The organism is uncultured Pluralibacter sp. (assembly GCF_913775985.1).
Taxonomy (GTDB): domain Bacteria; phylum Pseudomonadota; class Gammaproteobacteria; order Enterobacterales; family Enterobacteriaceae; genus Pluralibacter.
The window spans coordinates 459953-517623 of record NZ_CAJYMB010000147.1 but is presented as its reverse complement, the minus strand read 5'-3'; the positions used below and the strand labels follow the sequence as shown (position 1 = coordinate 517623).

General features: G+C 57.7%; 49 protein-coding genes (2 of these 49 running past the window's edge). 16 read left to right on the top strand and 33 right to left on the bottom strand.

From position 1 onward, the window contains the following. Together acnB and QZ766_RS19805 are read right to left on the bottom strand one after the other, a co-directional pair. Positions 1–1595 carry the 5' portion of a bifunctional aconitate hydratase 2/2-methylisocitrate dehydratase gene (gene acnB / locus QZ766_RS19810; RefSeq protein ID WP_297206283.1) on the bottom strand. It extends 1003 nt beyond the left edge of the window, so only the first 1595 of its 2598 coding nucleotides appear in the window; it begins with the start codon at positions 1593–1595; the stop codon falls past the left edge of the window. Between the two features lie 309 nt (positions 1596–1904). Further along, positions 1905–2900, bottom strand: coding sequence for an aldo/keto reductase (locus QZ766_RS19805; RefSeq protein WP_297206280.1), 996 nt, complete (start codon positions 2898–2900; stop codon positions 1905–1907). A 100-nt stretch (positions 2901–3000) separates the two neighbouring features. On the opposite strand from QZ766_RS19805, the gene QZ766_RS19800 reads away from it, so the two are divergent. Further along, positions 3001–3906, top strand: a complete 906-nt coding sequence (locus tag QZ766_RS19800) for a LysR family transcriptional regulator (RefSeq protein ID WP_297206277.1) — start codon at positions 3001–3003, stop codon at positions 3904–3906. Between the two features lie 50 nt (positions 3907–3956). Here the strand turns inward: QZ766_RS19800 and lpdA are convergent, their stop codons facing one another. The 4 genes from lpdA to pdhR form a co-directional block, all read right to left on the bottom strand. Next, complete coding sequence (gene lpdA, locus QZ766_RS19795; protein ID WP_297206488.1) at positions 3957–5381, bottom strand: dihydrolipoyl dehydrogenase; 1425 nt, start codon at positions 5379–5381, stop codon at positions 3957–3959. Positions 5382–5583: 202 nt separating this feature from the next. Continuing rightward, on the bottom strand, positions 5584–7467 hold the full coding sequence (gene aceF, locus QZ766_RS19790; protein ID WP_297206274.1) for a pyruvate dehydrogenase complex dihydrolipoyllysine-residue acetyltransferase: 1884 nt from the start codon (positions 7465–7467) through the stop codon (positions 5584–5586). Positions 7468–7481: 14 nt separating this feature from the next. Further along, a complete protein-coding gene (gene aceE, locus QZ766_RS19785) occupies positions 7482–10145 on the bottom strand; it encodes a pyruvate dehydrogenase (acetyl-transferring), homodimeric type (RefSeq protein WP_297206272.1) in 2664 nt (887 codons plus the stop codon). A gap of 126 nt (positions 10146–10271) precedes the next feature. After that, on the bottom strand, positions 10272–11036 hold the full coding sequence (pdhR, locus tag QZ766_RS19780; RefSeq protein ID WP_297206270.1) for a pyruvate dehydrogenase complex transcriptional repressor PdhR: 765 nt from the start codon (positions 11034–11036) through the stop codon (positions 10272–10274). Positions 11037–11576: 540 nt separating this feature from the next. On the opposite strand from pdhR, the gene aroP reads away from it, so the two are divergent. The 3 genes from aroP to QZ766_RS19765 all read left to right on the top strand — a co-directional run bounded on the left by aroP (position 11577) and on the right by QZ766_RS19765 (position 15572). After that, a complete protein-coding gene (aroP, locus tag QZ766_RS19775; RefSeq protein WP_297206268.1) occupies positions 11577–12944 on the top strand; it encodes an aromatic amino acid transporter AroP in 1368 nt (455 codons plus the stop codon). A 277-nt stretch (positions 12945–13221) separates the two neighbouring features. Next, positions 13222–14625, top strand: coding sequence for an MFS transporter (locus QZ766_RS19770; protein WP_297206266.1), 1404 nt, complete (start codon positions 13222–13224; stop codon positions 14623–14625). Next, entirely contained in the window at positions 14622–15572 is a 951-nt protein-coding gene (locus QZ766_RS19765) for a family 43 glycosylhydrolase (protein ID WP_297206264.1), read from the top strand. The genes QZ766_RS19770 and QZ766_RS19765 overlap by 4 nt, the downstream gene beginning before the upstream one ends. Positions 15573–15681: 109 nt before the next feature. Here the strand turns inward: QZ766_RS19765 and ampE are convergent, their stop codons facing one another. Both ampE and ampD read right to left on the bottom strand, forming a co-directional pair. After that, positions 15682–16536, bottom strand: coding sequence for a beta-lactamase regulator AmpE (gene ampE, locus QZ766_RS19760; RefSeq protein WP_297206261.1), 855 nt, complete (start codon positions 16534–16536; stop codon positions 15682–15684). After that, on the bottom strand, positions 16533–17096 hold the full coding sequence (gene ampD / locus QZ766_RS19755) for a 1,6-anhydro-N-acetylmuramyl-L-alanine amidase AmpD (RefSeq protein WP_297206258.1): 564 nt from the start codon (positions 17094–17096) through the stop codon (positions 16533–16535). The genes ampE and ampD overlap by 4 nt, the downstream gene beginning before the upstream one ends. An 87-nt stretch (positions 17097–17183) precedes the next feature. Between ampD and nadC the strand changes: the two genes are divergently transcribed. The 4 genes from nadC (at position 17184) to hofC (ending at position 21292) form a co-directional block, all read left to right on the top strand. Continuing rightward, on the top strand, positions 17184–18077 hold the full coding sequence (nadC, locus tag QZ766_RS19750; protein ID WP_297206256.1) for a carboxylating nicotinate-nucleotide diphosphorylase: 894 nt from the start codon (positions 17184–17186) through the stop codon (positions 18075–18077). 159 nt (positions 18078–18236) lie between these two features. Beyond that, a complete protein-coding gene (gene ppdD / locus QZ766_RS19745) occupies positions 18237–18683 on the top strand; it encodes a prepilin peptidase-dependent pilin (RefSeq protein ID WP_297206254.1) in 447 nt (148 codons plus the stop codon). Positions 18684–18687: 4 nt separating this feature from the next. After that, positions 18688–20073, top strand: a complete 1386-nt coding sequence (gspE, locus tag QZ766_RS19740) for a type II secretion system protein GspE (protein ID WP_297206251.1) — start codon at positions 18688–18690, stop codon at positions 20071–20073. After that, positions 20066–21292, top strand: a complete 1227-nt coding sequence (gene hofC, locus QZ766_RS19735; protein ID WP_297206249.1) for a protein transport protein HofC — start codon at positions 20066–20068, stop codon at positions 21290–21292. The genes gspE and hofC overlap by 8 nt, the downstream gene beginning before the upstream one ends. A 33-nt stretch (positions 21293–21325) precedes the next feature. On the opposite strand, the gene QZ766_RS19730 is transcribed toward hofC, so the two are convergent. Then, on the bottom strand, positions 21326–22369 hold the full coding sequence (locus tag QZ766_RS19730; RefSeq protein ID WP_297206248.1) for a GMP reductase: 1044 nt from the start codon (positions 22367–22369) through the stop codon (positions 21326–21328). A gap of 218 nt (positions 22370–22587) precedes the next feature. On the opposite strand from QZ766_RS19730, the gene coaE reads away from it, so the two are divergent. Genes coaE through yacG form a run of 3 tightly spaced genes read left to right on the top strand, consistent with a single transcriptional unit; the run spans position 22588 to position 24155 of the window. After that, positions 22588–23208, top strand: coding sequence for a dephospho-CoA kinase (gene coaE / locus QZ766_RS19725; RefSeq protein ID WP_297206246.1), 621 nt, complete (start codon positions 22588–22590; stop codon positions 23206–23208). Beyond that, positions 23208–23951, top strand: coding sequence for a cell division protein ZapD (zapD, locus tag QZ766_RS19720; protein ID WP_297206244.1), 744 nt, complete (start codon positions 23208–23210; stop codon positions 23949–23951). The genes coaE and zapD overlap by 1 nt, the downstream gene beginning before the upstream one ends. 9 nt (positions 23952–23960) lie before the next feature. Beyond that, on the top strand, positions 23961–24155 hold the full coding sequence (yacG, locus tag QZ766_RS19715) for a DNA gyrase inhibitor YacG (RefSeq protein WP_297206242.1): 195 nt from the start codon (positions 23961–23963) through the stop codon (positions 24153–24155). Between the two features lie 43 nt (positions 24156–24198). On the opposite strand, the gene mutT is transcribed toward yacG, so the two are convergent. From mutT to leuO, 23 genes are all read right to left on the bottom strand, one after another. Further along, positions 24199–24591, bottom strand: a complete 393-nt coding sequence (gene mutT, locus QZ766_RS19710; protein WP_297206240.1) for an 8-oxo-dGTP diphosphatase MutT — start codon at positions 24589–24591, stop codon at positions 24199–24201. A 58-nt stretch (positions 24592–24649) separates the two neighbouring features. Continuing rightward, positions 24650–27355 carry a preprotein translocase subunit SecA gene (gene secA, locus QZ766_RS19705; protein WP_297206239.1) on the bottom strand — a complete coding sequence of 902 codons (2706 nt, stop codon included), beginning with the start codon at positions 27353–27355 and terminating at the stop codon, positions 24650–24652. Positions 27356–27416: 61 nt separating this feature from the next. Continuing rightward, entirely contained in the window at positions 27417–27923 is a 507-nt protein-coding gene (gene secM, locus QZ766_RS19700; RefSeq protein ID WP_297206238.1) for a secA translation cis-regulator SecM, read from the bottom strand. A gap of 256 nt (positions 27924–28179) precedes the next feature. Further along, a complete protein-coding gene (gene lpxC, locus QZ766_RS19695; protein ID WP_297206237.1) occupies positions 28180–29097 on the bottom strand; it encodes a UDP-3-O-acyl-N-acetylglucosamine deacetylase in 918 nt (305 codons plus the stop codon). A 100-nt stretch (positions 29098–29197) separates the two neighbouring features. Then, a complete protein-coding gene (gene ftsZ / locus QZ766_RS19690; RefSeq protein WP_297206235.1) occupies positions 29198–30343 on the bottom strand; it encodes a cell division protein FtsZ in 1146 nt (381 codons plus the stop codon). A 62-nt stretch (positions 30344–30405) separates the two neighbouring features. Beyond that, positions 30406–31662 carry a cell division protein FtsA gene (gene ftsA, locus QZ766_RS19685; RefSeq protein ID WP_097162871.1) on the bottom strand — a complete coding sequence of 419 codons (1257 nt, stop codon included), beginning with the start codon at positions 31660–31662 and terminating at the stop codon, positions 30406–30408. Then, complete coding sequence (gene ftsQ / locus QZ766_RS19680) at positions 31659–32492, bottom strand: cell division protein FtsQ (RefSeq protein WP_297206234.1); 834 nt, start codon at positions 32490–32492, stop codon at positions 31659–31661. Before ftsQ ends, ftsA begins: the two co-directional genes overlap by 4 nt. 1 nt (position 32493) lies before the next feature. Next, entirely contained in the window at positions 32494–33414 is a 921-nt protein-coding gene (locus tag QZ766_RS19675; RefSeq protein ID WP_297206233.1) for a D-alanine--D-alanine ligase, read from the bottom strand. After that, entirely contained in the window at positions 33407–34873 is a 1467-nt protein-coding gene (gene murC, locus QZ766_RS19670) for a UDP-N-acetylmuramate--L-alanine ligase (protein ID WP_297206231.1), read from the bottom strand. Before murC ends, QZ766_RS19675 begins: the two co-directional genes overlap by 8 nt. 57 nt (positions 34874–34930) lie before the next feature. After that, complete coding sequence (gene murG / locus QZ766_RS19665) at positions 34931–35998, bottom strand: undecaprenyldiphospho-muramoylpentapeptide beta-N-acetylglucosaminyltransferase (RefSeq protein WP_297206230.1); 1068 nt, start codon at positions 35996–35998, stop codon at positions 34931–34933. Next, complete coding sequence (gene ftsW / locus QZ766_RS19660; RefSeq protein ID WP_297206228.1) at positions 35995–37239, bottom strand: cell division protein FtsW; 1245 nt, start codon at positions 37237–37239, stop codon at positions 35995–35997. Before ftsW ends, murG begins: the two co-directional genes overlap by 4 nt. Continuing rightward, on the bottom strand, positions 37239–38555 hold the full coding sequence (gene murD / locus QZ766_RS19655; RefSeq protein WP_297206226.1) for a UDP-N-acetylmuramoyl-L-alanine--D-glutamate ligase: 1317 nt from the start codon (positions 38553–38555) through the stop codon (positions 37239–37241). The genes ftsW and murD overlap by 1 nt, the downstream gene beginning before the upstream one ends. Before the next feature lie 2 nt (positions 38556–38557). After that, the gene (mraY, locus tag QZ766_RS19650) at positions 38558–39640 is read right to left on the bottom strand and encodes a phospho-N-acetylmuramoyl-pentapeptide-transferase (protein ID WP_297206224.1); all 1083 of its coding nucleotides are present in this window, start codon (positions 39638–39640) and stop codon (positions 38558–38560) included. Continuing rightward, entirely contained in the window at positions 39634–40992 is a 1359-nt protein-coding gene (gene murF, locus QZ766_RS19645) for a UDP-N-acetylmuramoyl-tripeptide--D-alanyl-D-alanine ligase (RefSeq protein WP_297206222.1), read from the bottom strand. The genes mraY and murF overlap by 7 nt, the downstream gene beginning before the upstream one ends. Next, positions 40989–42476, bottom strand: a complete 1488-nt coding sequence (gene murE, locus QZ766_RS19640) for a UDP-N-acetylmuramoyl-L-alanyl-D-glutamate--2,6-diaminopimelate ligase (protein WP_297206221.1) — start codon at positions 42474–42476, stop codon at positions 40989–40991. Before murE ends, murF begins: the two co-directional genes overlap by 4 nt. Then, positions 42463–44229 (bottom strand): peptidoglycan glycosyltransferase FtsI, encoded by a 1767-nt coding sequence (locus QZ766_RS19635; protein ID WP_297206220.1) that lies wholly within the window; start codon positions 44227–44229, stop codon positions 42463–42465. The genes murE and QZ766_RS19635 overlap by 14 nt, the downstream gene beginning before the upstream one ends. 15 nt (positions 44230–44244) lie before the next feature. Next, a complete protein-coding gene (gene ftsL, locus QZ766_RS19630) occupies positions 44245–44610 on the bottom strand; it encodes a cell division protein FtsL (RefSeq protein WP_297206217.1) in 366 nt (121 codons plus the stop codon). Further along, the gene (rsmH, locus tag QZ766_RS19625; RefSeq protein ID WP_297206214.1) at positions 44607–45548 is read right to left on the bottom strand and encodes a 16S rRNA (cytosine(1402)-N(4))-methyltransferase RsmH; all 942 of its coding nucleotides are present in this window, start codon (positions 45546–45548) and stop codon (positions 44607–44609) included. Before rsmH ends, ftsL begins: the two co-directional genes overlap by 4 nt. 1 nt (position 45549) lies before the next feature. Further along, positions 45550–46008, bottom strand: coding sequence for a division/cell wall cluster transcriptional repressor MraZ (gene mraZ / locus QZ766_RS19620; RefSeq protein WP_297206211.1), 459 nt, complete (start codon positions 46006–46008; stop codon positions 45550–45552). 599 nt (positions 46009–46607) lie between these two features. Further along, positions 46608–47612 carry a catabolite repressor/activator gene (cra, locus tag QZ766_RS19615; RefSeq protein ID WP_297206208.1) on the bottom strand — a complete coding sequence of 335 codons (1005 nt, stop codon included), beginning with the start codon at positions 47610–47612 and terminating at the stop codon, positions 46608–46610. A 182-nt stretch (positions 47613–47794) separates the two neighbouring features. Further along, positions 47795–48286, bottom strand: coding sequence for an acetolactate synthase small subunit (ilvN, locus tag QZ766_RS19610; RefSeq protein WP_297206205.1), 492 nt, complete (start codon positions 48284–48286; stop codon positions 47795–47797). Between the two features lie 2 nt (positions 48287–48288). Further along, entirely contained in the window at positions 48289–50013 is a 1725-nt protein-coding gene (gene ilvI, locus QZ766_RS19605; RefSeq protein WP_297206203.1) for an acetolactate synthase 3 large subunit, read from the bottom strand. A gap of 382 nt (positions 50014–50395) precedes the next feature. Continuing rightward, on the bottom strand, positions 50396–51349 hold the full coding sequence (gene leuO, locus QZ766_RS19600; RefSeq protein ID WP_297206199.1) for a transcriptional regulator LeuO: 954 nt from the start codon (positions 51347–51349) through the stop codon (positions 50396–50398). A gap of 603 nt (positions 51350–51952) precedes the next feature. Between leuO and leuL the strand changes: the two genes are divergently transcribed. From leuL to leuD, 5 genes are all read left to right on the top strand, one after another. Then, positions 51953–52039, top strand: coding sequence for a leu operon leader peptide (gene leuL, locus QZ766_RS23125; protein ID WP_366509458.1), 87 nt, complete (start codon positions 51953–51955; stop codon positions 52037–52039). A gap of 88 nt (positions 52040–52127) precedes the next feature. After that, positions 52128–53699 (top strand): 2-isopropylmalate synthase, encoded by a 1572-nt coding sequence (leuA, locus tag QZ766_RS19595; protein WP_297206197.1) that lies wholly within the window; start codon positions 52128–52130, stop codon positions 53697–53699. Further along, positions 53699–54790: a 3-isopropylmalate dehydrogenase gene (gene leuB, locus QZ766_RS19590; protein WP_297206195.1), complete on the top strand. Its 1092-nt coding sequence runs from the start codon at positions 53699–53701 to the stop codon at positions 54788–54790. Before leuA ends, leuB begins: the two co-directional genes overlap by 1 nt. A gap of 2 nt (positions 54791–54792) precedes the next feature. Next, the gene (gene leuC, locus QZ766_RS19585; protein ID WP_297206192.1) at positions 54793–56193 is read left to right on the top strand and encodes a 3-isopropylmalate dehydratase large subunit; all 1401 of its coding nucleotides are present in this window, start codon (positions 54793–54795) and stop codon (positions 56191–56193) included. Between the two features lie 10 nt (positions 56194–56203). Then, positions 56204–56809, top strand: coding sequence for a 3-isopropylmalate dehydratase small subunit (gene leuD, locus QZ766_RS19580; protein ID WP_297206189.1), 606 nt, complete (start codon positions 56204–56206; stop codon positions 56807–56809). Between the two features lie 36 nt (positions 56810–56845). On the opposite strand, the gene QZ766_RS19575 is transcribed toward leuD, so the two are convergent. Beyond that, positions 56846–57671, bottom strand: partial view of a sugar efflux transporter gene (locus tag QZ766_RS19575; RefSeq protein ID WP_297206486.1) — the 3' portion only. Its footprint extends 353 nt past the window's final position; the window shows 826 of its 1179 coding nt (coding positions 354–1179); its start codon lies beyond the right edge, outside the window — the gene reads right to left on this strand; it ends in the stop codon at positions 56846–56848.

Sequence of the window (57671 nt, the reverse complement as noted above, 5' to 3'; positions counted from 1 at the left end):
ACCGATTCCGGCATGTCCAGCGGCATGACGCCGGTGGCGGCGGCAAAGGCCACCAGCCCGGAGCCCGCCGGGAAGGAGATACCAATCGGGAAGCGGGTATGAGAATCGCCGCCGGTACCGACGGTGTCCGGCAGCAGCATGCGGTTCAGCCAGCTGTGGATAATGCCGTCGCCCGGACGCAGGGAGACGCCGCCGCGGTTCATGATAAAGTCCGGCAGCGTGTGGTGGGTGGTGACGTCAACCGGCTTCGGATAGGCCGCTGTGTGGCAGAAAGACTGCATCACCAGATCCGACGAGAAGCCCAGACAGGCCAGATCTTTCAGCTCGTCGCGGGTCATCGGGCCGGTGGTATCCTGAGAGCCCACGGAGGTCATTTTCGGCTCGCAATAGGCGCCGGGACGAATGCCCTGCACGCCGCAGGCGCGGCCAACCATCTTCTGCGCCAGCGAGAAGCCGCGGCTGCTTTCGGCCACGTCTTTTGCTTTACGGAACACGTCGCTGTGCGGCAGGCCGAGCGCTTCGCGCGCTTTGGTGGTCAGCCCGCGGCCGATGATCAGCGGAATACGGCCGCCGGCGCGCACTTCATCGATCAGCACATCGGTTTTCAGCTCAAAACTTGCCAGCAGATCGCCGGTTTCGTGATTGCGCACTTCGCCTTTGAACGGATAGATATCAATGACGTCGCCCATATTCATATCGGACACGTCAACTTCAATCGGCAGGGCGCCCGCATCTTCCATGGTGTTGAAGAAGATAGGCGCGATTTTACCGCCGAGCACCACGCCGCCGCCGCGCTTGTTCGGCACGTGCGGGATGTCGTCGCCCATAAACCACAGTACCGAGTTGGTCGCGGATTTACGGGAGGAACCGGTACCGACAACGTCGCCGACGTAGGCCAGCGGAAAACCTTTCGCCTGCAGGTCTTCAATTTGTTTGATCGGGCCTACGGAGCCGGGCTGATCGGGAATAATGCCTTCGCGGGCGTTCTTCAGCATTGCCAGCGCGTGCAGCGGGATGTCGGGACGCGACCACGCATCTGGTGCCGGAGAGAGATCGTCGGTGTTGGTTTCACCGGTGACTTTAAAGACGGTAACGGTAATTTTCTCGGCCAGCGGATCGCGGCTCTGGAACCATTCGGCATCGGCCCAGGACTGCATCACCTGCTTCGCGTAGGCGTTGCCCGCTTTTGCTTTCTCTTCAACATCGTAGAAGCTGTCAAACATCAACAGAGTGTGGGACAGCGCTTTGGCGGCAATCGGTGCCAGCGCGTCGCTGTCCAGCGCATCAATCAGCGGATGAATGTTGTAGCCGCCCTGCATGGTACCGAGCAGTTCGATGGCTTTTTCAGGAGTAACCAGAGGGGAGGTGGCTTCGCCTTTGGCGACAGCGGCCAGGAATCCGGCTTTAACGTAGGCGGCTTCATCGACGCCCGGGGGTACGCGGTTAATTAACAGATCTAACAGGAATTCTTCTTCGCCCGCGGGCGGATTTTTTAGCAGCTCAACGAGCCCGGACATTTGGGTTGCATCTAAAGGTTTGGGCACAATCCCTTCGGCGGCACGTTCAGCTACGTGCTTACGGTATTCTTCTAGCACGACGGTTCTCCTCGCTCTCATTGTCATACGCGGCCGGCGTTTTTCACTTCACGCTCCTGTGAGACAGCAGTTAGTAGGGGTAAATGCCCGATACCGCGAACGGCAGGATAGCAGGTATTTGGCGCAGTGTTAATCCGTTTACAAAAAAGCAACATTAAAAACACGCTGAATCGTTAAGGTCAAAATAAATAAGGCATAAAATCGATTTTTACGCTCAATAATTTTTTACATCTCGTCTCAATACGCATTCGTTATCAGCGTTCGGGAAAGGCAGGCCGCCCGGGCCTGCTCCATCATCTCAACGCACTTCTATCGCTCCACCATCGCGAACTCCCCCGGATTGTAGCGCTCGCCGTGGACGTTCTGCGGGCTGAACAGGGTATCCAGCGTGGCAAGATCCGCAGGTCGCAGCGCGATATTCACCGCGCCGCAGTTTTGCTCCAGGTGGGCGATTTTGCTGGCGCCCGGGATGGGCACGATAAACTCGCCTTTGGCCAGCACCCATGCCAGCGCCAGCTGGGCCGCTGTGGCGCGATAATCCTCTGCCATTATGGTCAGCTGATTGACCAGCCGCTGGTTGTGCGCCTGCGCATCCCGCTGAAAACGCGGCAGCGTGCGGCGAAAATCGTCCTCGGCCAGCGTATCCGCCGCCGGGAATTTACCGGTGAGAAAGCCGCGCCCCAGCGGGCTGTAGGGCACGAAGCCGATATTCAGCTCGCGGCAGGTAGCCAGCAGCGCCTGCTCGGGTTCGCGGCTCCACAGAGAGTATTCATTTTGCAGCGCCGAAATGGGATGTACCGACTGCGCCCGACGCAGGGTGGCGGAAGAGACTTCGGACAGGCCGAGATATTTCACCTTACCTTCGCGGACCAGATCTGCCATCACGCCGACCACATCTTCAACCGGCACCGCCGGATCGGGCCGATGCTGATACAGCAGCTCAATGGTTTCAACGCCGAGGCGAGTCAGCGAGCCTTCAACCGCCCGGCGAATGTGGGCCGGATCGCTGTTCGCACCGGTCATCCGCGCCCTGCCCTCGCCCTCTTCAGCAATACGGAAGCCGAACTTGGTGGCAACTTTGATATCCGGGCGGCCCTTAATGGCTTTCGCCAGCAGCATTTCGTTAGTGTAGGGCCCGTAAACCTCCGCGGTGTCGAGAAAGTTAATCCCCAGTTCAAACGCGCGCGCCAGGGTATTCAGCGCCTGCTTCTCATCGTTTTGCCCGTAGCCAAAACTCATTCCCATGCAGCCCAGCCCGAGCGCTGAAACCTGTAATGCCTGATTGCCTAATTGACGCTGTTGCATTGTTTTCGTCCTCATCGCTTGTCGATATTTATGTTATAAACCTCAATAATGGCGTGAACAATTGCGCTATTTTCGCCACTTTATTGAGTAAAAATCACTAATGAGTAAATACCGGGCATCGCTGCAGGAACTGGAAATGTTTGCCGCCATTGCGCAGCATCTGAGCTTCCGCAAGGCCGCGGCGGAGCGCAATGTGTCACCTTCAGCGCTAAGTCACGCGATGCGCCACTTTGAAGAACGCCTCGGCGTGCGCCTGCTGCAGCGCACGACTCGCAAAGTCGCGCTGACGGAGGCGGGAGAGCGCTTTCTGGAGCGTATTCAGCCCGCGCTGGCGGACCTTACCCGCGCCGTGGACGTGCTGAACGACTGGCGCAGCGATCCGCGCGGCGTGCTGCGCATCAGCATGCCCCGCTCGGCGGAAGCGCTCTGTTTTGAACCGCTGATCCTGCCGTTTCTCCAGCGCTATCCCGACATTACGCTGGAAATTGACAGCAACGATGCGCTGGTAGATATCATCGCCGCAGGGTTTGACGCTGGCGTGCGCTACGGCAGCGTGCTGGCGCAGGATATGGTGGCCGTGCCCTTCGGCCAGCCGATGCGCACGCTGGCGGTAGCCTCACCGGCGTTTATCGCCCGATACGGTGCGCCGGAAGTCCCGCAGGATCTGCTGCACTTTCCCTGCATCGAGCGCCGCTTTCCCAGCGGCCGCCGCTACCGCTGGGAGTTCTGGCAGGGAGAGGTTCGTCAGGAGGTAGCAGTAGAAGGAACGCTGGTGCTGGACAATAACGAGCGGATTTTGCAGGCGGCGCGCGCCGGCGTTGGCATCGCGTTTCTACACCAGCCCGCGGTGGCAGCGTCACTTGAAAAAGGGGAACTGGTGGAGATGCTGGCGGACTATACGCAAACCCGGGAAGGGTTCTGGCTCTACTATCCCGGCAGGAAATACCTTTCGACGCCAATGCGCCACTTTATCGACTGGATAAAAGAAAAATCCGGAAGCGCGTGAGCACTTCCGGATTCAGTGAAAGCGCGGAGCGAGAGCGGCTCCGCTAAAGATTATTTCTTCTTCGCTTTCGGGTTCGGCAGATCGGTGATGCTGCCTTCATAAATCTCCGCCGCCAGACCCACGGATTCGTGCAGGGTCGGGTGAGCGTGAATGGTCAGCGCGATGTCTTCTGCGTCGCAGCCCATTTCGATAGCCAGGCCGATTTCACCCAGCAGCTCGCCGCCGTTGGTGCCGACAATCGCCCCGCCAATAACGCGGTGGGATTCTTTGTCGAAAATCAGTTTGGTCATGCCGTCCGCGCAGTCAGAGGCGATGGCACGGCCGGAGGCTGCCCACGGGAAGGTGGCAGTTTCGTAGCTGATGCCTTTTTCTTTCGCTTCTTTCTCGGTCAGGCCTACCCACGCCACTTCCGGTTCGGTATAGGCAATAGACGGGATCACTTTCGGATCGAAGTAGTGTTTCTTACCGGCGATAACTTCGGCGGCAACGTGGCCTTCATGCACGCCTTTGTGCGCCAGCATCGGCTGACCGACGATATCGCCAATGGCGAAGATGTGCGGCACGTTGGTGCGCAGCTGCTTGTCGACGCGAATGAAGCCGCGATCGTCCACTTCCACGCCCGCTTTACCGGCATCAAGGTTTTTACCGTTCGGCACGCGGCCGATGGCAACCAGCACCGCGTCATAGCGCTGTGCTTCGGCCGGGGCTTTTTTACCTTCCATGGAAACGTAGATACCGTCTTCTTTTGCTTCAACGGCGGTCACTTTGGTTTCCAGCATCAGGTTAAACTGCTTGCTGATGCGCTTGGTGAAGACTTTAACCACGTCTTTGTCGGCAGCCGGAATAACCTGGTCGAACATCTCAACCACATCGATCTCTGAACCCAGCGCGTGATAGACGGTGCCCATTTCCAGACCGATGATGCCGCCGCCCATAACCAGCAGGCGCTTCGGTACAGTTTTCAGTTCCAGCGCATCGGTGGAGTCCCACACGCGCGGATCTTCATGCGGAATAAACGGCAGCTGAATCGGACGGGAACCCGCCGCGATGATGGCGTTGTCGAAGTTGATGACGGTTTTGCCGTTCTCGCCTTCCACTTCCAGGGTGTTTGCCCCGGTGAATTTACCCAGACCGTTAACCACTTTGACCTTGCGGCCTTTCGCCATACCGGCCAGGCCGCCGGTCAGCTGGGTGATTACTTTCTCTTTCCAGGTGCGAATTTTGTCGATATCGGTTTTCGGCTCACCAAAAACGATGCCGTGCTCGGCCAGCGCTTTCGCTTCTTCGATAACTTTTGCAACGTGCAGCAGCGCTTTAGAAGGGATACAGCCGACGTTCAGACATACACCGCCGAGGGTGCTGTAGCGTTCTACGATGACGGTTTCCAGACCTAAATCAGCGCAACGGAAGGCGGCGGAGTAACCTGCCGGACCTGCCCCAAGTACGACGACCTGAGTTTTGATTTCAGTACTCATCATGACCTCTGTAATTTATTTCCGGTGATCCCTGGTCTTGTAACGCCCATTGCCACCGGGACGTTCTATCCGCTCGTATTTTACAAAATTGTTAACAATTTTGAAACAACAAACGGCTCCCGAATTCTCGCTTTCGCCCAATAACCTCAAAACTACCGTGAGATTATCAGAAAAAAGCCGGCCGCTGGGCCGGCTTTTTGGCTTACATCACCAGGCGGCGAATGTCGCTCAGCATGTTGTTGATGATGGTAATGAAGCGGGCACCATCAGCACCGTCGATCACGCGGTGGTCGAAGGAGAGAGAGATCGGCATCATCAGGCGAGGCACGAACTCTTTACCGTTCCACACCGGCTCCATCGCCGACTTAGAAACGCCGAGGATAGCCACTTCCGGCGCGTTAACGATCGGCGCGAAGTGGGTGGTTCCCAGGCCGCCGATGCTGGAGATGGTGAAGCATCCGCCCTGCATTTCACCGGCAGTCAGCTTACCGTCGCGCGCTTTTTTGGAGATAGTGGTCAGCTCGCGGGACAGCTCGGTCACGCTCTTCTTGTTCACGTCTTTAAAGACTGGAACCACCAGGCCGTTCGGAGTATCAACCGCCACGCCGATGTTGATGTATTTCTTTAACGTCAGGCGCTGGGCATCTTCCGACAGGGAGCTGTTGAAGCGCGGCATCTGCTCAAGGGCAGCGGCAACGGCTTTCATGATAAACACCACCGGGGTGTACTTCACGTCCAGCTTGCGCTTCTCGGCTTCGGCGTTCTGCTGCTTGCGGAATGCTTCCAGATCTGTGATATCGGTTTTGTCGAAGTGGGTTACGTGCGGGATCATCACCCAGTTGCGGCTCAGGTTGGCACCAGAGATTTTCTGGATACGGCCCAGCTCCACTTCTTCCACTTCGCCAAACTTGCTGAAGTCCACTTTCGGCCACGGCAGCATGCCCGGCAGACCACCGCCGGAGGCAGCAGGTGCGGCTTCCGCACGCTTAACGGCATCTTTAACATACGCCTGAACGTCTTCGCGCAGGATGCGGCCTTTACGACCGGTGCCCTTCACTTTCGCCAGGTTAACGCCGAACTCGCGCGCCAGGCGGCGGATCAGCGGGGTCGCGTGCACGTAGGCGTCGTTTTCAGCAAACTCAGATTTGCCTTCCGCTTTCGCCGCCGGTGCCGCAGCCGGTTTTTCAGCTTTCGCCGCCGGTGCAGCCGCTTCCTGTTTAGCCGGCGCGGCGGCAGGCGCGGCGCCTTCCACTTCGAAGACCATGATCAGGGAGCCGGTGGAGACTTTGTCGCCAACGTTCACTTTCAGCTCTTTGACCGTACCGGCGAACGGCGCAGGCACTTCCATTGAGGCCTTGTCGCCTTCAACGGTGATCAGCGACTGCTCGGCGGTGACTTTGTCACCCACCTTCACCAGCACTTCGGTCACTTCAACTTCATCGCCGCCGATATCCGGGACGTTAACTTCTTTTGAACCGGAAGCCGCCGGTGCAGCAGTAGCCGGCGCAGCTTCCGCTTTCGCCGGAGCCGCAGCGCCTTCTGCGCCCGCCACTTCAAAGACCATAATCAGCGAGCCGGTAGAGACTTTATCGCCGGTGTTCACTTTGATCTCTTTGACGGTGCCCGCAAACGGTGCCGGCACTTCCATTGAGGCTTTGTCGCCTTCAACGGTGATCAGCGACTGTTCGGCTTCAACTTTGTCGCCCACTTTGACCAGGATCTCGGTGACTTCAACTTCGTCGCCGCCGATGTCCGGAACGTGAACGTCTTTCGCTGCTGCAGCGGCTGGCGCGGCTGCCGGTGCGGCTTCTTTCTTCTCTTCTGCCTTAGCAGGCGCTGCGTCAGCAGCACCTTCGGCGGAATCGAAAATCATGATCAGCTTGCCGGTTTCCACTTTGTCGCCGACGGAGACTTTGATCTCTTTAACGACGCCAGCCTGCGGAGACGGGACTTCCATCGAGGCTTTGTCGCCTTCGACAGTGATCAGCGACTGCTCGGCTTCAACCTTGTCGCCAACTTTGACCAGGATCTCGGTGACTTCAACTTCGTCCGCGCCGATGTCCGGTACATTGATTTCGATAGCCATTCTTCTTTTACCTCTTACGCCAGACGCGGGTTAACTTTATCTGCATCGATATTGAATTTAGTAATTGCCTGCGCAACTACGTTCTTATCGATTTCGCCACGTTTAGCCAGTTCGCCCAGGGCTGCAACCACCACGTAGGACGCGTCCACTTCGAAGTGGTGACGCAGGTTCTCGCGGCTGTCGGAGCGGCCAAAGCCGTCGGTGCCCAGAACGCGGTAGTCGTCTGCCGGAACATAGGTGCGAACCTGTTCAGCGAACAGTTTCATGTAGTCGGTGGAAGCCACCGCTGGCGCGTCGTTCATCACCTGAGCGATGTAAGGCACGCGCGGCGTTTCCAGCGGGTGCAGCATATTCCAGCGCTCGCAGTCCTGGCCATCGCGGGCCAGCTCGGTGAAGGAGGTGACGCTGTAGACATCGGAGCCCACGCCGTACTCTTTGGACAGGATCTCGGCCGCTTCGCGAACGTGGCGCAGAATCGAGCCGGAGCCCAGCAGCTGCACTTTGCCTTTGCTACCTTCGAGAGTGTCGAGTTTGTAGATACCTTTACGGATACCTTCCTCGGCGCCCTGCGGCATTGCCGGCATGTGATAGTTTTCGTTCAGGGTCGTGATGTAGTAGTACACGTTCTCCTGCGCTTCGCCGTACATGCGTACCAGGCCGTCATGCATGATGACCGCTACTTCGTAGGCGTATGCCGGATCGTAGGAGATGCAGTTCGGGATAGTCAGCGACTGAATGTGGCTGTGGCCATCTTCGTGCTGCAGACCTTCGCCGTTCAGCGTCGTACGACCGGAAGTACCGCCAATCAGGAAGCCGCGCGCCTGCTGATCGCCAGCCGCCCAGCACAGATCGCCGATACGCTGGAAGCCGAACATCGAGTAGTAGATGTAGAACGGGATCATCGGCAGGTTGTTGGTGCTGTAAGAGGTCGCAGCAGCCAGCCAGGACGCGCCTGCGCCCAGCTCGTTGATCCCTTCCTGCAGAATCTGGCCTTTCTCGTCTTCTTTGTAGTAAGCAACCTGCTCGCGGTCCTGCGGGGTGTACTGCTGGCCGTTCGGGCTGTAAATACCAATCTGGCGGAACAGACCTTCCATACCGAAAGTACGGGCTTCATCGGCGATGATCGGCACGAGGCGATCTTTGATCGACTTGTTCTTCAGCATCACGTTCAGGGCGCGAACGAAAGCGATAGTGGTGGAGATCTCTTTGTTCTGCTCTTCCAGCAGCGGGCTGAAGTCTTCCAGCGTCGGCAGCTCAAGCATCTCGCTGAAGTGAGTCTGGCGGCTCGGCAGGTAACCGTTCAGCTTCTCGCGCTGGCCGTGCAGGTATTTGTACTCTTCGGAATCTTTATCGAAGGTGATGTACGGCAGTTTTTCCAGCTCTTCATCTTTCACCGGCACGCTGAAGCGATCGCGGACGTAGCGAACGCCGTCCATGTTCATTTTCTTCACCTGGTGAGCAATGTTTTTACCTTCGGCGCTATCGCCCATGCCGTAGCCCTTGATGGTGTGGGCCAGGATAACGGTCGCTTTACCTTTGGTTTCCTGCGCTTTTTTCAGTGCAGCGTAGACTTTCTTCGGATCGTGGCCGCCGCGGTTCAGGGCCCAAATCTGATCGTCACTCCAGTCGGCAACCAGCGCGGCAGTTTCCGGATATTTACCGAAGAAGTGCTCGCGCACGTAGGCGCCGTCTTTGGATTTGAAGGTCTGGTAGTCGCCGTCAACGGTTTCGTTCATCAGCTGAATCAGCTTGCCGCTGGTGTCTTTGCGCAGCAGCTCGTCCCAGCGTCCGCCCCACATGACTTTAATCACGTTCCAGCCGGCGCCGCTGAAGATACCTTCCAGCTCGTTGATGATCTTACCGTTACCGGTGACCGGGCCGTCCAGGCGCTGCAGGTTACAGTTGATGATGAAGCACAGGTTGTCCAGCTTCTCACGGGCGGCGATGGTGATCGCGCCTTTAGATTCCGGCTCGTCCATTTCACCGTCGCCGAGGAAGGCATAAACGGTCTGCTTAGAAGTGTCTTTCAGGCCGCGATGTTCCAGATACTTCAGGAACTTCGCCTGATAGATAGCGCCGATCGGGCCCAGGCCCATAGAGACGGTCGGGAACTGCCAGAATTCCGGCATCAGTTTCGGGTGCGGGTAAGAGGACAGACCGTTACCGTGCACTTCCTGACGGAAGTTGTTCATCTGATCTTCGGTCAGGCGGCCTTCGAGGAACGCACGCGCGTAGACGCCCGGAGAGATGTGCCCCTGGAAGTACACCAGATCGCCACCGTCGGTTTCAGTACGGGCGCGGAAGAAGTGGTTAAAGCACACTTCGTAGATGGTCGCGGAAGACTGGAAGGAAGCCATGTGGCCGCCCAGCTCAAGATCTTTCTTGGACGCGCGCAGAACTGCCATGATGGCGTTCCAGCGGATAGCGGAACGAATGCGGCGCTCCAGGTCCAGGTTGCCCGGATATTCCGGCTCGTCTTCAACGGCAATGGTATTAATGTAGTTACTTGCCCCGGCACCAGCGGCTACCTGCACGCCGCCTTTGCGGGCCTCAGACAGCAGCTGATCAATCAGGTACTGAGCGCGCTCAACACCTTCTTCACGGATGACCGATTCGATCGCCTGTAGCCAGTCGCGAGTTTCGATCGGATCCACGTCATTCTGTAGACGTTCTGACATGGGGGTATTCCTTATCTATCTAATCGTTGATATTGGTCTGGAACCTGTCCCATTGGGCTCTCGGCGAAAGCGCAATAAGACAGGTTCTGCGTTAGTTGTCGCGCTCTAAAATATGGCGCTAAAGAGCTAGTCCTTTCGTTGCTGTATGCGGCGGAGGGAGCGCGCTCTGCGGCTATGCTCCCGGCTGCGGTCCAGCAAGATTTCCTCGATGAAAGCCAGATGCCGATGCGACGCTTCACGCGCCTGCTCCGGCTCTCCGGCCATTATCGCCTCGAATACACGAGTGCGATGGCTGCTGACCAGCGGCAGCATTTCCCGCCGGGCATACAGTAATTCAAAGTTCTGCCGCACGTTCTGGGCCAGCATGGGCTCCATACAGCGTAGCAAATGCAGCAAAACGACATTATGGGCCGCTTCGGTGACGGCAATTTGATAAGTGAGAACGGCGCTGGATTCAGCGTCGAGATCGCCGGACTGCTGCGCGACTTCAATCGCCCGATGCAGTTCGCCAATGCGCAGGCGATCCTCATCCGTACCGCGAAGCGCCGCGTAATAGGCAGCAATGCCTTCCAGCGCGTGGCGGGTTTCCAGGAGATCAAATTGAGATTCAGGGTGTTCGGAGAGCAGCTCAACCAGCGGGTCGCTGAAGCTCTGCCACAGGCTACTCTGGACAAAGGTGCCGCCGCCCTGACGACGAAGCAGAAGTCCTTTTCCTTCGAGACGCTGAATGGCCTCGCGCAGGGAGGGACGGGAAACATCGAACTGTTTAGCCAGCTCGCGTTCAGGTGGCAGTTTTTCACCGGGGCGCAGGGTGCCCTCGAGAATTAAAAACTCCAGCTGCTGCTCAATCGCGTCGGAGAGTTTTGGTTGGCGGATTTTGCTGTAAGCCATGGTTCCCTGTTTCAAGCCGCTTGCCCGGAGTCAATTGGTCTTACCAATTCACGATTCGTGACGCTAAAGTAACAAAGTATTCACCTTGTGTCCATACAGGTTTTGATTGAAATCAGGAAACACGTGGTTTTTTAACAAACGAAAAGAATATACGTTTCATTGCTGTAACTTTAACCAAATGTAAAATTTACCCACAAAGTGGCAGAATTAACCTTTATGAAACGAAACTGGTTTCCGACTACGCAGATTTGAGCGCCAAAATCAGGCCAATTTTCAGAAAGTTATGGAAACAGCCCCGCAACAAACTACCCACAAAAAGGGAGCCTTCATTTACAAGTGCCGTAATTTTACGCACTTCGTCATCTTCCCCTCATAAAGCAGGTGCATTCGCTGCGGCTTACCACTATTCTGCAAACTTCGGAAGAGTTAATGCGAATTTAAGAATAATCATTCCGTAAAATATAATGTACAGAACATGGCAGTTCATAATGACACGCGCCTAACCAAGGCGTAGAAAAAACAATCACTCACGAGGTTACGATGGAAGGTCAACAGCACGGTGAACAGCTGAAACGCGGCCTTAAAAACCGCCACATTCAGCTTATTGCGCTGGGTGGAGCAATCGGAACGGGGCTGTTTCTGGGCAGCGCCTCCGTCATTCAGTCAACGGGCCCGGGGATTATTCTTGGCTACGCCATTGCCGGATTTATTGCATTTCTGATCATGCGCCAGCTGGGCGAAATGGTGGTTGATGAGCCGGTTGCCGGCTCATTCAGCCACTTTGCCTATAAATACTGGGGCAACTTTGCCGGATTCGTCTCCGGCTGGAACTACTGGGCGCTGTACGTGCTGGTGGCGATGGCGGAACTGACCGCCGTCGGGAAATATATCCAGTTCTGGTATCCGGAGATCCCCACCTGGATCTCCGCCGCGGTCTTCTTTATTGCCATCAACGCCGTTAACCTGACCAACGTGAAAGTGTTTGGCGAGCTGGAGTTCTGGTTTGCCATCATCAAAGTGTTTGCAGTAGTGGCGATGATCGTCTTCGGTGCCTGGCTGCTGTTCGGCGGCCACGGCGGTCCGCAGGCCACCGTGCGCAACCTGTGGGAACAGGGCGGATTTCTGCCGCACGGCATTAACGGGCTGGTAATGATGATGGCGATTATTATGTTCTCCTTCGGCGGGCTTGAGCTGGTGGGGATCACCGCCGCAGAAGCCGCAGAGCCGGAAAAGAGCATTCCAAAAGCCACTAACCAGGTCATCTACCGTATCCTGATTTTCTATATTGGCTCGCTGGCTATTCTGCTGTCGCTGCTGCCGTGGACCCGCGTTACCGCGGATACCAGCCCGTTCGTGCTTATTTTCCACGAGCTGGGGGACACCTTTGTAGCAAATGCCCTGAACGTCGTGGTGCTGACTGCCGCGCTATCGGTCTACAACAGCTGCGTTTATTGCAACAGCCGCATGCTGTTCGGCCTGGCCCAGCAGGGCAACGCGCCAAAGGCGCTGCAAAAGCTCGACCGCCGCGGCGTGCCGGTAAACACCATTATCGTCTCGGCGATTTTTACCGCTATCGGCGTCCTGATTAACTACCTGGCCCCGGAGTCGGCATTCAGCCTGCTGATGGCGCTGGTGGTTTCAGCCCTGGTCATCAACTGGGCAATGATCAGCATTTCGCACATTCTTTTCCGCCGGGCCAAGCAGCGCCAGGGTGAGAAAACCCGCTTCCCTGCCCTGCTCTATCCGCTGGGGAATATTCTGTGCCTGCTCACCGTCGTGGCCGTGCTGACCATCATGCTGATCACCCCGGGGATGGAGATTTCTGTTTACCTGATCCCGGTATGGCTGGTTGTGCTGGGTCTGGGCTATCTGTTCAAACAAAAAGCCGCTAAAACGGTTAACGCGTAATCGCTCTTCCGCACCGTGCCCGGCCGGGCACGGTGCGTTTTCCCGTCTCAAACAGGCCATTACTATTGCTGTTTACCCCGGTGATTAGCGCCTCTCGAAAAATCCGCTCAGATTATCCACATCCAGTTGCCGAAAATTCGCGCACAGCGGGCTGTTATCTGCTTCACACTTTCCTTTTCATAGCCATTTTATCCATATCCACAAGGCGATCCTGCAACGCTTTTTTCCTCATTTCAGCAAATACTCAGTGCAGATATCCTTTTATGGAGCAGTGACAATGGAAAATGCAAAGCTGTCGGTAAGAGAGAAGATCGGCTACGCCATGGGCGACGCCGGTTGTAACATTATCTTCGGCGCCATCATGCTGTTTGTTAACTATTTTTACACGGATGTATTTGGCCTCACGCCAGCCCTGGTGGGCATTTTGCTGCTCTCGGTGCGGGTGATCGACGCCGTCACCGACCCGATTATGGGTGCGCTGGCGGACCGCACGCGCAGCAAATACGGCCGCTTTCGCCCGTGGCTGTTGTGGATAGCCTTTCCCTACGCGCTGTTCAGCGTGTTGATGTTTACCACGCCGGACTGGGGCTACAGCAGCAAAGTTGTCTATGCCTTCGTCACCTACTTTTTACTCTCCGTGACCTACACGGCAATCAATATTCCCTACTGCTCGTTAGGCAGCGTCATTACCAACGATCCCCAGGAGCGCGTCGCCTGCCAGTCGTGGCGGTTCGTGCTGGTGGGCATCGCCACGCTGCTGCTCTCCCTCACCCTGCTGCCGATGGTGGAGTGGTTCGGCGGCGGCGACAAAGCCAGGGGCTATCAGCTGGCGATGGTGGTGCTGGCCTTTATCGGCATGTGCATGTTCCTGTTTTGCTTTGCCAACGTGCGCGAGCGCGTGCGTCCGGCGGTGCAGACCAACGATGAACTGAAGCGAGATTTAAAAGACGTCTGGAAAAACGATCAGTGGGTGCACATTCTGCTGCTGACGCTGAGCAACGTCTGCCCGGGCTTCATCCGCATGGCCGCCACCATGTACTACGTCACCTGGGTGATGCAGCAGAGCACGCACTTCGCGACCTTGTTTATCAGCCTCGGCGTTGTCGGGATGATGATTGGCAGCATGCTGGCGAAAGTGCTGACCGATCGCTGGTGCAAGCTGCAGGTCTTCTTCTGGACCAACATCGCCCTGGCGCTGTTCTCCTGCGCGTTCTATTTCTTCGATCCGATGGCGACGATGACCGTTACAGCACTCTACTTTCTACTCAACATCCTGCATCAGATCCCCTCCCCGCTGCACTGGTCGCTGATGGCCGACGTCGACGACTACGGCGAGTGGAAAACCGGCAAGCGCATTACCGGCATCAGCTTCTCCGGCAACCTGTTTTTCCTGAAAGTCGGGCTGGCGGTGGCGGGCGCGATGGTGGGCTTTCTGCTCTCGTGGTACGGCTACGATGCCGGAGCCAAAACCCAGAGCGCCAGCGCTATCAACGGCATTGTCCTGCTGTTCAGCATCATCCCCGGCATCGGCTACCTGATCACCGCCGGCGTGGTGCGCCTGCTGAAAGTCGACAGAGCCATGATGAAAAGAATTCAGGCAGATCTTGAAAAGCGCCGGCAGAACTATCGCGAATTAAATGAACTTCACAACGCCGGCGAACCGGTAAGGAAAGCACCGTGAAAGAGTGGCCCAACCCCTTTATAGAGCAGCGCGCGGACCCCTTTATTCTGCACCACGAAGATAACTACTACTTTATTGCCTCGGTGCCCGAGTACGACCGTCTGGAGATCCGCCGTGCGCCCACGCTGGACGCGCTGCCGGAAGCCCGGCCTGTGGTGGTCTGGCGCAAACCGGACGCGGGCCCGATGAGCGAACTTATCTGGGCACCAGAGCTGCATTTTATCGACGGCCAGTGGATTATCTGGTTTGCCGCGGCATCCACCCGCGAACTCGACGCGCTGGGCATGTTCCAGCACCGGATGTTCGCGCTGGTGTGCGACGATGCCGATCCATTGAGCGGTAAGTGGCAGGAAAAAGGGCAGATAAAAACGCCGTTTGATACCTTCGCCCTCGACGCCACTACCTTCCACCATCAGGGCAAACAGTGGTATCTGTGGGCGCAGAAGGCGCCGGATATTGCCGGGAACTCAAACCTCTATCTCGCAGAGCTGGAAAATCCGTGGACGCTCAAAGGCGAGCCGGTCATGCTCAGCAAGCCGGAATTTGACTGGGAATGCCGGGGCTTTCTGGTTAACGAAGGCCCGGCGGTGCTTAAACACGGCAGCCGCCTGTTCGTCAGCTACTCGGCCAGCGCAACCGATGAAAACTACTGCATGGGGCTGCTGTGGATTGACGCCGACGCGGATCCGCTCGACGCCAGCAACTGGCATAAATCGTTGCAGCCGGTATTCACCACCAGCGTTGAAAATCGCCAGTTCGGCCCCGGACATAACAGCTTTACCGTAACGCCCGAGGGGGACGATGTGCTGGTCTACCACGCGCGCAACTACACCGAAATTGAGGGCGATCCGCTGTACGATCCCAATCGCCATACGCGCCTCAAGCGCGTCTTCTGGGGCGAGGACGGGATGCCGGACTTCGGCATTCCGCCGGCGGATAACCGATAATCCGCAGCCGCTCTGGTCTGGAGACCGGAGCGGCTCCCGGACCAGAGACTCGCCTGTACGAACAGCGGCATTATCTGCTGTATTCTGTAAATGCCGTTTATCAGCAGTATCAGACCAGCGCGCCGTAAATGGTCAGCAGCGCCATAATCACGACGACCACGTAAGAGGCTTTTTTCGCCATGGATACCGCCGCTTTCGGCGTTTCAACTTTATCAACATGCGGCTCGCGGGCCAGCGAGAACTGCGCCAGCTGCGTCAGCACCTGATATTGCGAGGTATGGCGATCGCCGAGAGAAGCAAACCACGCCGGCAGCGCTTTCTCGCCGTGTCCGATCAGGGCATACACTACGCCTACCAGCCGCACCGGGATCCAGTCAACAACGTGCAAAATGGCGTCGATACCCGACTGCTGGCGATGGCGCGGCGTTTGATAGCGCGCAAGCCAGCTTTGCCAGGCACGTAAAAAGGCATAGCCCACCAGCAGCACCGGGCCGTAATAGCCGCCGACCACAAACCAGAACAGCGGCGCAAGATAGAAGCGGAAGTTTATCCACAGCAGAGCATTTTGCAGCTCCTGCAAAAACTCGCGCTCGTCGCAGTCCGGCGAGACGCCGTGGATAAGCGTCAGCTCGCTGGCCATTGTCTTGCGGGCGTGCGCGTCGTTTTGCGAAGCGGCCTTGAGGTAAGCGTGATAGTGGAGGCGGGACTTGCCGGCCCCGATACAGAGCGCGCCTACCAGCACCCACGCGATAAGCAGCGGGACGTTAAACAGCAGCCCGGTCAGCACGCGCTCAATAAGATACGTCACCAGCATGGCGATGAGCGTCATCAAAATAGTCATTGAGAAGGCGTAGTGCTTCACCCGGCGAAACAGCACCTCCAGGCGGTGATCGAGCTGCCAGTGCTCTCCCAGCTTAAAAAGACGCTCGGCGAACATCACCAGCAGCGTTGTAAACAGCGTCATGTCATCTCCTTGTCTGACGAAGGGGTTAGCAGGGCGCGAAAGCGGGCCCAGTCAAAGGCCGGGCCCGGATCGGTTTTACGTACCGGCGCGATATCGCTGTGGCCCACCATGTTATTGGCAATGGCTGGATAGCGAGTGGCAAGCAGCCGGGTCAACGCGGCCAGCTGCCGGTACTGAATATTGGTATACGCCAGCACGTCCGTGCCCTCGAGCTCAATGCCAATCGAAAAATCGTTGCACTTCTCTCGTCCATCATAGCAGGAGACGCCCGCGTGCCAGGCGCGCCTGTCGAACGGAACATATTGCACGATTTCGCCGTCGCGTCGAATAAGACAATGCGCTGAAACGCGCAGGTGAACAATTTCAGCAAAAAAAGGATGGGCATCGGGATCGAGTGTCCCGGTGAACAGCGCATCTATCCAGGGTCCACCAAACTCGCCTGGCGGCAGGGAAATATTGTGGACCACCAGCAGCGAAGGTGCTTCATCGCCGGGGCGGCTATCATGATGCGGCGAAGGCACGCGGCGGGCGCTGTCCAGCCAGCCACCTTGTAACTGCATGCGCTGTCTCCTTAATGTATGGTGCTGAAAACCGGTTCAATGTAGCATGATTAATACGCCTCATTCCTCATCATTTGGAGTTTTATCATGCCGCCTCGCCGCTACAATCCGCAAAGCCGCCGTGACGCGCTGCTGGAGCGAATCAACATTGATATTCCTGCCGATGTCGCCCACGCGCTTCGCGAAGATCTCGGTGGAGAAGTGAATGCCGATAACGACATTACCGCGCAGCTGCTGCCGGCGGAGACCCGCTCCCACGCGGTGGTGATAACCCGTGAAGATGGCGTGTTCTGCGGCAAGCGCTGGGTGGAAGAAGTCTTTATTCAGCTGGCCGGCGACGACGTCACTATCGAGTGGCACGTAAAAGACGGGGATACCATTAGCACAAACCAGCCGCTGTTTGAGCTGCAGGGGCCATCACGCGTGCTGCTCACTGGCGAGCGTACCGCCCTGAACTTTGTCCAGATGCTCTCAGGGGTGGCGAGCGAAGTCCGCCGCTACGTGGATCTGCTCGCGGGCACCAACACCCAGCTGCTGGATACCCGTAAAACGCTGCCCGGCCTGCGCACCGCATTAAAATACGCGGTGCTTTGCGGCGGCGGTGAAAATCACCGCCTCGGCCTTTCTGACGCGTTTTTAATTAAAGAAAACCACATTATCGCCGCAGGATCGGTGCGCAACGCTATTGAGAAAGCCTTCTGGCTGCATCCCGACGTGCCGGTAGAGGTTGAAGTGGAGAGTCTTGAAGAGCTGGGAGAAGCCCTGAAAGCGGGTGCCGACATTGTGATGCTGGATAACTTTGATACCGACGGTATGCGCGCCGCCGTCAAGATGACCGCCGGGCAAGCGCGGCTTGAAGTCTCCGGCAACGTGACCTTCGATACCATTCGCGAGTTCGCACAGACCGGGGTGGATTTTATCTCTGTCGGGGCACTTACCAAGCACGTTCGCGCCCTGGATCTGTCGATGCGCTTTAAATAATTTAACGTCTGCGAAGAGGATTTCGCGCCTCTTCGCAGCCTTCTGCAATCACGCTGTAATCTACTAAATAAGCCTGAATCCTCCTTCCCGTTTTACTTTTTGCCCTTCGCCATTCTTGCCGCGTCCTGACACAGTTCCTGCACCAACCAAGGAGGAACCATGAACAGAGAACGGGGCTTTACCCTTATTGAGCTGATGGTGGTGATTGGCATCATCGCCATTCTTAGCGCCATCGGCATTCCCGCCTACCAGAACTACCTGCGCAAAGCAGCGATGACTGACATGCTGCAAACGTTTATGCCCTACCGCACGGCGGTGGAGCTCTGCGCCCTCGAGCACGGCGGCATCGACGCCTGCGATGCGGGCAGCAGCGGAATACCCGCCGCTGCAACCAGCCGCTACGTTTCAACGATGTCGGTCGCCAAGGGCATCGTCACCCTGACCGGTCAGGCAAGCCTGAACGGCCTGACGGTAACCCTGACGCCCGGCTGGAGCAGCGCGGACGGCGTGACCGGCTGGCAGCGCCAGTGCGCGGTAAGCGACGGCGGCGGCGCGCTGAAACAAACCTGCGAGGAAGTCTTCCGCTTTGAGCCTTCCCGAGGGTAGCACCATGAATTACGAACAGCTGGAAGCCCTTTGCCATCGCCATCAGGCCGCGCTGCTGAGCAGTGACGATCAAAAGCTAACAATTGCCGTGGTGGGTAATCCGCCGGCTCCACTAATGGAGGCGCTTCGCTTTGCCACGCAAAAGCAGATCGACATTGAGTGCTGGGAAACCGGGCGCATGGAGCAGCACCAGCGCAGGCTTCAGGACGCGCAGCACGCTGCCGCCGCGGATGAGAGCGGCAGCGCAGTGGCCATGCTTGACCAGATTTTTAGCCAGGCGCTGGCCCTGCGCGCATCCGACATCCATATTGAACCCTCCGCGGAGGCGCTGCACATCCGTCTGCGGATCGACGGAGTGCTGCATCCGCGCCCGGTGCTGCGGCCTTCACTCTGCGCGCCGCTGGTGGCGAGACTTAAAGTACTCGGCGGTCTCGATATCGCCGAGCGGCGGCTGCCGCAGGACGGACAGTTCAGCATTGAAATCCAAGGTAGCCCCCTCTCGTTTCGCATCGCGACGCTGCCCTGCCGCGGCGGGGAGAAGGTGGTGCTGCGGGTCATGCAGCAGGTCGATCAATCCCTGGATATCGGCAAACTCGGCATGCTGCCCGCGCAGCTGGCAGCATTTCGCCAGACGCTGGCCCAGCCTCAGGGGCTGATTCTGGTCACCGGGCCGACCGGTAGCGGCAAAACCGTCTCGCTGTACAGCGCCCTGCAGGCGCTCAACCGGCCGGAGGTCAACATCTGCAGCGTGGAAGATCCGGTTGAGCTTCCGCTCGCGGGCATTAACCAGACGCAGATCAACGTCCGGGCCGGCCTGACGTTTCAGAGCGTACTGCGGGCACTGCTGCGCCAGGATCCGGATATCGTGATGGTCGGCGAAATTCGCGATGCCGAAACCGCAGAGATTGCCATCAAGGCCGCGCAGACCGGACACCTGGTGCTCTCGACACTGCACACTAACTCCACCAGCGAAACCCTGGTGCGCCTGCAGCAGATGGGCGTCGCCCGCTGGATGATCTCTTCCGCGCTGCAGACGGTGGTGGCTCAGAGGCTGGTGCGCCGCCTGTGTCCCTGGTGCCAGCAGCAGCACGGCGAACACGAAGCGCTGCCGCAATCCTGCTGGCCCCGCCCGCTTCCCCGCTGGCGCGCCCCGGGATGCGAACGCTGCTACGGTGGCTATCACGGGCGCATTGCGCTCTTTGAAGTACTGACCGTGAGCGCGCCGATCCGCCAGGCCATTATCAGCGGTGCTTCGCCGGAGAATCTCGACGCCGTGGCCAGGCAGGCCGGCATGACCACGCTGTTTGAGCACGGCTGCGAGGCAGTTGAACACGGGCTGACAACCTTTGAGGAGCTGCTGCGGGTGCTGGGGCTGCCGGGGGATGAATAAGCCGTTATTGAATGATAAACCCGCGCCGCGGCAGCTGTGGCGCTGGCGCGGTGTATCTCCCCAGGGCCAGGCCAGCGGCGGTTCCCTGTGGGCTGAAAACAGAGCGGCAGCCCTTGTTGCGCTGCAGCGGCACAGCGTGGTGCCGCTTTCCGTCACCCGCTGTCGGGTAAAAAAATCCCTGTGGCGCAGCCAGTACAGCGGAGAGCTGGTGCAGCAGCTGGCTACCTTGCTGCAGGCCGGCCTGACGCTGTCCGACGGGCTGTCACTGCTTGCCGGGCAGCACGCCCATCCTCAGTGGCAGGCGCTGCTTACCGGGCTTTCCGCGCAGCTGGCTCAGGGCCAGGCTCTTTCCCAGGCGCTCAGAGCCTGGCCGGACGTCTTCCCGCCGCTCTTCCCGGCGATGATTCAGGCGGGAGAGATAACCGGTAAGCTGGACGTCTGCTGTCAGCATCTCGCCCGCCAGCAGGAGGCCGATCGGCTGCTGGCGCAGAAGGTTAAAAAGGCCCTGCGCTATCCGCTGATCGTGCTGATGCTGGCGCTGCTGGTAGTCATCGGAATGTGCGGGTTTGTACTGCCGGAATTTGCCGCCATCTACCGCACGTTTAATGCGCCGCTGCCGTTGCTGACCCGCGGTGTGATGGCACTCTCCGCGCTTGTCCAGCATGGGCTGCCGCTGATTATCGCCGGCATCGCTTTGCCAGTACTTCTAAGCCCGCTGCTGCGTCGGCATCCGCGCTGGCAGATCGCTAAGGCGCGAATTGGACTGTCGCTGCCGATTATCTCTTCCCTGATGCGCGGCCAAAAGCTGAGCCAGATTTATACCATCCTGGCACTTACTCAAAGCGCCGGGATCCCCTTCCTGCAGGGACTTACCAGCGTCGAGCAAACCCTGACCTGTCCGTGGTGGCGCGCGTTAATCCAGCAGATAACTGTCGCTGTTACCCAGGGCCGCCCTATCTGGCAGGCACTGGATGAAAGCCCCGTGTTCACGCCGCTGTGCAGGCAGCTTATCCGCACCGGAGAGGCTTCGGGCGCGCTGGACAGAATGCTGGAAAATCTTGCGGCGTACCATACGCAGCACACGCATCAGCAGGCGGACGATCTGGCGTCGCTGCTTGAGCCGGTTATGCTGCTGGTGACAGGGGGCATTATCGGGACGCTGGTGGTGGCAATGTATCTGCCTGTTTTCGGACTGGGGGATGCGCTGGGCGGGGCGTAGAAGCTGGCGCAGGGCTGCGCCAGCCGGATCGCATTACAGGCTGTTGAACACGCGGTTCTCCTGCTCCTGCACGCGGATGAAGGTCGTGCGCTTAGTCAGCTCTTTCAGCCGCGCGGCGCCAACGTAGGTGCAGGCGGAGCGAAGGCCGCCGAGAATATCCCGGGCGGTAAACTCAACCGGACCGCGCAGAGGCAGCTTAACGGTCTTGCCCTCGGCTGCGCGATATTTTGCCACGCCGCCGACGTGGCGGTTCATCGCCGACTCGGAGCTCATGCCGTAGAACAGCATAAACTTCTCGCCGTTCTCTTCGACAACGGTACCACCGCTCTCTTCGTGGCCGGCCAGCATGCCGCCGAGCATCACGAAGTCTGCGCCGCCGCCGAAGGCTTTTGCCACGTCGCCCGGCGTGGTACAGCCGCCATCGCTGACAATCTGTCCACCAAGGCCGTGGGCCGCATCGGCGCACTCAATGACGGCAGAAAGCTGCGGGTAGCCAACACCGGTTTTAACGCGGGTGGTGCACACTGAGCCCGGACCAATGCCCACTTTGACAATGTCGGCCCCGGCGAGGATCAGCTCTTCGCACATTTCGCCGGTCACCACGTTGCCCGCGCAGATGGTTTTATTCGGCCAGGCTTCGCGCGCTTTTGCGACAAACTGCACAAAGTGCTCAGAATAGCCGTTTGCTACGTCAATGCAGATAAAGTTCAGCGCCGGGTTATCGCGCAGGATCTGCTGGGTCTTTTCGAAATCCGCGTCGGAGGTGCCGGTAGAAACCATAACGTGCTTCACAACGTCGGCAGCAGAATCAGTGACAAAAGCGCTCCACTCTTGCGGGGAGTAATGCTTATGCACGGCGGTCAGGATGCCGAACTGCGCCAGCGCTGTCGCCATCGCAAAGGTGCCCACGGTATCCATGTTGGCTGCGATTACAGGTACGCCAGACCATTTCAGGCCAGAATGTTTAAAGGTGTATTCGCGTTCCAGTTCAACTTCGGAACGGCTTTTGAGGGTAGAGCGCTTGGGGCGGATAAGGACGTCTTTGAAACCGAGCTTCAGATCTTCTTCAATACGCATGTGCGGATTCCTGGGGTTAGAGGCAAAACAAGTGTAGGCACAACTCCAGTGACGTTATCATACGCAGTAATCATCCTTGCGCAAGACTGCGATTCTGCCTTTTTTTGCGCTACAATCCTAAAAATTTACCTGATTAAGAGCCGCGTTAACATTGGCTTGCCGAAAGGCGACTCAGTATCAGTTAACTCTATGATTACATTGTCACTTCAGGATATATCATGGCTTACACCGTAGCGTTGACTGGCGGCATCGGCAGCGGAAAGAGCACGGTCGCTGATGCCTTTGCCGGCTTAAACGTTAACGTTATTGATGCCGATATCATCGCCCGACAGGTTGTCGAGCCGGGCACGCCAGGGCTGGAAGCCATTGTCGAACGCTATGGCACAGCAATACTGCTTGCTGACGGCAGCCTCGACCGGCGCCAGCTCAGAGAGCGCATCTTCTCGCAGCCGGCGGAAAAAGCGTGGCTGAATGCCCTTCTGCATCCGCAGATCCAGCAGGAAACCCGGCGCCAGATGCGCCTGGCAACGTCGTCCTACGTGCTGTGGGTAGTGCCGCTGCTGGTTGAAAATCAGCTCTGGAAGAAAGCCGACAGAGTGCTGGTTGTTGATGTATCAACCGCCACTCAGCTGTCGCGAACCATTGCCCGGGACGGCGTTAGCAAGACCCATGCAGAGAATATTCTGGCAGCCCAGGCTTCCCGCGAAGCGCGGCTGGCCGTCGCCGATGATATTATCGATAACAATGGCTCCCCCGATAAGCTTGCCGGGGATGTTGCCCGCCTGCACCAGCACTATCTGATGCTGGCCGCGCAGGCAGATTCACAGGAAAAACCGTAATGCATACCCACGTTCTTTTTGAACATCCGCTGAATGAAAAAATGCGCACCTGGCTGCGCATTGAGTTTCTGGTTCAGCAGCTGCACTGCAATTTGCCGGTGCGGGATTACGCCAGCGCCCTGCATTTCTTTCGTAATATCGGGGATCTGCTGGACGTTTTTGAACGCGGCGAAGTGCGAACCGAACTGCTTAAAGAGCTGGAGCGCCAGCAGCGCAAGCTGAATCAGTGGGATGACGTGCCGGGCGTCGATCGCGACCGGATTGAGGCCCTGCGCCAGCAGCTGAAAAGTAGCGGCAGCGTGCTGATTTCCGCGCCGCGCATCGGCCAGCTGCTGCGCGAAGACAGGCTTATAGCGCTTGTGCGCCAGCGGCTGAGTATTCCCGGCGGCTGCTGCAGCTTTGACTTACCAACGCTGCACATCTGGCTCCATTCACCGCAGGCCCAGCGCGATACGCAGGTGGAGCGCTGGCTGGAGAGCCTGCAGCCGCTGACGCAGGCGATGGATCTGGTGCTCGATCTTATCCGCCACTCGGCGGCGTTTCGCAAGCAGACCAGCCTGAACGGCTTCTTTCAGGACAACGGCGACGATGCCGATCTGCTGCGCCTGCAGCTGACACTGGAAGAGCAGCTCTACCCGCAAATTTCCGGCCACAAAAGCCGGTTCGCGATTCGCTTCCTGCCGCTGGATAGCGAAAATGGCACTATTCCTGAACGTCTGGATTTCGAACTGGCCTGTTGCTGAGGAGGCACCATGAGCGACGTTACTACTGTAAACTGCCCTACCTGCGGTAAACCGGTTATCTGGGGCGAGCAAAGCCCCTTCCGGCCCTTTTGCAGCAAGCGCTGCCAGCTGATCGATCTCGGCGAGTGGGCGGCGGAAGAGAAGCGTATCCCGAGCCGGAGCGATCTCTCAGAAAGCGATAGCTGGAGCGAAGAGCAAGACTAAACGTTCATCACCGGCGGAACTTTCTGCCGGCGCGAGTGCGCGGTTACTGCTCCTGCTTGAGTTTAGCGATGACGGGAGCGTTCGCCGGCGGGAAATCGTCGGCATTCAGCTCGCTCGGGGCGATCCATTTCCCGGGCTGTCCCTCTTTGCCGAACGGCTCGCCCTGCCAGCTGTCTACCAGCCAGAACCACAGCGTGAGATGCCGGTCCGGGAACTGGTATTCCAGCTGTTCATAAAGGAATGCCGACTCCGGCAGGATCCCCACTTCTTCAAACAGTTCGCGGGCAAGGGCCATCTCCGGAGATTCCCCCTCTTCAATTTTTCCGCCGGGAAACTCCCACATATTTGCCATGTGCCCGTCGGCCGCGCGGCGGGTGATGAAGACTTCACCGGCGGCGTTGCGAATAATTCCGGTCGATATTTTTAATACTTTCATTGAGTGACTTCCATAAAAAAAGCGCTGTTGCCAGCGCCTTATCGTTAATAGTTTGCTTTTAGCTCAGGCGGCCGTGGCACTGCTTGTACTTTTTACCGGAACCGCACGGGCACGGATCGTTGCGGCCAATTTTGCGCTCGCCGCTCTGGGAGGCCAGCGCTTCCGCCGCCTCGGTTTCATCGTCCTGATGGCTGAGCTGCTGCATCTGGGCCAGACGTTCAGCCTCCTGGCGACGCTGCTCTTCCATCTCTTCTACTTCTTCCGGCATGCGGACCTGCACTTTGCTCAGGGTGCTGACCACTTCATACTTCAGCGACTCAAGCATAGCGGCAAACATAGAGAAGGATTCGCGCTTGTATTCCTGTTTCGGATCTTTCTGCGCGTAGCCGCGCAGGTGGATGCCCTGACGCAGATAGTCCATCGCAGCCAGGTGCTCTTTCCACAGGGAGTCCAGCGTTTGCAGCATGACGCCTTTCTCGAAGTGGCGCATCATTTCAACGCCAACCACTTCTTCTTTGTTTTTGTAAACCTCAACGGCATTCTGCAGGATACGCTCGCGCAGCGTCTCTTCATGCAGATCCGGTTCCTTGTCCAGCCATTCTGCAATCGGCATCTCAAGATCGAAGTCATTCTTCAGACGCTCTTGCAGGCCCTGCACGTCCCACATCTCTTCCAGAGACTGCGGCGGAATGTAGTTATCGATGGTCGCTTTAAAGACGTCTTCACGAATGCTGGAGATAGTTTCGCTTACGTCGGAAACGTCCAGCAGTTCATTACGCTGGCTGTAGATAGCGCGGCGCTGATCGTTGGCAACATCGTCGTACTCCAGCAGCTGCTTACGAATGTCAAAGTTGCGGCTTTCCACTTTGCGCTGGGCGTTAGCAATCGCTTTGGTAACCCACGGATGCTCGATAGCCTCGCCGGGTTTCATGCCCAGCTTACGCATCATGCCGGATACACGATCCGAGGCAAAAATGCGCATCAGGGCATCTTCCATCGACAGGTAGAAGCGGGATGAACCGGCATCGCCCTGACGACCAGAACGGCCGCGCAGCTGGTTATCGATACGGCGCGACTCGTGACGTTCGGTACCGACGATGTGCAGGCCGCCTGCCGCCAGCACGGCGTCGTGACGCACCTGCCAGTCGGCTTTGATTTTGGCAATCTGTTCTTCTGTCGGATTTTCCAGCTGCGCCACTTCAGCCTGCCAGCTGCCGCCGAGCATGATGTCGGTACCGCGACCAGCCATGTTGGTGGCAATGGTTACGGTAGACGGATAGCCGGCCTGGGCCACGATATCCGCTTCGCTGGCGTGGAACTTGGCGTTCAGCACGTTATGTTTCACGCCGGCTTTGGTCAGCTCGTGGGACACCACCTCGGATTTTTCAATGGAGATAGTCCCCACCAGCACCGGCTGGCCGTTAGCGGTACGCTCGCGGATATCTTCAATGATTGCCTGAATTTTCTCAGCTTCGGTCATGTAGACCAGATCGGGCATATCCTTACGGATCATCGGGCGGTTAGTCGGCACGACGACGGTATCCAGCTTATAAATGGAGCTGAATTCAAATGCTTCGGTATCTGCCGTACCGGTCATCCCGGCCAGTTTTTCATACAGGCGGAAGTAGTTCTGGAAAGTGATCGAGGCCAGAGTCTGGTTTTCGTTCTGAATATCGACGCCTTCTTTTGCCTCTACCGCCTGATGCAGACCATCTGACCAGCGGCGGCCCTGCATCGTACGGCCGGTGTGTTCGTCGACGATGATGACTTCGCCATCTTTAACGATGTAGTCAACGTCACGGGTAAACAGCACGTGGGCGCGCAGGGCAGCGGTGACATGATGCATCAGCATAATGTTGGTCGGGGAGTAGAGAGATTCGCCCTCTTCCATAATCCCTTCGCGCACCAGCAGCTCTTCCACCAGCACCAGGCCGCGCTCGGTCAGGTTAACCTGACGCGATTTTTCATCCACCGAGAAGTGACCTTCGCCCTGGAAGGTATCAGAGTCCTCTTTTTCCTGGCGAACCAGGTGCGGAATGATTTTGTTGACCTGCTGGTACATCTCGGAGCTGTCTTCTGCCGGGCCAGAGATGATCAGCGGCGTACGGGCTTCATCAATGAGGATGGAGTCAACCTCATCCACCAGCGCGTAGTGCAGCTTGCGCTGAACGCGCTCTTCCGGGCTGAACGCCATGTTGTCGCGCAGGTAGTCGAAACCGTATTCGTTGTTGGTGCCGTAGGTGATATCCGCGGCATAAGCTTCACGCTTGGCCGGTGCCGGCAGGCCAGACATGTTGATGCCCACGCTCATGCCGAGGAATTCGAATAAAGGACGGTTATTTTCGGCGTCGCGCTGCGCCAGATAGTCGTTGACGGTAACCACGTGAACGCCTTTACCGGACAGGGCATTAAGGTAGGCCGGCAGCGTTGCCGTCAGGGTTTTACCTTCACCGGTGCGCATTTCCGCAATGCAGCGATCGTTAAGCACCATCCCGCCGAGAAGCTGGACGTCGAAGTGGCGCATGCCGAACACGCGTTTGCTGGCCTCGCGCACTACGGCGAAGGCTTCCGGGATCAGGCTATCCACGGTTTCGCCTTTCTCCAGGCGAGCGCGGAACTCCTGCGTTTTCGCTTTAAGTTCGTCGTCGGAAAGCTTTTCCAGCTCCGGTTCCATGGCGTTAATCTGGACAACCGCTTTGCGCATGCGGCGCAGCGTACGATCGTTACGGCTACCAAAAACTTTAGTTAACAATTTAGTAAGCATAATAAAATCTCAAACACTCCGTTCAACGGAGCCTTAGTTATTAGTTGAAGTGATATTTTTATTAACTAAAGCGCTGAGGCCCGGCGCGAATGCCCTGAACCTGACTCACCCAGGCACTGATGCTGAAGCCTGCACGTTCAACGTCCAGAGTACGCTGCACTGCAGTTCGTACGATGGCCGGAGGCTGACTTTCGCGCATCAGCAAATCGCTGAGGGTGTCCAGCAGAGCAAGATGATGGATTTCCAGAGGGGAGCTGGCTTCCGCTACGGGCAGTGCCTGCGGCGCCATAGCGAAGGAAAGGTGGCGAATGACGGTTCGGATGGCGTGCTGGTGCCAGTAATCAACCGTAAAGGTCGGGCGTCGGCTGCTTTCGAGCAGCGCCAGCTGCGAGAACCGCGCCCCCGGAGCAGCGTGGTGATTGCTGCTTGTGGCCCTTGCTGGTGAAACAGACTCTGTGCCGCTCGCTATTGCGGGCAGGCCAAAACCAGCCGCGACCATCCCCAGCAGGAGATGCGGCCAGAAGTAGCGTCTGCCAAACTGTCGCCAGCGCGTCAGTATTCCGCTCACGTCGAGGGTCACCTTGTGTGAATTAGCCAATCCGTAAATTTTCGCGCCCCGATAGTACCACTAATGGCACATGCCAGCAGCAGGAATGACGTGGTTAAGAGGGGAAATACGCTCAGTAATTCAGCGATCGCGCTGGATAATGTTAAAAAAGTTAAGAGCAGGAGAGAAAAGAGAAGCAGGGACAGAAATAAAAAACGACTGGCTTCCTGACGGAGAGAGTGCCAGGTTACCAGTCGAATTTATGACGCGTTCAGGCTCAGGCAAGAACGGTTTTAGGTGCTTTGAACGCCAGCGGAACTTCTGCTTCGTCTTCGAAGGTCACGAACTCCCACGCTTCCTGTTTAGCCAGGACAGCCTGCAGCAGTTTGTTGTTTAACGCGTGACCCGATTTGTACGCCGTAAATGCGCCGATGATGTTGTGACCGCACATGAACAGGTCACCGATCGCATCAAGCATTTTGTGACGGACAAATTCATCTTCGAAGCGCAGACCGTCTTCGTTCAGAACGCGATAATCGTCAACAACGATGGCACAATCGAAGCTGCCGCCCAGCGCTAATCCGCGGGACTGCAAATATTCGATATCGCGCATGAAACCGAAGGTACGCGCCCGGCTAATCTGACGCATAAAGGCGTCTGCCGAGAAGTTCAGCTGATAGCGCTGGTTACCTGCATCAATGGCCGGATGGTTAAAGTCGATGGTGAAATCCAGCGAAAAACCATTGAACGGCTTGAATTCAGCCCACTTATCGCCATCTTCAACGCGAACGGTTTCTTTAATGCGTACAAACTTTTTGGCACTGCTCAGCTCTTCAATACCAGCATCAAGCAGCAGGTATACGAAAGGCGCGGCGCTGCCGTCCATAATGGGGATTTCCGGCGCGTTGACTTCTACAACGATGTTGTCGATGCCAAGACCTGCCAGCGCGGCATTAAGATGCTCTACGGTGGAGATCCGTACGTCATGCTCGTTAACCAGGCAAGTACAGAGCATTGTATCACGCACAGATTTGGCATCTGCCGGGAAATCAACCGGTGGATTCAAGTCGGTGCGACGATAGATGACCCCGGTGTTTGCCGGCGCAGGGCGCAGCGTCAGGGTGACTTTCTTGCCGGTATGTAAACCGACACCAGTCGCCTGAACGATACGTTTAAGAGTCCTTTGTTTGATCATCGTATAATCTCGCCAATTACCTACCTAACCCGATTGTACTATACAACCGGCGCGCCAGTGTAGCACAAAGAGCGTCGAATACCCAATTTACGGGTTATTCTTAATCAGCCTGCTTGCGCAAGAACGCTGGAATATCCAGATAATCCGGCTCTTTAGTGGTGGTAGACGGATTGTCATTGACCACTTTAGCCGCAGGTTTCTGTTCCTGAGTCAGCGGCGCCATACCGTGCTGCTGATAGCGATCCATCACCGGCTGCTGCTTGTTAGTCACCAGCGTGATTTCAGGACGCTTATCCATACCAATACCGGTCGCAACGACAGTAACGCGCAGTTCGTCGTTCATGTCCGGATCAAGAGAAGTACCGATAACCACGGTGGCGTTATCCGATGCGAATGCGCGGATGGTGTTACCGACGGTTTCGAACTCATCCAGACGCAGGTCGAAGCCCGCGGTGATGTTGACCAGCACGCCGCGCGCGCCGGAAAGATCGATATCTTCCAGCAGCGGAGAAGAGATAGCCATTTCAGCCGCTTCTTCCGCGCGATCTTCACCGCTTGCCAGGCCGGAGCCCATCATGGCGTAGCCCATTTCGGACATTACGGTGCGCACGTCAGCAAAGTCGACGTTCATCAGGCCCGGACGCGTAATCAGCTCGGCGATACCCTGCACCGCGCCTTTCAGCACGTCGTTAGCCGCGCCAAACGCGTCCAGCAGAGAGATACCGCGGCCAAGCACTTTCAGCAGCTTGTCGTTCGGGATAGTGATCAGCGAGTCAACGTGCTTGGACAGTTCTGCAATACCCTGCTCCGCAAACGCCATGCGCTTTTTGCCTTCAAAGTTGAAGGGCTTAGTGACCACGGCAACGGTCAGGATACCTAAATCTTTAGCAACTTCAGCGACAACGGGAGCTGCACCAGTGCCGGTACCGCCGCCCATGCCGGCTGCGATAAACACCATGTCGGCGCCTTCGAGGGCAGCACGCAGGGATTCACGATCCTCATCCGCCGCGTTGCGGCCCACTTCCGGATTCGCGCCTGCGCCCAGACCTTTAGTGATGCCGTTACCAATCTGGATAGTCTGACCCACGGCGGTTTTACGCAATGCCTGAGCATCAGTGTTCACTGCAAAAAACTCAACACCTTCGATGCGTTCACGCACCATGTGTTCGACGGCGTTACCGCCGCCCCCACCGACGCCGATGACTTTAATCACCGCGTCGTTGGTTAATTCCATTGGTTCAAACATAGTTTCTCTCCGTTTTGTGCCTGTCGCCTGAGAGCGCTAATTTTCTGCGCTCTCTTTTAAAATTAAAACTCTTTTCGCAGCCAGGTGTTGATTCGCTTGATCCACGAGCTCACTGCGACACGTTTTTCCACTTCTGCTTCACCACTCAGATGCGACTCTTTTCCGTAGTGCAGCAGACCCACCGCCGTTGAGTAGTACGGCTCCTGGGCATAATCCGTTAAACCGGTAATATTCAGCGGTGCGCCGATGCGCACCTGGGTATGGAACACGCGCTGGGCGCAGGCCGCGAGGCCCTCAATTTGCGCCGCGCCGCCGGTCAGAACAATCCCTGCGGCCAGATGGTGTTTGACACCCTGCTGGCGCAGCTGTTCCTGCAGCTGCAAAATCTCTTCGTTTACCAGGTTGAGCAGCTCGGTGTAGCGCGGCTCAATCACTTCTGCCAGCGTCTGACGCTGCAGGCTACGCGGCGGACGACCGCCCACGCTCGGAACTTCCACACTTTCGTCTTTGCCGACGATTGAACCCAACGCACAGCCGTGGCGAACTTTAATCGCCTCGGCATCACTCGGTGGGGTGCCAAAAGCGTAAGCGATATCGCTGGTCACGACATTCCCCGCGTAGGGGATAACTTTCGTGTGGCGCAGTGCGCCGCCGGTATAGACCGCGATATCCATAGTACCACCGCCGACGTCGACGACACAGACGCCCAGCTCACGTTCATCTTCCGTCAGTACCGAATAGCTGGATGCCAGTCCGGCAAAGATCAGCTGGTCCACTTTCAGCCCGCAGCGCTCAACCGCTTTAACGATATTTTTCGCCATATCGTTATGGCAGGTAATCAGATGAACCTTAGCCTGCATGCGAACGCCCGACAGACCTACAGGGTTCTTGATCCCTTCCTGGTAGTCAATGGCATACTCCTGCGGAATAACGTGCAGAACGCGATGCTCGTCACGAACGCGAACGGATTTTGCCGTATGCACCACGTTCTCAACATCTTCCTGCGTCACTTCCTCTTCCGAGATAGGCACCATCCCGATTTCATTCTGACAGCTAATATGCTTGCCCGAAAGCGCCAGGTAGACAGAAGAGATCTGGCAGTCCGCCATCAGCTCCGCCTGATCGATAGCGCGCTGGACGCACTTCACGACCGACTCAAGATCGTTAACACCGCCTTTATCCATGCCCCGGGACGGGCAGCTCCCCACGCCGATAATGTTGACCATTCCGTCGGGCAGAACTTCCCCTACCAAAGCGGCTACCTTCGCGGTACCAATTTCCAGCCCTACTACCAGTTTTCTGTCCGTCGCTTTGATCATTGTTGCTCTGCCTGTGCCTGATTCGTTTGTTGATGAGTTTCCTCTACCGGAGCCGGCTCCCAGCCTACCGCGGCGCCTGAGTCATAACGCAAATCAACATAGCTAATCCGCTTGTTCTCGGACTGCGCCTGCTGTTGTAGAACCGGATAGAGTTCTAAAAAGCGCTCAAGCCTTTTCATCGTGTCGCCGCGGCCCAAATTTAACTTGATATCGTTACTCAGCGTCAGTTGCCAGGAGCGGCGCGCGGTCATTGCCGCCTCTTTCAACGTAAATCTATCTTTCGCCAGCACCTGCCCCATGTCGCGATAGCCTTGCAGCACTTCACTCTGGCTGCCCTCGGGCCCATACAACATAGGCAGCTTCTGCTTGCTGCTGCGATTCGCCGGTACGCTGAATGCGTTGCCGTCGGCATCAACCATATGCTGGTCATTCCATCGCGCTATGGGCACATATTCAACCAGATGAATCTTCAATTCGTCCGGCCACTGCTTGCGAACGCTCGCCTGCTTGATCCACGGCAGGCGTTCGATTTGACTCTGGATGATATTAACGTCCTGAGTCATAAAAGTGCCGGGCGAGCCCAAAGCCAGAATAGCCTGCCGCACATCGTCATTGCGCGTGTAGTGCCGGTCACCCGTTAGCACCAGTCGTGACAGCGGCAGCCGCTGCGCATCTTCCATCCAGCCCAGCACCACCCAGCCGCTGGCAAAGATAGTACAGAGCACCGCCAGCAGGAAAATAATCCCCGCCAGCCGGGTTCCGTTGTTTCGCCGTGAGGAAGCAACCTCTTCTTCTTCACGGTTACGCGCGTTCAGCGCTGCCTGCGACATATCACCCCGCCAGGTCCAAAATGCGTACTACCAACTGCGGGAAACTGATCCCCGCCTGGCGCGCGGCCATGGGTACCAGACTGTGGCTGGTCATCCCCGGAGAGGTATTTGCCTCCAGCAGATAAAATTGACCATCACTGTCCTGCATAACGTCGATACGTCCCCAGCCAGAACAGCCCAGGTTTTCCCACGCTTTTTGTGCTAAAACGCGCATTTGCGCTTCCTGAGCCGGATCTTCACTACCTGGACAAAAATACTGCGTCTCATCAGAGAGATACTTAGCCTCATAATCATAGAAGACTCCGGCGGGTTGGATACGAATTGACGGTAAAATTTCTTCACCGACCACCGCAATCGTATATTCGGGCCCGCTGAGCCATTTTTCGATTAAAACTTCATCATCGTGCTGAAAAGCAAGCGCCAGCGCATCGTTGAGCGCGCAGATTTCGCTGACTTTCGACATCCCCACGCTGGAACCTTCCCGGCTGGGTTTAATAATGACCGGCAGTCCCAGCGCGGCAATGCTCTGCTGCTGCTCATCGCTCAGCCCGGCGGCAAACTGGCGGCGGGTCACGGCGACCCAGGGCGCGACGGGTAATCCCGCGCCCTGCCACAGCAGCTTGCTGCGCTGTTTATCCATCGAAATAGCAGAGGCCATTACGCCGCTGCCGGTGTAGGGAATATCGAGCAGCTCCAGCAATCCCTGCAACGTGCCGTCCTCGCCGCCGCGACCGTGCAGGGCGATAAAGACCTTTTCAAAGCCCAGCGCTTTCAGCTGAGTCACGTCCTGCTCGCGCGGATCGAATGCGGCAGCGGCAATGCCGGACTCCCGCAGCGCGGCCAGGACGGCAGCCCCGGAATTAAGGGAGACCTCACGCTCTGCAGAGGTGCCGCCAAGCAGCACCGCAACATTATCAGGCATGATTTTCCTCCTGCGGGCGCAGTTTGCCTTCCGCCAGCGCGCGGGCGATTTTGCCCACGTTGCCCGCACCCTGCACCAGAATCAGATCGTTACCGGTCAGCACTGGCGCGAGCATAGCGGCAACCTGATTCGTATCGGAAACCAGAATCGGATCCACCTTGCCGCGCCCGCGAATAGTGCGGCACAGCGAGCGGCTGTCCGCGCCCGGAATCGGCGCTTCGCCAGCCGGATATACGTCCAGCATCAGCAGGCTATCAACCTGGGTCAGCACGTTGGCGAAATCGTCATACAGATCCCGCGTGCGGGTATAGCGGTGCGGCTGAAACAGCATCACCAGATTTTTATCCGGCCAGCCCGCGCGGGCGGCTTTGATAGTGGCGTCGACTTCGGTCGGATGATGGCCGTAATCGTCCACCAGCATGGCACTGCCGCTTTTGCCGTTAACTTCAGCCAGGGGAAACTCGCCGAGGAAGTCAAAGCGACGCCCGGTTCCCTGGAAGCTTGCCAGCGCGCGCAGGATAGCGTCGTCGTCAATGCCCTCTTCCGTGGCAACCGCAACCGAGGCGGCAGCGTTAAGGGCGTTGTGTCGGCCCGGCGCGTTAAGAGTGACGGCCAGCGGGGCTTTGTCCTGACGGATAAGCGTAAAGTGGCCCTGCGCGCCTATCTGGCGATACTCTTCTACCCGAACGTCAGCGTCTTCGCTAAAGCCATAGGTGGTTATCTGACGACCTACGCGAGGTAAAAGCTCGCGAATAACCGGATCGTCGACGCACATCACCGCACGTCCATAAAACGGCAGATTGTGCAGAAAATTAATAAACGTCTGCTTTAAGTTTTCGAAGTCGCCCTGGTAGGTATCCATGTGGTCAGCTTCGATATTGGTCACGATGGCGACCATCGGCTGCAGATGCAGGAAAGACGCGTCGCTTTCATCGGCTTCGGCGATCAGATAGCGGCTGTGTCCCAGACGGGCATGCACGCCGGCGGCTTTTACCAGGCCACCGTTAACAAACGTCGGATCGAGGCCCGCTTCTGCATAAATGCTGGAGACCATCGCCGTGGTAGTGGTTTTGCCGTGGGTGCCGGCCACCGCAATGCCGTGGCGAAAACGCATCAGCTCCGCGAGCATTTCTGCGCGGCGGATCACCGGAATACGCGCTTCGTGGGCAGCGACAATCTCCGGATTATCCGCAGAGATAGCGCTGGAAACGACCACCACGCTGGCATCGCTGACGTTTTCCGGGCGATGGTTAAAGTAGATAGTGGCACCCAGCGCCGACAGCTGCTGAGTCACCGGATTCGGCGCCAGATCCGAACCGCTAATTTGATACCCTTCGTTAGCCAACACTTCGGCAATACCGCCCATGCCGGCACCGCCGATGCCGACAAAGTGAATGTGCCGGACGCGACGCATCTCGGGCACAATGGAACGCAGTTTCGCCAGTTGTTGTGTATTCATTCTTTAAACGCCATCGACTACTTCAAAATTCGCGCAGCGCAAAAGGCGCTGCGATGATTATGCCTGTGCTGCCAGGCTTACTTCATTTGCAACCCGATCGGTCGCATCGGTGATGGCGGCGGCACGCGCGCGCTCGGCCATCTCCAGCAATGTATTTCTGTCCCAGCCCGCAAGGGTGCTGGCAACGGCTTCTGCAGTGAACTGCGGCTGCTCAAAAATTTTGGCCGCGCCCGCTTTCTCAAGCGGCAGCGCGTTCCAGTACTGCTGCCGGTCTTTATGCTGAAACGGCACAAAGATGGCCGGCAGGCCGGCAGCGGCGATTTCGCTCACGGTCAGCGCGCCGGAGCGGCAAACCACAACATCAGCCCACGCGTAGGCGGCAGCCATATCATCAATAAACTCAGTCACCCGATGCTGCGGCTGACCGGCATCGGCATACGCCTGTTCTACGGTCTGCTGCGCGCCTTTGCCGCACTGATGCCAGATAGTGACGGCATCCCCGAGCTTCGCAGCCACCTGCGGCAGCGTCTGATTCAGGACGCGGGCGCCCTGGGAACCGCCGATCACCAGCACGCGGACAGGACCGGTGCGCCCGGTGAGGCGCTGGCGCGGCAGCGGCAGGGCCAGTACGTCAACCCGCACCGGATTACCCACAACCTCCGCTTCGGGAAACGCCCCCGGAAACGCCTGCAGCACCGTTTTGGCAATTTTCGCCAGCCACTTATTGGTCAATCCGGCAATGCCGTTCTGCTCGTGCAGTACCACCGGGATCCCCAGCGACCAGGCCGCCAGTCCGCCGGGACCAGAAACATAACCGCCCATTCCCAGTACCGCGTCCGGCTTAAAGCGCTTCATGATGGCCCGCGCCTGACGCCAGGCGTTGAAAATCCGCACTGGCGCCAGCAGCTGGGCTTTGAGCCCTTTGCCGCGCAGGCCGGAAATGCGAATAAAGTCGATATCGATACCGTGTTTCGGCACCAGATCGGCCTCCATGCGATCCGCGGTTCCGAGCCAGCGTACCTGCCAGCCCTGATCCATCAGATGGTGCGCAACGGCCAGCCCCGGGAATACATGTCCCCCGGTACCGCCCGCCATCACCATCAACCGCTTTTCCTGACCGCTCATCGCACACCCCGCGTAAACGCCTGGGCCTTCTCCAGGCGCGTTTCATAATCAATTCTTAACAGTAACATAATGGCCGTCGACATAATCAGCAGGCTGGAACCGCCGTAGCTGATAAGCGGCAGCGTCAGACCTTTGGTCGGCAGCATACCTGCCGCTGCGCCGACGTTAACCAGCGCCTGAAAGCTGAACCAGATGCCGATAGAGCAGGCTAAAAACCCGGAGAAACGCTGGTCAATTTCCAGCGCCTTGCGGCCAATGGACATGGCGCGGAAAGCGACGAAGAATACCATTAAAAGCGCCAGCACCACACCGATATAGCCCAGCTCCTCGCCGATGATGGCGAAGATAAAGTCGGTGTGTGCTTCCGGTAAATACTCCAGTTTCTGCACCGAGTTGCCGAGCCCCTGCCCCCACATTTCGCCGCGGCCAAACGCCATCAGCGACTGGGTCAGCTGGTAGCCGCTGCCGAAGGGATCTTCCCACGGATTCCAGAAGGAGGTTACGCGGCGAATACGGTAAGGCTCAGCGAGGATCAACAGCACCACCGCCGAAATCCCCATACCGATAATGGCGATGAACTGCCAGAGCTTCGCGCCCGCGAGAAACAGCATCGCCAGCGTAGTAACGAACAGCACCACCACCGTACCGAGATCGGGCTGGGCCAGCAGCAAAATCGCCAGTACGAAAATCACGCCCATCGGCTTGAGGAAGCCGCGCAGGTTATTGCGCACCTCGTCCCCTTTGCGCACCAGATAGTTGGCGATGTAGCAGAACAGCGACAGCTTGGTAAACTCCGCCGGCTGAATACGCAGCGGCCCCAGCGCAATCCAGCGCGAGGCACCGTTTACCGAGCTTCCCACCACCAGCACGATCAGCAGCATGACGATCGAGGCAATAAGCATTGCGGCGCTGTAGCGCTGCCAAAAGTTCATCGGCAGGCGCAGGGTTATCATCGCCAGACAAAATGCCAGCACGATGTACAGTCCATCACGCTTGGCAAACAGGAAGGGATCGCTTGCCAGACGCTGGCCGACCGGCATGGAGGCCGAGGTCACCATAATAAAACCGATCGCCGCGAGACCAAACGTCAGCCACAGCAGCGTACGGTCGTACATTACCAGGCTGTCGCTGTCCTTCGGACGCGATGCCATCACCCAGCCTTTTAGCGCCGAAAACAGCCAGACCAGGATCCCCGATCCCGGCAGATGCGGCAGCCGCAGGCGAGGGAGAGACAGACGCATCAGCCTAACTCCTTAGCCAGCCGGGCGAAGATATCGCCGCGCTGCTCGAAATTTTTAAACTGGTCGAGGCTGGCACAGGCCGGCGAGAGCAGAACCATATCGCCGGATTTCAGCTGCGGCGCGATGAGGCGCATGGCTTCCTCCATCGTTTCCGTACGGGTGGACACTTCCGGGCGCAGCGCCATTAGCGCATCGCCATCGCGGCCAAAGCACCACAGGCGAACATTGTCACCGGTCAGATGCGCGCCCAGCGGCGAAAAATCGGCGGACTTGCCGTCGCCGCCCAGCAGCAGGTGCAGCGTGCCGTCAACCTGCAGGCCGTTAAGGGCCGCTTCGGTGCTGCCGACATTCGTTGCTTTTGAGTCGTTGATCCAGCGCACGCCGTTGTGTTCAAGAACCAGCTGGAAGCGGTGCGCCAGCCCGGTAAAGGTGGTCAGCGCTTTCAGGCTACTGGCGCGGGGCAGGCCCGCGGCATCCGCCAGCGCCAGCGCCGCCAGCGCGTTGCTGTAGTTGTGCAGCCCGCTAAGCGTCATCTCTTTCACATTAAGCACTTTTTCGCCCTTCACCCGCAGCCAGGTTTCCCCCTGCTGGCGGTTCAGGTGATAGTCGCCAATGTTGACGCCGAAACTTACGCAGCGCTCATCTGCGCCGCGTATCGGCATCGTGAGCGCATCGTCGGCGTTCACCACGCAGGTGCGCGCGTTTTCATAGACCCGCAGCTTGGCGGCGCGGTACTGCTGCAGGCCAAACGGATAGCGGTCCATGTGATCTTCCGTCACGTTGAGGATGGTCGCCGCCACCGCCTGCAGGCTTGATGTTGTTTCCAGCTGGAAGCTGGAGAGTTCAAGCACGTACAGCTCGCGGGAGACGTCCAGCAGCATCAACGCCGGCAGGCCAATATTTCCGCCCACGCCGACATTTACGCCTGCCGCTTTTGCCATCTCGCCCACCAGCGTAGTGACGGTGCTTTTTCCGTTGGAGCCGGTAATAGCGATGACGGGTGCCTGGGCCTCACGGCAGAACAGCTCGATGTCGCCAACGATCTCGACGCCGGCGTCCACCGCCGCGCTGAGAGAAGGATGCGCCAGCGCGATACCAGGGCTTGCCACAATCAGATCCGCGGCCAGCAGCCAGTCTTCGTTAAGGCCGCCCACGTGGCGCTCGACGACTTCAGGCAGCTTGTCGAGGCCCGACGGCGCGCTGCGGGTGTCCATCACCCGGGGCGTCACGCCGCGCGCGAGGAAGAAATCCACGCAGGAGAGCCCGGTCATGCCCAGACCGATAATGACGACTTTTTTGCCCTGATAATCCGCCATGATTAACGTACCTTCAGCGTTGCCAGGCCAATCAGCACCAGCATCAGCGAAATAATCCAGAAGCGCACGATAACGCGCGGCTCCGGCCAGCCTTTCAATTCATAGTGATGGTGAATCGGCGCCATGCGGAAAATGCGCTGCCCGCGCAGTTTAAAGGAGCCGACCTGCAAAATAACCGACAGGGTTTCCACCACGAAGACGCCGCCCATAATGACCAGCAGAAATTCCTGACGCAGCAGCACGGCGATAATGCCGAGCGCGCCGCCCAGCGCCAGCGATCCGACGTCACCCATGAAGACCTGCGCCGGATAGGTGTTAAACCACAAGAATCCCAGCCCGGCACCGACAATCGCGGTGCAGACAATCACCAGCTCGCCGGCATGGCGCAGGTAAGGGATATGCAGATAGTTGGCGAAGTTCATGTTGCCGGTGGCCCAGGCCACTAGCGCAAAGCCGCCCGCCACGAAAACGGTCGGCATGATCGCCAGGCCGTCCAGCCCGTCGGTGAGGTTCACCGCGTTACCGGTGCCGACCACCACGAAGTAGGCCAGCAGTACGTAGAACAGGCCCAGCTGTGGCATCACGTCTTTGAAGAACGGCACCACTAGCTGGGTGGCCGGGGTATCTTTCCCGGCGAGATACAGCGCAAACGCCACGCCCAGCGCGATTACCGACATCCAGAAGTACTTCCAGCGGGCGATCAGGCCTTTGGTATCTTTACGCACCACTTTGCGGTAGTCATCGACAAAACCGATAATGCCGTAGCCCACCAGCACCGTCAGAACGCACCAGACGTAAGGGTTAGATGGATAGGCCCACAGCAGTACGGAAACAACAATCGCGGTCAGGATCATGATCCCGCCCATGGTCGGCGTGCCGCGCTTGCTGAAGTGCGACTCGGGACCGTCGTTACGAACTACCTGACCAAAAGAGAGTTTTTGCAGGCGGGCAATCATGCGCGGGCCCATCCATAAAGAGATGAACAGCGCAGTCAGCAGGCTGACGATGGCGCGAAACGTCAGGTAGGAAAAGACGTTAAAGCCGGAATAATATTTGACCAAATGCTCGGCCAGCCAAACTAACATGACCCGTTCTCCTGTAAAGCGCGAACCACCTCTTCCATAGCCGCGCTACGTGAACCTTTCACCAAAATAGTGACAATGTGCTGCGCTTCGATAAGCGCTTTTAAATGTGCAATCGCGGAGGCTTTGTCGGCAAAATGCACGCCGACGCCGCTGGCGTCGCTGATGTTTTTACTGAGGGTGCCGACGCTGATAACGCAGTCCAGACCGGCAGCTTCCGCCGCCTCACCGACCTGCCGGTGGCAGGCCGCACTCTCATCGCCGAGCTCTGCCATATCCCCAACCACCAGAATGCGGTAGCCCGGCATCTCAGAGAGCACCTGCACCGCGGCGGTCATGGAGCCGACGTTGGCGTTGTAGGAGTCGTCCAGCAGCAGCTTGTTTTCCGCCAGCGGGATCGGGAACAGGCGTCCGGGAACGGCTTTCAGCCCGGCCAACCCTGCTTTAACTGCCTGCAGGCTGGCGCCTACCGCGGTGGCGAGTGCCGCTGCGGCAAGTGCGTTGGCGATATTGTGGCGGCCGGGCAGCGGCAGCAGAACATCTACGCTACCGACCGGCGTCCTGAGAGTAAACGCGGTGCCCCGGCTGGTGATGCTAATGTTTTCCGCGGTGAAATCGCTGTCGTCGTCGTTTGGCGAAAAGCGCCACACGGTGCGGTCGCCAATGGCGCGCTGCCAGTTCAGCCAGTCGTTATTGTCGGCGTTGAGGATAGCGATGCCGTGCTCGGCCAGACCGGTGAAGATTTCGCCTTTCGCTTTCGCAACCCCTTCCAGAGAGCCAAAGCCTTCGAGATGCGCCGCCGCCAGGTTATTGACCAGCGCGGCTTCCGGGCGGGTCAGGCTGACGGTCCAGGCGATTTCGCCCTGGTGATTTGCGCCAAGCTCGATAACCGCATATTCATGCTCCGGCGTCAGGCGCAGCAGGGTCATCGGAACCCCGATATCGTTATTCAGATTTCCTGCGGTATAAAGCGTGTTACCGCACTGGCCCAGAATGGAGGCGGTCATCTCTTTAACTGAGGTTTTACCGGACGATCCGGTAAGGGCCACTACCCGGGCGGGCACCTGCTGGCGAACCCAGGCCGCCAGTTCACTAAACGCCAGGCGAGTGTCCTGAACCACAATTTGCGGCAGGTCGCACTCCAGCAGGCGGTTGACCAGCAGCGCACCGGCGCCGGCCTGCTTCGCCTGCTCCGCAAAATCGTGGGCGTCGAAACGTTCGCCTTTCAGGGCCACGAACAGGCAGCCCGCCGTGATTTTTCGCGTATCGGTGGTGACCACATCAATAGTCACGCTGGCGCCGTGAAGCTCGCCGTTGAGCACGGCGGCCAGCTGGGTAAGGGTTATGCTAATCATGCCAGTAACCCCAGCAGCCGCGCGGCCGTTACGCGATCGGAGTAATCAAGGCGGCGGTTGCCGACGATTTGATAATCTTCGTGGCCTTTACCGGCCAGCAGCACCACATCGTCAGGACGGGCCTGCATAATGGCGGCGGTCACCGCTTCTGCGCGCCCCTCCATTACCTTCGCCCGACCGGCGTCCAGCATGCCCGCCAGAATGTCGTCGATAATGGCGCGCGGCTCTTCCGTACGCGGATTGTCGTCAGTCACCACGGCAATGTCGGCGAACTGTTCGGCGATAGCGCCCATCAGCGGGCGTTTACCCTTATCGCGATCGCCGCCGCAGCCAAAGACGCACCACAGCTTGCCGGCGCAGTGCAGGCGTGCGGCCTCCAGCGCTTTTTCCAGCGCGTCCGGCGTGTGGGCATAATCCACCACGACCGTCGGTTTCCCCGGCGCGCTAAATACTTCCATCCGGCCGCAGACCGGCTGCAGGCGGGAGGCGGTGCTCAGCAGGCCATCCAGCGGATACCCCAGCGCCAGCAGGGCTGCCAGCGCCAGCAGCAGGTTGCTGACGTTGAATTCGCCCATCAGGCGGCTTTCGATTTCGCCCGTTCCCCAGCTGGAGTCAAAGGCGATGGTCGCCCCGCTGTCGTGGTAGCTCACCGCGGTTGCTTTGAGCCAGCGTCCGTGACAGTTGGGATCAATATTGTTTGCTATCGAAACGGCAACCGCATCCGGCAGTTTTGCCAGCCAGCGGCGGCCCACTTCGTCGTCGGCATTGATAATGGCCTGACCGCAGTCGTGGGTGGAGTACAGCATCCACTTCGCGGCTTCGTAGTGCTCCATATCGCCGTGATAGTCGAGATGGTCCCGGCTGAGGTTAGTAAATACCGAGGCGGCAAATTTCAGCGCCGCAACCCGGTGCTGCACCAGGCCGTGAGAGGAGACTTCCATCGCGGCAAAGGTCGCGCCCTGCGCGTGAAGACCGGAGAGGACGTGCTGAACGTCCACCGCAGAGCCGGTGGTATTTTCTGTCGGGCTCACTTTGCCCAGCAGGCCGTTACCCACGGTGCCCATTACCGCGCTGGTTTCACCCAGCAGCTGCGCCCACTGCGCCAGCAGCTGCGCGGTGGTGGTTTTCCCGTTGGTTCCGGTCACGCCCACCAGCTTCAGCTGTTCGGACGGCTCGTGGTAAAAGCGTCCCGCCAGCGCGGAGAGACGCTCATTTAACTGACTGAGATAGATAACCGGCACGCCGTGCACTTCACGGATTTCACCGTCGCTCGCGTTATCTTTTGCTTCAGCAATGACAGCAGCCACACCTTGCGCAATCGCCTGCGGGATATAACGACGCCCGTCCGCCTGATGACCTACAACCGCGACAAAAAGATCCCCCGCAGCCGCAACCCGGCTGTCGAGCGTCATCTCTCTGAGCGTTCGCTCCGGTGCACCCGGCACCCACGGAGCAAGTAGGTCGCGCAAATTACGATCTGCCACCTGTACCCTCGCCTTGATTTGTCACTAATTCGTTTCTGTCGCCCGTTGCCAGCGCATCCGGTTCAATGTTCATGGTGCGCAGAACGCCGCCCATGATGGCACCAAATACCGGCGCGGAAACGGCACCGCCGTAGTACTTACCGGCCTGCGGATCGTTAATCACCACCACCAGCGCAAAACGCGGCTGGCTGGCTGGCGCAACGCCCGCGGTATAAGCAATGTATTTGTTGATGTAGCGGCCGTCCGGCCCCACTTTTTTCGCCGTACCGGTTTTAATGGCGATACGATAGCCTTTGATCGCCGCCTTCACGCCGCCGCCGCCGGGCAGCGCCACGCTTTCCATCATGTGGACGACGGTGCGAACAATGGACTCCGGAAAGATACGCTGTCCGGGAACCGGGGGATCAACTTTGGTTATTGACAGCGGACGGTACATGCCGTAGCTGCCAATGGTTGCGTAGACACGCGCTAACTGTAACGGCGTTACCATTAGCCCGTAGCCGAAAGAGAAGGTGGCCCTCTCTATGTCAGACCACCGTTGTTTTTGAGGATATAAGCCACTGCGTTCTCCGACCAACCCCAAATTGGTCGCTTTTCCCAGTCCAAAACGTGAGTAAGTATCTACTAACGCTGAGGAGGGCATCGCTAACGCCAGTTTGGAAACACCGACGTTACTCGACTTCTGTAATACCCCGGTCAGGCTCAGTTCGCTGTAACGCCCGACATCTTTAACTTCGTGACCGTTAATTCGATAGGGAACCGTATTCAGAACCGAGTTTTCGTTAACGATGCCGCGCTGCAGCGCCGTCATAACGACCATCGGTTTTACCGTGGAGCCCGGCTCAAAAACGTCGGTGATGGTGCGGTTACGCATCACGTCTTTCGGGGTTCCACTCAGGTTGTTCGGGTTGTAGGAGGGGCTGTTTGCCATCGCCAGCACTTCGCCGGTGCTCACGTCGACCAGCACCGCGCTGCCGGATTCGGCCTTGTTAAAAGCCACCGCGTTATTAAGCTCGCGATAGACCAGCGCCTGCAGGCGCTCGTCGATACTCAGCGCAAGGTTATGCGCCGCCTGGCTGTCGGTGGACGAGATATCTTCAATGACGCGGCCGTAGCGGTCTTTACGCACGATACGCTCGCCGGGCTGGCCGGTGAGCCACTTATCAAAGCTCTTCTCAACGCCTTCGATGCCCTGGCTATCGACGTTGGTAAATCCGATGAGCTGCGAGGTGACTTCCCCGGAGGGATAGTAGCGGCGGGACTCTTCCCGCAGGTGAATGCCCGGCAGCTTGAGCTTTTTGATGTAATCCGCCATGTCGGGATTCACCTGGCGGGCCAGATAGATAAAGCGCCCGCGCGGATTGGCATTCACGCGGGAGGCGAGCTGATCCAGCGGCATATTGAGCGCGTCGGCCAGCGCCTTCCAGCGGTTGTCGATACTGATGCCGCCAGCGTCGTGCAGCTCTTTAGGATCTGCCCATATCGCTTTTACCGGCACGCTAACCGCCAGCGGACGGCCGGAGCGATCGGTTATCATGCCGCGGGAGGTTGACACTTCCTGTACGCGGAGAGAGCGCATATCGCCCTGGCGCACCAGCATGTCCGGGCTAATTATCTGTAGCCAGGCCACGCGGCCCAGCAGGAAGGTCATCGCCAGTAAAATGCAGCCGCAAAGCAACGCAAAACGCCAACCGATAAAGTTGGCATGCTCTTCCTGGCGTTTTGTCTTGTGCGTCTTTGCCGCTGCTTTCATGCGCTGCGATAATCCTTATTTTTGGACAACGATATTTTCCTGCGAAGGATCGACATGCTGCATCTGCAATTTTTCCGTTGCAATCCGCTCCACCCGGCTGTGATCGCCGAGGGCATTCTCTTCAAGGATCAGGTTGCGCCACTCGATATCCAGCGCGTCCCGTTCCAGCACCAGCTGTTCGCGTTGGGCCGTTAATAAACGCGTGTGGTGCGCCGTGGTAACCACCGTAATCGCGGTCAAAATGATGCAAATGAACAGGCAGAGTGGCAGCTTCCCGAACCGCAAAAGATCGTCGCCGATCACGCCAGGCAAGGCATGGCGCTCGCTGCTTCCTAACGATCCTTTTACTTTGCTTAGGGCCTCCGACACTCTGCCGATCATGCGTTCGTCCTCTCTGCAATACGCAGAACTGAACTACGGGCACGTGGATTTTCAGCCACTTCTTGTTCACCCGGCATCAACTTGCCTAGTGCTCTTAGCTCACGGCCGCCCAGTTTACTGAGCTGCGCTTCGGTCATCGGGAGTCCGGCCGGAACCTGCGGACCGCGGCTTTGCTCGCGCATAAAGCGCTTCACAATGCGGTCTTCCAGCGAGTGGAAACTGATAATCGAGAGCCGCCCGCCCGGGGCCAGCACGCTGAGCGAGCTTTTTAGCGCCTGCTCTATTTCCTCAAGTTCACTGTTTACCCAGATGCGCACCGCCTGGAACGTGCGGGTCGCAGGATGTTTGAATTTGTCTTTCACCGGCGTCGCTGCGGCGACAACCTCGGCCAGCTCCTTCGTGCGGGTCATCGGCTGCTCGCGGTTGCGCTCGACAATGGCGCGGGCGATGCGTTTAGAGAAGCGCTCCTCGCCAAAGGTTTTAATCACCCAGGCAATGTCGGCTTCTTCTGCATGCAGCAGCCATTCGGCGGCAGACTGGCCGCGGGTCGGATCCATGCGCATATCGAGCGGGCCGTCGCGCATAAAAGAGAAGCCACGCTCCGCATCGTCAAGCTGCGGTGAAGAAACACCGAGATCGAGCAAAATGCCGTCGATTTTACCTGTCAGGTTGCGTTCGCCGACATAGTCAGCCAGCGCCGAAAAAGGACCGTGTACGATTGAAAATCGCCGATCGTTGATGGTATTTGCCACCTCGATTGCCGCAGGATCGCGATCGATAGCGATAAGCTGCCCCTGCTCGCCAAGCTGCGAGAGGATCAGGCGCGAGTGGCCGCCGCGGCCAAAAGTGCCGTCGATATAGATACCGTCAGGACGAATGTTCAGGCCGTTAACGGCCTCGTCGAGTAGTACGGTTGTATGTTTAAAGTTTTCCATCATCTTATAATGACAAATCCTGCAACCGCTCCGTCAGCGCTGTGGAGGCGGATTGCTCTGCGTCGATATCTTCCCTGACCCGTTGATACCAGGTCTCCTCATCCCACAGCTCAAACTTGTTGAACTGTCCGACCAGCATCACTTCTTTAGTCAGTCCGGCGTGTTGCCGTAAAACCGGCGCAATTAGCAAACGACCGGCGTTGTCCATTTGACACTCGCTGGCATGTCCCAAAAGCAGACGCTGAACGCGCCGTTCCGCCGGGTTCATGCTCGACAGTCGTGACAATTTTTGCTCGATGATTTCCCACTCGGGAAGCGGGTAAAGCAGCAGGCACGGGTGATGGATGTCAATGGTACAGACCAGTTGACCGGCAGCGTCCTCGATCAGCGGATCCCGGTATCGGGTCGGCACCGCAAGGCGCCCTTTGCTGTCGAGATTGACTAACGTTGCTCCACGGAACATGCCAGCCTCACCCCTTTTCTCCACTTTGCCCCACAAATTCCCACCGAGGGAGTTTACGGAGCGGAGGAAAAGCTTGTCAAGCCAGCGCTGACGCTAAGCGAGTTATAAAAACCCTAAATAGCGCTCGATATACGCCGTGATTAATTTGCATCCCGCACGTGAAGAAAATTAACGTTATGAATACGTGTAAGAAAAAAACAAACAGCTTCTTAACGATTTTCAGCCACTACAAAATCACTAAAGTAAAATATAAAGTGTCGATTTGCGACGTGGGCGGCATTTTAGGACATTCTTCACGGCGTTAACAGTACTAACGCAAACTGTTTCCGGCCTGCGGCGGGCATTGGGTGGTAAGCAAATGTGAAGGGTAAAATGAGGTGGTGGTTAATTGGCCGGAATAGCGCAGACGTGTAACAAAAATACACAGCTGAAACGTTAATTTACTTTTTATTAACCGCCAGCGCTAACATTAATCAGACCTGCTCTCTTAATGTCGGACAATTCCAGCCGGCATTTCAGGAATAGTCCCAATCATTATTAAGGTCTTATAAGACAATTCGGCACGCCGGATATTATTCGGCGCGCCCGTTTGTGCATTTCTATCGGCGATTGAGGCTACCGCGGCGGTAGAGATTGCGGCGAATGCGGCTTAATCCCGGCTTCGGCTTCTTCGGCTCGTCGAGGCTTGCCAGCACGATTTCCAGCACTCGCTCGGCCACATCGCGGTGGCGCTGCGCCACGGCCAGTACCGGGCAGGGCAGAAAATCGAGCAGCTCGTTATCGCCGAAGGTGGCGATGGCCAGCTCCGTCGGCAGCTTGCCTTCGCGGCGCAGGGTAACGTCCATTACCCCCTGCAGCAGCGCAAATGAGGTGGTGAACAGCGCCTGCGGCATAGGATGGGTTTCCAGCCAGCGCTCAAACAGCTGGGCGGCTACCTCCCGCTCGTAGCTGTTGGCATACAGATAATGCACGTCGCGCGGGTCGTCCCGCCACGCGCTGCGGAATCCCTGCTCGCGCAGGAAGCTCACCGACAGCTCGGGCAGCGCGCCGAGATAAAGCACGGTTTCCGCCGGGAAAGTGCGCAGCTCTGCGGCCAGGGCTTCCGCATCCTCCTGATCGGCGCCCACCACGCTGGTGAAGTGCTCGCGATCCAGCGCGCGATCCAGCGCCACAATGGGGAAGGAGTCATTGGCCCAGCGCTGGTAAAAAGGATGCTCCGGCGGCAGCGAGGTTGAAACGATGATCGCATCCACCTGGCGCTGGAGAAGATGCTCAATGCAGCGCATCTCGTTGTCAGGCTGGTCTTCAGAGCAGGCAATCAGCAGCTGATAGCCGCGCTGGCGCGCCTGGCGCTCAAGGTAGTTGGCAATGCGGGTGTAGCTGGTGTTTTCCAGATCGGGGATCACCAGGCCAATGGAGCGCGTGCGTCCGGCACGCAAGCCGGCGGCAACGGCGTTGGGATGATAGTTGTGCTCGCGTACTACAGCCATGACCTTCTCAACGGTTTTATCGCTGACGCGGTACTGCCTGGCTTTACCGTTAATCACATAGCTCGCCGTGGTTCGCGAGACGCCGGCGAGCCGGGCGATTTCATCCAGTTTCACAAATGCCCCTTGCTTAAAATGTCCAATCCATAACCATTTTCGTGTTGCGGGATAACGCCCTAACATCTAAACGCAGTTTATTCAGTGCAGCAACCGGTTTTATTTACAATTCCTCGCGATTTCGCAAAAAAAGCCCGACGCTTGCGGTCGGGCTGGATGGCATTGAACGCTTGCTCGCATCATCAGCGCATAATTTTGTCGCCGCGGGATAGGCCTACTACGCCAGAGCGCGCGACTTCAACAACGCGGGCCACATCGCGCAGCGATGCGAGAAAAGCATCAAGCTTGTCGCTGGTTCCGACAAGCTGCACGGTGTAGAGAGAAGGCGTAACGTCGATTATCTGCCCGCGGAAAATCTCCGCGTTGCGCTTGACCTCTTCCCGGCCGTAGCCGCTGGCCTGCACCTTCACCAGCATGATCTCACGCTCAACGTGCGCGCCCTGCCCAAGCTCGCTGACCCGCAGCACGTCCACCAGCTTGTGCAGCTGCTTCTCGATCTGCTCAATCACTTTTTCATCACCCACCGTCTGGATGGTCATCCGCGAAAGTGTCGGATCGTCGGTAGGCGCCACGGTCAGGCTTTCAATATTGTAACCACGCTGGGCAAAGAGGCCGATGACCCGCGACAGCGCACCCGATTCATTTTCCAGTAAAACTGATAATATCCGGCGCATAATCAGGTCCTCTCCGTTTTGCTCAGCCACATTTCATCCATTCCACCGCCGCGAATATGCATCGGGTAGACGTGCTCGCTGCCGTCAACAATCACATCCACGAAGACCAGCCGGTTATTGCGCACATGCTCAAGCGCCTGCGTGAGTCCGCTTTCCAGCTCGGACGGCTGGTGAATGCGGATCCCGACATGGCCATAGGCTTCTGCCAGCTTCACAAAATCGGGCAGGGACTTCATGTAAGAATGCGAATGGCGGCCGGAATAGATCATGTCCTGCCACTGCTTCACCATCCCGAGATAGCCGTTGTTGAGGTTCAGCACCAGCACCGGCAGATCGTACTGGAGAGCGGTGGATAGCTCCTGAATATTCATCTGAATGCTGCCATCGCCGGTGACGCAAATGACGGTCGCTTCGGGATGGGCCATTTTCACCCCCAGAGCGGCGGGCAGGCCAAAGCCCATCGTTCCCAGCCCGCCTGAGTTTATCCAGCGGCGCGGCTTGTCAAACGGATAGTAGAGCGCGGCAAACATCTGGTGCTGTCCGACGTCGGAAGTCACGTAGGCATCGCCCTGAGTAAGGCGCCAGATAGCCTGGATGGCGGCCTGGGGTTTAATTTTGTCGCTGGCGGTGTCGTAGTTCAGACAGTGCCGCCCGCGCCATTGCTCAATCTGCTGCCACCAGTCGCGGATGCTGTCCAGCGGCTGGCCGCCCGGCTCCTGGCCCAGCAGCTCGAGCATTTGCATCAGCACCTGCTTCGCATCGCCGACAATAGGTACATCGGCGGCCACAGTTTTGGAAATAGAGGTAGGATCGATGTCGATGTGCAGTACGGTGGCGTTCGGACAGTATTTTGCCAGGTTGTTGGTCGTGCGATCGTCAAAACGCACGCCGACGGCAAAAATGACGTCCGAGTTATGCATGGTCATATTGGCTTCGTAAGTACCGTGCATGCCCAACATACCGAGCGCCTGCCGGTGAGAAGCCGGGAACGCGCCCAGTCCCATCAGGGATGAAGCAACCGGAATATTGAGTTTTTCGGCAATCTCACGCAGCTCGCTCTCGCACCCGGCATTGATAGCCCCGCCGCCGACATAAATCACCGGCCTGTGCGCGGTAACCAGGGTTTGCAGCGCGCGCTTAATCTGCCCCTTGTGGCCGGATGTAGTTGGATTATAAGAGCGCATGCTGACCGACTCAGGCCAGACGTAGGGCAGCTTCTTCGCCGGATTAAGAATATCCTTAGGTAAATCGACTACTACCGGACCTGGACGCCCGCTGGCCGCCAGCCAGAAGGCTTTTTTCAGCACGCCCGGAATATCCTCCGTCTGCTTCACCAGAAAGCTGTGCTTCACCACCGGGCGGGAGATCCCCACCATGTCGCACTCCTGGAAAGCGTCATAGCCGATAAGGGACGTGGCCACCTGCCCGGAGAGCACCACCATAGGAATAGAGTCCATATAGGCCGTGGCAATACCGGTAATCGCATTGGTAGCGCCTGGCCCCGAGGTGACTAGCACCACGCCCACTTCGCCGGTCGCGCGCGACAGGCCGTCCGCCATATGCACCGCCGCCTGCTCATGGCGAACCAGAATATGATCGATACCGCCGACAGTGTGCAAAGCATCATAAATATCGAGGACCGCGCCTCCGGGATAGCCAAATACCTGCTTAACGCCCTGGTCGATCAGCGATCGCACCACCATCTCGGCGCCAGATAACATCTCCATGCTTTGCCTCCAGGCTTGGGTTAATGACAACGGAACTCATTTTCACATCGTCATGTCGCGGAGCCGCTGATGCTCCGCTAATTGTAAATTGCAGCATTTACTTAACATAACCGCTCGCTCACGGGCAGGCAATCGGGCCCGGAGCGGCCTGGAGGAAGCTAAACGGAATAAAAGGACCCCTGTCATGCATTATTTGGTGAAATCGTTTATAGAGAGAGAGCTATCCCTCAATAAATGTCATAGAAAGGGCTTTGCGCAGCGGATAATCCATTTTTTCGCCCCGGGAACCCGGAGCGCTCAGCAGCATTTAGTGAAAAATATTGTATAAATCAGAAAAGGCAATATAAACCAAAGCACAGACCGCATTAAAGTCGCCCCTGAATTAGCGGCCGCAAACGGAATGAACGACTTCTTTCATCCACTGGTGCCCCTTATTATGCCCGGCGGGCGCGTACCAGGACAGATAACAGGTTCGGCTATTTAACTTCATCGGCAGCGGTAAAATTTTAATAGGTAAGTTACTGGCGCATGACTCCGCCAGCCAGCGCGGGGCAATCGCCACCAGCTCGGTCTGGGAAACAATATTAAGGGCGCTGGTCAGTGCCATGCCCTGATAGGCGATCGCCGCCTGCTTTTCCGCCGTGTCATACCACGGCAGGCTAAAAGAGGCGTAGCGCTCCAGTGAAACTACCGCGTGCGCTTCGCGAAAAATATCGCTCTCTCTTAACGGGCCTTTCAGACGCGGATGGCTGGCATTGTGCACTAACACCATCTCATCGCGAAATAAAGGGATGGATGAAAAATCAGGCTGCGGGAACTCTTCATAGCCAATAATAAAATCCAGGGACTGATAGCGAAGCTGATGTTCCGTGGTCTTATTTAAGCATGACTTAAATATCATAGTAATATTTGGCGCAATACGATTGACATAATTAAAGATCGGCGACGTCAGGCGATTATCCAGCGGGCTGCAGATGCAAAGATTAAACACTCTGTCGCTACTGGCGGGATCGAAATCGGCCCCCGGAAGTTCATTTTGCACCAGCTGCAGTGCCTGTCTGACCGCGCTGAAAAGCTGAACGGCCCGGGGCGTCGGCATGATCCCGCGGCCATAGCGCACGAACAGTTCATCATCAAACACCACCTTTAGCCGCGACACCGCATTGCTGACCGCTGGCTGAGACATTTTGAGCATCCGCGCGGCGCGGGTGATATTCCGCTCCTGCATAACCGCATCAAATACGGTGAGCAGGTTTAAATCTACGGCCCGCAGCTGCAAAGGCGAATGGGACGCGGCGGCGGCGGTGATTTGTTTAACATCATTGTTAACAATCATATGTGACTCCACTGTCAATGAGATATCCCTATTTAATTCCAGCCCTGACACAGGGAATGCGAACTCAATATTCATTACTAAACAAATCAATATTAAGCACTACTAAATATCGCTGGCGAACGCGTGGTCGAACCACGATTAAAATTCAGACATATTTTATACAGTCGGCGCAAAAAATATATACCCGTCATAGTCTACCTATAATCCAGACCAATAACCAACAGTACTTTATTAACTGAATGCGTTAATCGTAATAGTTATTTACTCCGCTCCCATCCACACCAAGAATAATCTTACACATAAAGAAACCGCATATTCACTCAACCAATAAAACACAGAAGAATTATCACTATTAGCTCTACTCCTTTTCCATTATTGCGAAAGGCGCATAAGAAAAATCTCTAAAAGTGCGAACTTCTCTTTTCTACACCCGGCGACAGAAAAGTGAATTACAACGCGGCACCGCCCTTCTCCAGCAGATCTTACTTAGCAAAATAGATAAACCTCCCCGGCCTTATCCAATGACCCGGGAGAAAAAGTTGACATTGGGATGCGTATCCAGTACCACTAAAAGCATATTGAATTTAACGGGCATTAAACATCATGATTCGTTCTACCCACTTCAACGGTCTACTACTACTAAACGCTGTCACTGTGCGCGGTAGACTGGTGGGTAACGCTCAACGTTAAGTTAGCCCTCAGAAACAAAAACCCGCGCCACGGCGCGGGTTTTTTTATGCTCGTTGCAAGGCGCCCAAGACCAAAAAGGATCAGGACCATGAGCCAACAAGTCATTATTTTTGATACTACATTACGTGATGGTGAGCAGGCTTTGCAGGCCAGTCTGAGCGTTAAAGAGAAGCTGCAGATAGCGCTGGCGCTGGAGCGTATGGGCGTTGACGTCATGGAAGTCGGTTTTCCGGTCTCCTCACCGGGCGATTTTGAGTCCGTACAGAACATTGCCCGCACCATCAAAAACAGCCGGGTTTGCGCCCTGGCACGCTGCGTTGAAAAAGATATCGACGTTGCCGCCGAGTCGCTGAAAGTGGCAGAAGCCTTCCGCATTCACACCTTTATCGCCACCTCGCCGATGCATATCGCCACCAAGCTGCGCAGCACGCTGGATGAGGTCATCGAACGCGCCGTTTATATGGTAAAACGCGCCCGCAACTATACCGATGATGTGGAGTTCTCCTGCGAAGATGCGGGCCGCACGCCGATTGCGGACTTAGCGCGCGTGGTGGAAGCTGCGATTAACGCTGGTGCCACGACCGTCAACATCCCGGACACCGTCGGCTACACCATGCCGTTTGAGTACGCCAATATCATCCGCGGCCTGTACGAGCGCGTGCCGAACATCGACAAGGCGATTATCTCCGTACACACCCACGATGACTTAGGCCTGGCGGTAGGCAACGCCCTGGAAGCAGTCAACGCCGGCGCGCGCCAGGTTGAAGGCGCAATGAACGGTATCGGCGAACGCGCCGGCAACTGCTCGCTGGAAGAAGTCATCATGGCTATCAAGGTGCGCAAAGATATTCTGAACGTCCAGACCCGCATCAACCACAGCGAAATCTGGCGCACCTGTCAGACCGTCAGCCAGATCTGCAATATGCCGATCCCGGCCAACAAAGCCATTGTCGGCACCGGCGCCTTCGCCCACTCCTCCGGTATTCACCAGGACGGCGTGCTGAAAAACCGCGAAAACTACGAAATCATGACGCCGGAATCCATTGGACTGAACCAGGTTCAGCTGAACCTGACCTCCCGCTCCGGCCGCGCAGCGGTTAAACACCGCATGGAAGAGATGGGCTACAAGGACAGCGAGTACAACATGGATCACCTGTACGACGCGTTCCTGAAGCTGGCGGACAAAAAAGGTCAGGTTTTCGATTACGACCTGGAAGCGCTGGCGTTCATTAATAAGCAGCAGGAAGAGCCGGAGCACTTCCGCCTGGATTACCTGAGCGTACAGTCGGGCACCAACGATACCGCCACCGCGTCCGTCAAGCTGGCCTGCGGAGATGAAATCAAGTCCGAAGCTGCCAACGGCAACGGCTCCGTCGATGCGGTGTATCAGGCTATCAGCCGCATTACCGCTTACGACATCGACCTGGTGAAATACAGCCTCGGCGCCAAAGGCCACGGCAAAGACGCGCTGGGCCAGGTGGATATTATCGTTAACTACAACGGTCGCCGCTTCCACGGCGTCGGCCTGGCTACCGATATTGTTGAATCTTCCGCTAAAGCCATGGTTCACGTGCTGAACAACATCTGGCGCGCGGGTGAAGTAGAAAAAGAGTTGCAGCGCAAAGCGCAGAATAAAGAGAACAATAAGGAAACCGTGTAATGTCGAAGAATTACCATATTGCCGTGTTGCCGGGCGACGGAATTGGTCCGGAAGTGATGGCACAGGCGTTGAAAGTCCTGGAAGCAGTTCGTGCGCGTTTTGGCATGACCATTACCACCAGCCGCTATGACGTAGGCGGCGCCGCCATCGACAATCACGGCACCCCGCTGCCGCAGGCAACGTTAGAAGGCTGCGAGCAGGCCGATGCGGTGCTGTTTGGCTCGGTGGGCGGCCCGAAATGGGAGCACCTGCCGCCGGCAGAGCAGCCAGAGCGCGGCGCGCTGCTGCCGCTGCGCAAGCACTTCAAACTGTTCTCTAACCTGCGCCCGGCCAGGCTCTATCAGGGGCTGGAAGCCTTCTGTCCGCTGCGCGCCGATATTGCCGCCCGCGGCTTCGACATCCTCTGCGTGCGCGAACTGACCGGCGGTATCTACTTCGGCCAGCCGAAGGGCCGCGAAGGCAGCGGCCAGCATGAAAAAGCTTTTGATACCGAGGTTTACCACCGTTTTGAAATCGAGCGTATTGCCCGCATCGCGTTCGAATCCGCGCGCAAGCGCCGCCGCAAGGTAACCTCTATCGACAAAGCGAACGTGCTGCAGTCCTCCATTCTGTGGCGCGAAATCGTCAACGAGATTGCCAAAGACTATCCGGATGTCGAGCTGGCGCACATGTACATCGACAATGCCACCATGCAGTTGATTAAAGATCCGTCCCAGTTTGATGTGCTGCTGTGCTCCAACCTGTTCGGCGACATCCTTTCGGACGAGTGCGCGATGATTACCGGCTCCATGGGGATGCTGCCTTCCGCCAGCCTCAACGAGCAGGGTTTCGGCCTGTACGAGCCCGCCGGCGGTTCCGCTCCGGATATCGCAGGCAAAAATATTGCTAACCCGGTAGCGCAGATCCTCTCTCTGGCCCTGCTGCTGCGCTTTAGCCTCGACGCAGATGAAGCCGCCTCGGCTATCGAACGCGCGGTGAATAAAGCATTAGAAGACGGCGTGCGTACCGGGGATTTAGCCCAGGGCGGCGCGGCAGTCAGTACCGATGAAATGGGCGACGTTATTGCCCGCAGTATTGCGCAAGGGGTGTGATCATGGCGAAGACCTTATACGAAAAATTGTTTGATGCGCACGTGGTGCACGAAGCCCCGAATGAAACGCCACTGCTGTACATCGATCGCCACCTGGTGCACGAAGTCACCTCGCCGCAGGCGTTTGACGGCCTGCGGGCGCACAACCGCCCGGTGCGCCAGCCGGGTAAAACCTTCGCCACCATGGATCACAACGTATCAACCCAGACTAAAGACATTAACGCGTCCGGGGAGATGGCCCGCATTCAGATGCAGGAGCTGATCAAGAACTGCAAGGCATTCGGCGTCGAGCTGTACGATCTGAATCATCCCTATCAGGGGATCGTCCACGTGATGGGCCCGGAGCAGGGCATCACGCTGCCGGGAATGACCATCGTCTGCGGCGACTCCCACACCGCCACCCACGGCGCGTTCGGCGCGCTGGCGTTTGGTATCGGCACCTCCGAAGTCGAGCACGTTCTGGCGACCCAGACCCTGAAGCAGGGCCGCGCCCGCACCATGAAAATTGAGGTGAAGGGCACCGCCGCGCCGGGCATTACCGCGAAAGACATCGTACTGGCGATCATTGGGAAAACCGGCAGCGCCGGCGGCACCGGCCACGTGGTAGAGTTTTGCGGCGACGCCATTCGCGCGCTGAGCATGGAAGGCCGCATGACCCTGTGCAACATGGCCATTGAGATGGGCGCCAAAGCCGGTCTGGTAGCGCCGGACGAAACCACGTTCAACTATGTCAAAGGCCGCCTGCACGCGCCAAAAGACAAAGATTATGACGACGCGGTCGCCTACTGGAAAACCCTGCACACCGACGAAGGCGCTATCTTCGATACAGTCGTGACCCTGCAGGCGGAAGAGATTGCTCCGCAGGTGACCTGGGGCACCAACCCGGGCCAGGTTATCTCTGTAAACGACAGCATTCCCGATCCCACCTCGTTTAGCGATCCGGTGGAGCGCGCCAGCGCCGAGAAAGCGCTGGCCTATATGGGCCTGCAGCCCGGCGTGCCGCTGACCGACGTGGCTATCGACAAAGTGTTTATCGGCTCCTGCACCAACTCGCGCATTGAAGACCTGCGCGCGGCAGCAAAAATTGCCAAAGGGCGCCGGGTCGCGCCGGGGGTTCAGGCGCTGGTGGTGCCCGGCTCCGGCCCGGTGAAAGCGCAGGCGGAAGCAGAAGGTCTGGATAAGATCTTTATTGAAGCCGGTTTCGAATGGCGCCTGCCCGGCTGCTCCATGTGCCTGGCGATGAACAACGACCGCCTGAATCCGGGCGAGCGCTGTGCCTCCACCAGCAACCGCAACTTTGAAGGCCGCCAGGGCCGCGGCGGACGCACTCATCTGGTCAGCCCGGCAATGGCCGCCGCCGCCGCCGTTACTGGCCGCTTCGCCGACATTCGTGGATTAAAATAAGGAAACCGTCATGGCAGAGAAATTTACCCAGCATACGGGCCTGGTGGTCCCTCTGGACGCGGCGAACGTGGATACCGACGCCATTATCCCGAAGCAGTTTTTGCAGAAAGTAACCCGCACCGGCTTTGGCGTGCACCTGTTTAACGACTGGCGCTATCTCGACGATCGCGGCGAGCAGCCGAATCCTGACTTTGTCCTGAACTTTCCCGAGTATAAAGGCGCGTCGATTCTGCTGGCGCGGGAGAACTTCGGCTGCGGCTCTTCCCGCGAGCACGCGCCCTGGGCGCTGACCGACTACGGCTTCAGGGCAGTTATCGCCCCGAGCTTTGCCGATATCTTCTACGGCAACAGCTTCAATAACCAGCTGCTGCCGGTCACCCTGAGCGATGAGCAGATCGATGAGCTGTTCACCCTGGTCAAAGCCAATCCGGGAATGACGCTGGAAGTGGATCTGGAAGCGGAAGTGGTGAAAGCCGGAGACAAAACCTACGGGTTTAAAATTGACGCCTTCCGCCGCCACTGCATGCTCAACGGGCTGGACAGCATCGGCCTGACCCTGCAGCATGAAGCGGCAATCTCGGCCTACGAGAACAAACAGCCGGCCTTTATGGGCTAGCCTACTCCGCCGGGCGAGCCCTTCGCCCGGCCTCTTTTATACGTCGCGCACTCTGGCGGTCAGCCCGAGCGCCAGCAGCGAAATAGCCGCAATGACCCAGTAGACGCTGGCGTGCCCAAAGCTTTGCGACAGCGCCCCCTGCAGCACGCCCGCCAGAATCACGCCGGTCGAAATACTGTTGGTAAATAGCGTGGTCGCCGCGCCGGCCCTGCCCGGCATCAGATCCTGAAACCACAGCATGCCAATCCCGGCAACAATCCCGATAAACACGGCGTTAAATAGCTGCAGCACCAGCAGCGCCTCGCGGGAGTGAAACAGGATCAGTCCGGCGTAGAACAGCACGCCCGCACAGACCGCCGTCACCATCATACGGCGCTTGCCGATGCGCTTCACGTAATAGCCCGCGAGGATCATCGCCGGGATCTCCAGCCCGGCAGCCGTCCCCATCAGCAGTCCGGCAAGGGTGTCGGGAAGCCCGAGATCGCTGCCGATCCACAGCGGCATATCAATGATGTACATGGTGTTGCAGGTCCACATCAGGGTGGAAGCGGCAAACAGCATTCGCACGTTGGCATCGTGCCAGCCCCCGGTTTGCAGCAGTGCCGCCTCCGGCGAAGGCGCTACCCGCGGCACCGACGGCAGCGCAAAAAAGATCAGCAGCAGGCTCAGCAGAAAAATACCCGCCGCGATGGAGAACATCACGGTGAAGCCATAATGGAGCGCCAGCGTAAAGGCCAGCGGCGGCCCGATGACCCACGCCAGCGAGAGCTGGGCGCGCATAATCGAGCTGAACATAACCACTTCCCGCGCCGAGCTGTCGGCATACTCGCGTGCCAGCGCGAACAGCTGCGGCATAGCGGTA

Coding starts and splice junctions, on each gene's coding strand:
- gspE (WP_297206251.1), top strand. CDS start 18,688: ATGAATTACGAACAGCTGGAAGCCCTTTGCCATCGCCATCAGGCCGCG.
- leuO (WP_297206199.1), bottom strand. CDS start 51,349: ATGATTGTTAACAATGATGTTAAACAAATCACCGCCGCCGCCGCGTCC.
- leuL (WP_366509458.1), top strand. CDS start 51,953: ATGATTCGTTCTACCCACTTCAACGGTCTACTACTACTAAACGCTGTC.
- hofC (WP_297206249.1), top strand. CDS start 20,066: ATGAATAAGCCGTTATTGAATGATAAACCCGCGCCGCGGCAGCTGTGG.
- ftsQ (WP_297206234.1), bottom strand. CDS start 32,492: ATGTCGCAGGCAGCGCTGAACGCGCGTAACCGTGAAGAAGAAGAGGTT.
- ftsL (WP_297206217.1), bottom strand. CDS start 44,610: ATGATCGGCAGAGTGTCGGAGGCCCTAAGCAAAGTAAAAGGATCGTTA.
- mraY (WP_297206224.1), bottom strand. CDS start 39,640: ATGTTAGTTTGGCTGGCCGAGCATTTGGTCAAATATTATTCCGGCTTT.
- lpdA (WP_297206488.1), bottom strand. CDS start 5,381: ATGAGTACTGAAATCAAAACTCAGGTCGTCGTACTTGGGGCAGGTCCG.
- aceF (WP_297206274.1), bottom strand. CDS start 7,467: ATGGCTATCGAAATCAATGTACCGGACATCGGCGCGGACGAAGTTGAA.
- leuC (WP_297206192.1), top strand. CDS start 54,793: ATGGCGAAGACCTTATACGAAAAATTGTTTGATGCGCACGTGGTGCAC.
- zapD (WP_297206244.1), top strand. CDS start 23,208: ATGCATACCCACGTTCTTTTTGAACATCCGCTGAATGAAAAAATGCGC.
- aroP (WP_297206268.1), top strand. CDS start 11,577: ATGGAAGGTCAACAGCACGGTGAACAGCTGAAACGCGGCCTTAAAAAC.
- QZ766_RS19635 (WP_297206220.1), bottom strand. CDS start 44,229: ATGAAAGCAGCGGCAAAGACGCACAAGACAAAACGCCAGGAAGAGCAT.
- rsmH (WP_297206214.1), bottom strand. CDS start 45,548: ATGATGGAAAACTTTAAACATACAACCGTACTACTCGACGAGGCCGTT.
- murC (WP_297206231.1), bottom strand. CDS start 34,873: ATGAATACACAACAACTGGCGAAACTGCGTTCCATTGTGCCCGAGATG.
- ppdD (WP_297206254.1), top strand. CDS start 18,237: ATGAACAGAGAACGGGGCTTTACCCTTATTGAGCTGATGGTGGTGATT.
- yacG (WP_297206242.1), top strand. CDS start 23,961: ATGAGCGACGTTACTACTGTAAACTGCCCTACCTGCGGTAAACCGGTT.
- QZ766_RS19730 (WP_297206248.1), bottom strand. CDS start 22,369: ATGCGTATTGAAGAAGATCTGAAGCTCGGTTTCAAAGACGTCCTTATC.
- ftsA (WP_097162871.1), bottom strand. CDS start 31,662: ATGATCAAAGCGACGGACAGAAAACTGGTAGTAGGGCTGGAAATTGGT.
- leuA (WP_297206197.1), top strand. CDS start 52,128: ATGAGCCAACAAGTCATTATTTTTGATACTACATTACGTGATGGTGAG.
- ampE (WP_297206261.1), bottom strand. CDS start 16,536: ATGACGCTGTTTACAACGCTGCTGGTGATGTTCGCCGAGCGTCTTTTT.
- QZ766_RS19800 (WP_297206277.1), top strand. CDS start 3,001: ATGAGTAAATACCGGGCATCGCTGCAGGAACTGGAAATGTTTGCCGCC.
- coaE (WP_297206246.1), top strand. CDS start 22,588: ATGGCTTACACCGTAGCGTTGACTGGCGGCATCGGCAGCGGAAAGAGC.
- ilvI (WP_297206203.1), bottom strand. CDS start 50,013: ATGGAGATGTTATCTGGCGCCGAGATGGTGGTGCGATCGCTGATCGAC.
- QZ766_RS19805 (WP_297206280.1), bottom strand. CDS start 2,900: ATGCAACAGCGTCAATTAGGCAATCAGGCATTACAGGTTTCAGCGCTC.
- mraZ (WP_297206211.1), bottom strand. CDS start 46,008: ATGTTCCGTGGAGCAACGTTAGTCAATCTCGACAGCAAAGGGCGCCTT.
- leuB (WP_297206195.1), top strand. CDS start 53,699: ATGTCGAAGAATTACCATATTGCCGTGTTGCCGGGCGACGGAATTGGT.
- murD (WP_297206226.1), bottom strand. CDS start 38,555: ATGGCGGATTATCAGGGCAAAAAAGTCGTCATTATCGGTCTGGGCATG.
- murG (WP_297206230.1), bottom strand. CDS start 35,998: ATGAGCGGTCAGGAAAAGCGGTTGATGGTGATGGCGGGCGGTACCGGG.
- aceE (WP_297206272.1), bottom strand. CDS start 10,145: ATGTCAGAACGTCTACAGAATGACGTGGATCCGATCGAAACTCGCGAC.
- mutT (WP_297206240.1), bottom strand. CDS start 24,591: ATGAAAGTATTAAAAATATCGACCGGAATTATTCGCAACGCCGCCGGT.
- ftsW (WP_297206228.1), bottom strand. CDS start 37,239: ATGCGTCTGTCTCTCCCTCGCCTGCGGCTGCCGCATCTGCCGGGATCG.
- secA (WP_297206239.1), bottom strand. CDS start 27,355: ATGCTTACTAAATTGTTAACTAAAGTTTTTGGTAGCCGTAACGATCGT.
- pdhR (WP_297206270.1), bottom strand. CDS start 11,036: ATGGCTTACAGCAAAATCCGCCAACCAAAACTCTCCGACGCGATTGAG.
- QZ766_RS19770 (WP_297206266.1), top strand. CDS start 13,222: ATGGAAAATGCAAAGCTGTCGGTAAGAGAGAAGATCGGCTACGCCATG.
- murF (WP_297206222.1), bottom strand. CDS start 40,992: ATGATTAGCATAACCCTTACCCAGCTGGCCGCCGTGCTCAACGGCGAG.
- ftsZ (WP_297206235.1), bottom strand. CDS start 30,343: ATGTTTGAACCAATGGAATTAACCAACGACGCGGTGATTAAAGTCATC.
- nadC (WP_297206256.1), top strand. CDS start 17,184: ATGCCGCCTCGCCGCTACAATCCGCAAAGCCGCCGTGACGCGCTGCTG.
- QZ766_RS19675 (WP_297206233.1), bottom strand. CDS start 33,414: ATGCCTGATAATGTTGCGGTGCTGCTTGGCGGCACCTCTGCAGAGCGT.
- lpxC (WP_297206237.1), bottom strand. CDS start 29,097: ATGATCAAACAAAGGACTCTTAAACGTATCGTTCAGGCGACTGGTGTC.
- leuD (WP_297206189.1), top strand. CDS start 56,204: ATGGCAGAGAAATTTACCCAGCATACGGGCCTGGTGGTCCCTCTGGAC.
- ilvN (WP_297206205.1), bottom strand. CDS start 48,286: ATGCGCCGGATATTATCAGTTTTACTGGAAAATGAATCGGGTGCGCTG.
- ampD (WP_297206258.1), bottom strand. CDS start 17,096: ATGCAGTTACAAGGTGGCTGGCTGGACAGCGCCCGCCGCGTGCCTTCG.